Source organism: Mordavella massiliensis, from assembly GCF_016901695.1.
Classification (GTDB): domain Bacteria; phylum Bacillota; class Clostridia; order Lachnospirales; family Lachnospiraceae; genus Claveliimonas; species Claveliimonas massiliensis_A.
Window position 1 is genome coordinate 1 of the sequence record NZ_JACJKS010000016.1, and the last position, 54,296, is coordinate 54,296.

66 protein-coding genes are annotated in these 54,296 nt (G+C 53.1%); 2 read left to right on the forward strand and 64 right to left on the reverse strand.

Going from position 1 to position 54,296, the window contains the following annotated elements; translation table 11 throughout:
• Window positions 1-79: 79 nt before the first annotated feature.
• On the reverse strand, window positions 80-1,474 hold the full coding sequence (locus tag H6A20_RS10150) for a biotin/lipoyl attachment domain-containing protein (protein WP_204907015.1): 1,395 nt from the start codon (window positions 1,472-1,474) through the stop codon (window positions 80-82).
• Window positions 1,475-1,637: 163 nt separating this feature from the next.
• On the opposite strand from H6A20_RS10150, the gene H6A20_RS10155 reads away from it, so the two are divergent.
• Window positions 1,638-1,850: a DUF378 domain-containing protein gene (locus H6A20_RS10155; RefSeq protein WP_204907016.1), complete on the forward strand. Its 213-nt coding sequence runs from the start codon at window positions 1,638-1,640 to the stop codon at window positions 1,848-1,850.
• Window positions 1,851-1,900: 50 nt separating this feature from the next.
• Here H6A20_RS10155 and H6A20_RS10160 read toward each other — a convergent pair whose 3' ends face one another.
• From H6A20_RS10160 to H6A20_RS10310, 31 genes are all read right to left on the reverse strand, one after another.
• A complete protein-coding gene (locus H6A20_RS10160; RefSeq protein WP_338106675.1) occupies window positions 1,901-2,878 on the reverse strand; it encodes a D-alanyl-D-alanine carboxypeptidase family protein in 978 nt (325 codons plus the stop codon).
• Entirely contained in the window at window positions 2,862-3,257 is a 396-nt protein-coding gene (locus H6A20_RS10165; RefSeq protein ID WP_204907017.1) for a methylglyoxal synthase, read from the reverse strand. Before H6A20_RS10165 ends, H6A20_RS10160 begins: the two co-directional genes overlap by 17 nt.
• A 33-nt stretch (window positions 3,258-3,290) precedes the next feature.
• On the reverse strand, window positions 3,291-4,421 hold the full coding sequence (locus H6A20_RS10170; RefSeq protein ID WP_204907018.1) for an FtsW/RodA/SpoVE family cell cycle protein: 1,131 nt from the start codon (window positions 4,419-4,421) through the stop codon (window positions 3,291-3,293).
• The gene (locus tag H6A20_RS10175; RefSeq protein ID WP_204907019.1) at window positions 4,418-4,630 is read right to left on the reverse strand and encodes a cell division topological specificity factor MinE; all 213 of its coding nucleotides are present in this window, start codon (window positions 4,628-4,630) and stop codon (window positions 4,418-4,420) included. Before H6A20_RS10175 ends, H6A20_RS10170 begins: the two co-directional genes overlap by 4 nt.
• Window positions 4,631-4,645: 15 nt before the next feature.
• A complete protein-coding gene (gene minD / locus H6A20_RS10180) occupies window positions 4,646-5,437 on the reverse strand; it encodes a septum site-determining protein MinD (RefSeq protein WP_204907020.1) in 792 nt (263 codons plus the stop codon).
• A gap of 74 nt (window positions 5,438-5,511) precedes the next feature.
• Complete coding sequence (locus H6A20_RS10185) at window positions 5,512-8,397, reverse strand: penicillin-binding transpeptidase domain-containing protein (RefSeq protein ID WP_243426205.1); 2,886 nt, start codon at window positions 8,395-8,397, stop codon at window positions 5,512-5,514.
• A complete protein-coding gene (mreD, locus tag H6A20_RS10190; RefSeq protein ID WP_204907022.1) occupies window positions 8,390-8,908 on the reverse strand; it encodes a rod shape-determining protein MreD in 519 nt (172 codons plus the stop codon). The genes H6A20_RS10185 and mreD overlap by 8 nt, the downstream gene beginning before the upstream one ends.
• Before the next feature lie 3 nt (window positions 8,909-8,911).
• A complete protein-coding gene (gene mreC / locus H6A20_RS10195) occupies window positions 8,912-9,790 on the reverse strand; it encodes a rod shape-determining protein MreC (RefSeq protein ID WP_204907023.1) in 879 nt (292 codons plus the stop codon).
• A gap of 1 nt (window position 9,791) precedes the next feature.
• Window positions 9,792-10,814, reverse strand: a complete 1,023-nt coding sequence (locus H6A20_RS10200) for a rod shape-determining protein (RefSeq protein WP_204907024.1) — start codon at window positions 10,812-10,814, stop codon at window positions 9,792-9,794.
• Between the two features lie 8 nt (window positions 10,815-10,822).
• On the reverse strand, window positions 10,823-11,494 hold the full coding sequence (radC, locus tag H6A20_RS10205) for a RadC family protein (protein WP_338106677.1): 672 nt from the start codon (window positions 11,492-11,494) through the stop codon (window positions 10,823-10,825).
• A gap of 68 nt (window positions 11,495-11,562) precedes the next feature.
• Window positions 11,563-11,823, reverse strand: coding sequence for a DUF4321 domain-containing protein (locus H6A20_RS10210; RefSeq protein WP_204907026.1), 261 nt, complete (start codon window positions 11,821-11,823; stop codon window positions 11,563-11,565).
• A gap of 101 nt (window positions 11,824-11,924) precedes the next feature.
• A complete protein-coding gene (locus H6A20_RS10215; RefSeq protein WP_204907027.1) occupies window positions 11,925-13,565 on the reverse strand; it encodes an NAD(P)/FAD-dependent oxidoreductase in 1,641 nt (546 codons plus the stop codon).
• Window positions 13,562-14,806, reverse strand: a complete 1,245-nt coding sequence (locus H6A20_RS10220; protein WP_204907028.1) for a BaiN/RdsA family NAD(P)/FAD-dependent oxidoreductase — start codon at window positions 14,804-14,806, stop codon at window positions 13,562-13,564. Before H6A20_RS10220 ends, H6A20_RS10215 begins: the two co-directional genes overlap by 4 nt.
• Window positions 14,803-16,092: a methionine gamma-lyase family protein gene (locus H6A20_RS10225; RefSeq protein ID WP_338106683.1), complete on the reverse strand. Its 1,290-nt coding sequence runs from the start codon at window positions 16,090-16,092 to the stop codon at window positions 14,803-14,805. Before H6A20_RS10225 ends, H6A20_RS10220 begins: the two co-directional genes overlap by 4 nt.
• A gap of 18 nt (window positions 16,093-16,110) precedes the next feature.
• Window positions 16,111-16,422: a hypothetical protein gene (locus tag H6A20_RS10230; RefSeq protein ID WP_204907030.1), complete on the reverse strand. Its 312-nt coding sequence runs from the start codon at window positions 16,420-16,422 to the stop codon at window positions 16,111-16,113.
• Window positions 16,386-17,363, reverse strand: coding sequence for a tRNA (adenosine(37)-N6)-dimethylallyltransferase MiaA (gene miaA / locus H6A20_RS10235; RefSeq protein WP_204907031.1), 978 nt, complete (start codon window positions 17,361-17,363; stop codon window positions 16,386-16,388). The genes H6A20_RS10230 and miaA overlap by 37 nt, the downstream gene beginning before the upstream one ends.
• A complete protein-coding gene (mutL, locus tag H6A20_RS10240) occupies window positions 17,363-19,411 on the reverse strand; it encodes a DNA mismatch repair endonuclease MutL (protein ID WP_204907032.1) in 2,049 nt (682 codons plus the stop codon). Before mutL ends, miaA begins: the two co-directional genes overlap by 1 nt.
• 1 nt (window position 19,412) lies before the next feature.
• Window positions 19,413-22,058, reverse strand: coding sequence for a DNA mismatch repair protein MutS (mutS, locus tag H6A20_RS10245; RefSeq protein WP_243426206.1), 2,646 nt, complete (start codon window positions 22,056-22,058; stop codon window positions 19,413-19,415).
• An 82-nt stretch (window positions 22,059-22,140) separates the two neighbouring features.
• Window positions 22,141-22,569, reverse strand: coding sequence for a putative ABC transporter permease (locus H6A20_RS10250; RefSeq protein ID WP_204907033.1), 429 nt, complete (start codon window positions 22,567-22,569; stop codon window positions 22,141-22,143).
• A gap of 71 nt (window positions 22,570-22,640) precedes the next feature.
• Window positions 22,641-24,077: a tRNA (N6-isopentenyl adenosine(37)-C2)-methylthiotransferase MiaB gene (gene miaB / locus H6A20_RS10255; protein ID WP_338106678.1), complete on the reverse strand. Its 1,437-nt coding sequence runs from the start codon at window positions 24,075-24,077 to the stop codon at window positions 22,641-22,643.
• A complete protein-coding gene (locus H6A20_RS10260; RefSeq protein ID WP_204907035.1) occupies window positions 24,049-24,231 on the reverse strand; it encodes a DUF4250 domain-containing protein in 183 nt (60 codons plus the stop codon). Before H6A20_RS10260 ends, miaB begins: the two co-directional genes overlap by 29 nt.
• Window positions 24,228-24,800, reverse strand: a complete 573-nt coding sequence (locus tag H6A20_RS10265; protein ID WP_204907036.1) for a 5-formyltetrahydrofolate cyclo-ligase — start codon at window positions 24,798-24,800, stop codon at window positions 24,228-24,230. Before H6A20_RS10265 ends, H6A20_RS10260 begins: the two co-directional genes overlap by 4 nt.
• The gene (locus tag H6A20_RS10270; RefSeq protein WP_204907037.1) at window positions 24,778-24,999 is read right to left on the reverse strand and encodes a DUF896 domain-containing protein; all 222 of its coding nucleotides are present in this window, start codon (window positions 24,997-24,999) and stop codon (window positions 24,778-24,780) included. Before H6A20_RS10270 ends, H6A20_RS10265 begins: the two co-directional genes overlap by 23 nt.
• An 18-nt stretch (window positions 25,000-25,017) precedes the next feature.
• Complete coding sequence (locus tag H6A20_RS10275) at window positions 25,018-25,401, reverse strand: BofC C-terminal domain-containing protein (RefSeq protein WP_204907038.1); 384 nt, start codon at window positions 25,399-25,401, stop codon at window positions 25,018-25,020.
• A gap of 58 nt (window positions 25,402-25,459) precedes the next feature.
• On the reverse strand, window positions 25,460-27,124 hold the full coding sequence (locus H6A20_RS10280; protein ID WP_204907039.1) for a putative polysaccharide biosynthesis protein: 1,665 nt from the start codon (window positions 27,122-27,124) through the stop codon (window positions 25,460-25,462).
• A 23-nt stretch (window positions 27,125-27,147) separates the two neighbouring features.
• Entirely contained in the window at window positions 27,148-27,642 is a 495-nt protein-coding gene (gene ybeY, locus H6A20_RS10285) for an rRNA maturation RNase YbeY (protein ID WP_204907040.1), read from the reverse strand.
• Window positions 27,643-28,641 (reverse strand): PhoH family protein, encoded by a 999-nt coding sequence (locus H6A20_RS10290; protein WP_204907041.1) that lies wholly within the window; start codon window positions 28,639-28,641, stop codon window positions 27,643-27,645.
• A 6-nt stretch (window positions 28,642-28,647) separates the two neighbouring features.
• Entirely contained in the window at window positions 28,648-29,907 is a 1,260-nt protein-coding gene (locus tag H6A20_RS10295; protein WP_204907042.1) for a sporulation protein YqfD, read from the reverse strand.
• 2 nt (window positions 29,908-29,909) lie between these two features.
• Window positions 29,910-30,212: a YabP/YqfC family sporulation protein gene (locus tag H6A20_RS10300; RefSeq protein ID WP_204907043.1), complete on the reverse strand. Its 303-nt coding sequence runs from the start codon at window positions 30,210-30,212 to the stop codon at window positions 29,910-29,912.
• A 70-nt stretch (window positions 30,213-30,282) separates the two neighbouring features.
• Window positions 30,283-30,888 carry a flavin reductase gene (locus H6A20_RS10305; protein WP_204907044.1) on the reverse strand — a complete coding sequence of 202 codons (606 nt, stop codon included), beginning with the start codon at window positions 30,886-30,888 and terminating at the stop codon, window positions 30,283-30,285.
• Window positions 30,889-30,904: 16 nt separating this feature from the next.
• A complete protein-coding gene (locus tag H6A20_RS10310) occupies window positions 30,905-31,510 on the reverse strand; it encodes an HD domain-containing protein (RefSeq protein ID WP_204907045.1) in 606 nt (201 codons plus the stop codon).
• A 198-nt stretch (window positions 31,511-31,708) separates the two neighbouring features.
• Between H6A20_RS10310 and H6A20_RS10315 the strand changes: the two genes are divergently transcribed.
• Window positions 31,709-33,046, forward strand: a complete 1,338-nt coding sequence (locus tag H6A20_RS10315) for an MATE family efflux transporter (protein WP_204907046.1) — start codon at window positions 31,709-31,711, stop codon at window positions 33,044-33,046.
• A gap of 1 nt (window position 33,047) precedes the next feature.
• Here H6A20_RS10315 and H6A20_RS10320 read toward each other — a convergent pair whose 3' ends face one another.
• From H6A20_RS10320 to H6A20_RS10475, 32 genes are all read right to left on the reverse strand, one after another.
• Window positions 33,048-35,096 carry a HelD family protein gene (locus H6A20_RS10320; RefSeq protein WP_204907047.1) on the reverse strand — a complete coding sequence of 683 codons (2,049 nt, stop codon included), beginning with the start codon at window positions 35,094-35,096 and terminating at the stop codon, window positions 33,048-33,050.
• Window positions 35,096-35,695, reverse strand: a complete 600-nt coding sequence (locus H6A20_RS10325) for an HD domain-containing protein (protein ID WP_204907048.1) — start codon at window positions 35,693-35,695, stop codon at window positions 35,096-35,098. The genes H6A20_RS10320 and H6A20_RS10325 overlap by 1 nt, the downstream gene beginning before the upstream one ends.
• 166 nt (window positions 35,696-35,861) lie before the next feature.
• Window positions 35,862-36,149 carry a helix-turn-helix domain-containing protein gene (locus H6A20_RS10330; RefSeq protein ID WP_204907049.1) on the reverse strand — a complete coding sequence of 96 codons (288 nt, stop codon included), beginning with the start codon at window positions 36,147-36,149 and terminating at the stop codon, window positions 35,862-35,864.
• Window positions 36,142-36,501 (reverse strand): type II toxin-antitoxin system RelE/ParE family toxin, encoded by a 360-nt coding sequence (locus H6A20_RS10335; RefSeq protein WP_204907050.1) that lies wholly within the window; start codon window positions 36,499-36,501, stop codon window positions 36,142-36,144. Before H6A20_RS10335 ends, H6A20_RS10330 begins: the two co-directional genes overlap by 8 nt.
• 154 nt (window positions 36,502-36,655) lie before the next feature.
• Window positions 36,656-37,093, reverse strand: coding sequence for a GNAT family N-acetyltransferase (locus tag H6A20_RS10340; RefSeq protein WP_204907051.1), 438 nt, complete (start codon window positions 37,091-37,093; stop codon window positions 36,656-36,658).
• Between the two features lie 21 nt (window positions 37,094-37,114).
• Window positions 37,115-38,131, reverse strand: a complete 1,017-nt coding sequence (locus tag H6A20_RS10345) for an aldo/keto reductase (protein ID WP_204907052.1) — start codon at window positions 38,129-38,131, stop codon at window positions 37,115-37,117.
• A gap of 25 nt (window positions 38,132-38,156) precedes the next feature.
• Entirely contained in the window at window positions 38,157-38,789 is a 633-nt protein-coding gene (locus H6A20_RS10350; RefSeq protein ID WP_204907053.1) for a formate/nitrite transporter family protein, read from the reverse strand.
• An 82-nt stretch (window positions 38,790-38,871) separates the two neighbouring features.
• Entirely contained in the window at window positions 38,872-39,087 is a 216-nt protein-coding gene (locus tag H6A20_RS10355) for a hypothetical protein (protein ID WP_204907054.1), read from the reverse strand.
• A gap of 32 nt (window positions 39,088-39,119) precedes the next feature.
• Entirely contained in the window at window positions 39,120-39,956 is an 837-nt protein-coding gene (locus H6A20_RS10360) for a carbohydrate ABC transporter permease (RefSeq protein WP_204907055.1), read from the reverse strand.
• Window positions 39,953-40,783, reverse strand: a complete 831-nt coding sequence (locus H6A20_RS10365; protein ID WP_243426207.1) for a carbohydrate ABC transporter permease — start codon at window positions 40,781-40,783, stop codon at window positions 39,953-39,955. Before H6A20_RS10365 ends, H6A20_RS10360 begins: the two co-directional genes overlap by 4 nt.
• Before the next feature lie 58 nt (window positions 40,784-40,841).
• On the reverse strand, window positions 40,842-42,122 hold the full coding sequence (locus tag H6A20_RS10370; RefSeq protein WP_204907057.1) for an ABC transporter substrate-binding protein: 1,281 nt from the start codon (window positions 42,120-42,122) through the stop codon (window positions 40,842-40,844).
• A 112-nt stretch (window positions 42,123-42,234) separates the two neighbouring features.
• The gene (locus H6A20_RS10375) at window positions 42,235-43,275 is read right to left on the reverse strand and encodes an alcohol dehydrogenase (RefSeq protein WP_204907058.1); all 1,041 of its coding nucleotides are present in this window, start codon (window positions 43,273-43,275) and stop codon (window positions 42,235-42,237) included.
• Window positions 43,276-43,306: 31 nt separating this feature from the next.
• Window positions 43,307-43,675: a VOC family protein gene (locus H6A20_RS10380; RefSeq protein ID WP_204907059.1), complete on the reverse strand. Its 369-nt coding sequence runs from the start codon at window positions 43,673-43,675 to the stop codon at window positions 43,307-43,309.
• 8 nt (window positions 43,676-43,683) lie between these two features.
• Window positions 43,684-44,505 (reverse strand): helix-turn-helix domain-containing protein, encoded by an 822-nt coding sequence (locus H6A20_RS10385; protein WP_204907060.1) that lies wholly within the window; start codon window positions 44,503-44,505, stop codon window positions 43,684-43,686.
• A gap of 59 nt (window positions 44,506-44,564) precedes the next feature.
• Window positions 44,565-44,891 (reverse strand): hypothetical protein, encoded by a 327-nt coding sequence (locus H6A20_RS10390; protein ID WP_204907061.1) that lies wholly within the window; start codon window positions 44,889-44,891, stop codon window positions 44,565-44,567.
• Between the two features lie 40 nt (window positions 44,892-44,931).
• Window positions 44,932-46,047: a Fic family protein gene (locus tag H6A20_RS10395; RefSeq protein ID WP_204907062.1), complete on the reverse strand. Its 1,116-nt coding sequence runs from the start codon at window positions 46,045-46,047 to the stop codon at window positions 44,932-44,934.
• Window positions 46,048-46,095: 48 nt separating this feature from the next.
• On the reverse strand, window positions 46,096-46,749 hold the full coding sequence (locus tag H6A20_RS10400) for a phage head-tail adapter protein (protein ID WP_204907063.1): 654 nt from the start codon (window positions 46,747-46,749) through the stop codon (window positions 46,096-46,098).
• A 29-nt stretch (window positions 46,750-46,778) separates the two neighbouring features.
• Window positions 46,779-47,402, reverse strand: a complete 624-nt coding sequence (locus H6A20_RS10405; protein ID WP_204907064.1) for a CatA-like O-acetyltransferase, family 2 — start codon at window positions 47,400-47,402, stop codon at window positions 46,779-46,781.
• A 12-nt stretch (window positions 47,403-47,414) separates the two neighbouring features.
• Window positions 47,415-48,050: a GyrI-like domain-containing protein gene (locus H6A20_RS10410; RefSeq protein ID WP_204907065.1), complete on the reverse strand. Its 636-nt coding sequence runs from the start codon at window positions 48,048-48,050 to the stop codon at window positions 47,415-47,417.
• On the reverse strand, window positions 48,040-48,549 hold the full coding sequence (locus tag H6A20_RS10415) for a GNAT family N-acetyltransferase (protein ID WP_204907066.1): 510 nt from the start codon (window positions 48,547-48,549) through the stop codon (window positions 48,040-48,042). Before H6A20_RS10415 ends, H6A20_RS10410 begins: the two co-directional genes overlap by 11 nt.
• A 59-nt stretch (window positions 48,550-48,608) precedes the next feature.
• Window positions 48,609-49,304: a 4Fe-4S binding protein gene (locus tag H6A20_RS10420; protein WP_207750403.1), complete on the reverse strand. Its 696-nt coding sequence runs from the start codon at window positions 49,302-49,304 to the stop codon at window positions 48,609-48,611.
• A 79-nt stretch (window positions 49,305-49,383) separates the two neighbouring features.
• Complete coding sequence (locus H6A20_RS10425) at window positions 49,384-49,800, reverse strand: pyridoxamine 5'-phosphate oxidase family protein (RefSeq protein ID WP_204907067.1); 417 nt, start codon at window positions 49,798-49,800, stop codon at window positions 49,384-49,386.
• A gap of 44 nt (window positions 49,801-49,844) precedes the next feature.
• Window positions 49,845-50,177, reverse strand: a complete 333-nt coding sequence (locus tag H6A20_RS10430; RefSeq protein WP_204907068.1) for a DUF3795 domain-containing protein — start codon at window positions 50,175-50,177, stop codon at window positions 49,845-49,847.
• Entirely contained in the window at window positions 50,174-50,581 is a 408-nt protein-coding gene (locus H6A20_RS10435; RefSeq protein WP_204907069.1) for an SRPBCC family protein, read from the reverse strand. The genes H6A20_RS10430 and H6A20_RS10435 overlap by 4 nt, the downstream gene beginning before the upstream one ends.
• Before the next feature lie 65 nt (window positions 50,582-50,646).
• Window positions 50,647-51,036 (reverse strand): GNAT family N-acetyltransferase, encoded by a 390-nt coding sequence (locus tag H6A20_RS10440; protein WP_204907070.1) that lies wholly within the window; start codon window positions 51,034-51,036, stop codon window positions 50,647-50,649.
• Window positions 51,037-51,062: 26 nt separating this feature from the next.
• Complete coding sequence (locus H6A20_RS10445; RefSeq protein WP_204907071.1) at window positions 51,063-51,437, reverse strand: DUF3795 domain-containing protein; 375 nt, start codon at window positions 51,435-51,437, stop codon at window positions 51,063-51,065.
• Window positions 51,438-51,468: 31 nt separating this feature from the next.
• Entirely contained in the window at window positions 51,469-51,699 is a 231-nt protein-coding gene (locus tag H6A20_RS10450; protein ID WP_204907072.1) for a hypothetical protein, read from the reverse strand.
• Between the two features lie 306 nt (window positions 51,700-52,005).
• Window positions 52,006-52,506: a methylated-DNA--[protein]-cysteine S-methyltransferase gene (locus H6A20_RS10455; protein WP_204907073.1), complete on the reverse strand. Its 501-nt coding sequence runs from the start codon at window positions 52,504-52,506 to the stop codon at window positions 52,006-52,008.
• 39 nt (window positions 52,507-52,545) lie between these two features.
• Window positions 52,546-53,049, reverse strand: coding sequence for a GNAT family N-acetyltransferase (locus H6A20_RS10460; protein ID WP_204907074.1), 504 nt, complete (start codon window positions 53,047-53,049; stop codon window positions 52,546-52,548).
• Between the two features lie 44 nt (window positions 53,050-53,093).
• Window positions 53,094-53,537 carry a GNAT family N-acetyltransferase gene (locus tag H6A20_RS10465; RefSeq protein WP_204907075.1) on the reverse strand — a complete coding sequence of 148 codons (444 nt, stop codon included), beginning with the start codon at window positions 53,535-53,537 and terminating at the stop codon, window positions 53,094-53,096.
• Between the two features lie 15 nt (window positions 53,538-53,552).
• Window positions 53,553-53,930 (reverse strand): DUF5655 domain-containing protein, encoded by a 378-nt coding sequence (locus tag H6A20_RS10470; RefSeq protein WP_204907076.1) that lies wholly within the window; start codon window positions 53,928-53,930, stop codon window positions 53,553-53,555.
• Window positions 53,902-54,183 (reverse strand): GNAT family N-acetyltransferase, encoded by a 282-nt coding sequence (locus H6A20_RS10475; RefSeq protein ID WP_420846599.1) that lies wholly within the window; start codon window positions 54,181-54,183, stop codon window positions 53,902-53,904. Before H6A20_RS10475 ends, H6A20_RS10470 begins: the two co-directional genes overlap by 29 nt.
• Between the last annotated feature and the right edge of the window lie 113 nt (window positions 54,184-54,296).

Here is a 54,296-nt window from a genome sequence, read left to right on the forward strand (position 1 = left end):
CCCGCAGGCTTTGCGGATGTTCTCTTCCACCTGCCTGAAATTGTCCTGCAGCATGCTGCCACCACTCTCCTTTTCCTTTTTATAAGATAACGATCTCGTCCTCGTGGATGTCGCTGCCGTCCAGGGCGATGTGATCGTAGTTGACAAGCCCGTAGTCGCTGCCGGACGCCACGATATAGTACTCCTCGTTCTCACAGAGGATCTGCACCTGGATAAACTCGGCGTATCCTTTGTTGATGTTGTAGACCCCGTGCAGGCTGCCTGTCTCGGACAGTGTATACGTCTCCCCGGAGTCTGGCTTGAGGATCACGGTTCCTTTGTCGAATGCATCCGCGTCCAGATAGACCATGTCTGTCTCGTTGTCCCGGTAGTAGACTTTCGCCTCCTCAAACCTGGCCGTATCCCCGCCTTTCTGTATGAGAACGCCGGTATTGCTGCTATTGCCGCCCTGTGTCAGATAGTCCTGCGGCAGGAGGCAGAACTCCTTTTCCACGACAGCGGACTTGGGGATCTTAAGGCCTGTCTCGTCTTCAAGGATCAACTGGATATCAAGGAAGCGGTCCGATGCGTACCGCACCATGGACTCATGGAACGTGATGAAGCCGAGATTCGTATCCTCCATGTTGTAGATGATGAGGCCGCCCCATGCCGTCTCCCCGTCTTTGGAAAAACGCACCTGCACGTCCGTGGTGTCGGCCAGCTCCTGCGCCATGTCGTCGGAGAGCTCGATGATGAGCGTCCACTCCTCGTCCGTGATCAGCTTGTAAGCGGCGTCTCCCGCCTGCACTTTCTGGTTGTCCGTAAGCTCCGTCCTCTTGTAGTCCGCCTTTGAGAGCATCTCCGGTGTGATCTGTTCCAGCGTCATACCCTCATAACCGTCCACAGAGTAGGCGACAATGCCGTCTTCTGCAGACGTGTAGGCTGATACGCCGGCCGCCTGGCTCTGCAGAAGGGCGGCGAGCTGGGACTGCCTGCTCTGGGAGGAGCTGCTGGCCAGTATATTCTCTACGGAATCCTTAAAGGCGTATGTATCCGAGAAGTTTGCATCCTGAAAGTTGGAGCTGAAGCTGCGCGTCTGCTGCAGCACCATCTCCTTTTCCTCGGAGGACAGCTCCTGCGCAGCCTCATCCTGCCCCTCTTCCTGCCCGGTTCCCGTCAGCTCAAGCTTTTCCGGGGAGAGGCTGTATACATTGGTATGTTTTCCCACTTTGCTGCCTTCCGGCACAAAGTAATTGATATAGCCTTCTGCATCCGCGTTCACCACCGTCTCCTGGCGGATCGCCAGACCGGTGTATGCATTGTCCCGGTAGATGGAGCCCTCCCGGACTTCGTAGGAAGATACGCGCTTAGCCGTCACATAGGTAAGGACTGTGACGAGCAGATATACGAGAATGACGCCAAAAATGACAACTCCTATATTAAAATGCCATTTTTTCCGATATACCTGTATATTATCCTGTTTTTTTCCAGACAAAACGAATCTCCTTTCATCTGCATATACGAAGATATTGTACCATTTCTGCGGAAATCATACAACATGTGTTTTTGCTGGACCCTGATTTCTGCTCCCGGGCCATGTATGCCGCGGCACTCTTTGGGGCATACTAGCCACATCTGAGAAAAAGGAGGAACAATCCATGAAATGGCTTGACAATATCTCGCTGACGCTTGTGATCATCGGCGCACTCAACTGGCTTTTGATCGGCATTTTCCGCTTTGATCTTGTAGCCTTTCTCTTCGGCAACTTAAGCTGGCTGTCCAGGATCATCTACACGCTCGTAGGTCTTTGCGGCCTGTACGCAGTGAGTTTCTTCGGACGTATCCGCAATGCATATGGTTCTGATCTCTAAAACAGAGGAGGGGTATCCGCAGCAAGCATCTGCCGGATACCCCCTTCTTTTTATTCCTGTTGCTGTGCCGGGATCAGATCGATCATGGCCGTCATATCTTCGTAAAGGAGCGGCTTCTCCTGCGCCCCCATGACAATTGATATATAGTAATCGCCATCCGCTGCCTGGTCAAGGAGTACAAGACAATTCCCTGCTTCTCCTGTATACCCTGTTTTTCCGCCAATCACATTTGCCCCTGTCGGAAGGGCCGCTTCCCCCCGAGCATAAAAGCTTGTGGGCTCCCACGTGACGGAGCGGACAGTTCCGTCGGCCCCCGTGATCTGAGCCGTATAGGAAGGAGCGCTGATGATGTTTATGAATTCCTCGTACTGAATACACTCGTTAAAAATAAGATACAGGTCATATGGAGTTGTATAATGGTTCTCATCATGCAGACCGTTCGGCGTCACGAAATGCGTACCTGTTGCCAGGAGGTTCTGCGCTTCTGCGTTTACCATCTCCATAAAGTGCTCTTCCGTCCCGCCAACATACTCGGCGATAGCGACGGCGCTGTCGTTGCCGGACGGAAGCATCAGACCATAAAGCAGATCCCGCATAGTCAGTCTGTCGCCCGTCTGGATCCCTGCCACAGACGCGTCCCAGGAAAAGCTTGACGCCGATGCAGTGCTGCTGACTGTAACCACATCATCCAGATTGCTGTTCTTGATAGCTACCAATGCTGTTAGGATTTTCGTCGTGCTGGCCGGGTAAAGCCTGTCAAAAAGATGCTGGCCATATACAACCTGCCTGTCAGTCACGTTGAAAAGACCTGCCCCGTGCAGCGTACTGTCCCCTGAAAATCCGTCGACAGATACATCCTGAGAGGTTACGCACAGATCTTCCGCAAAAAGCTCTGCCCGGTAGAGATCTGTGTTATACGTCTCCTTTTCATAGGATACGACCGTGTCGTCCGCGCCGCAGGCGGACAGGGAAAGCAGGCATGCAAGTACGCCGCCTGCAAGAACTGTTTTTTTACCTGTACATCTCACGCCAATCCAAATCTCCTCTGTCAATTGCAAGTACTATGATCTCCGCCGTGGCGAGATTTGTCGCCATGGGGATATTGTGCATATCGCACAGACGGATCACGTCGTTCACCTCAGGCTCGTGAGGCTTCGGGCACTGCGGGTCCCGAAGGAAGATCAGTGCATCTATATCATTCTGGGCGATCTGCGCTCCAAGCTGCTGCTTTCCACCCAACGGTCCCGCCAGGTATTTATGGACCGAAAGGTTCGTCACCTCCTCGATCAGACGCCCTGTTGTCCCGGTGGCAAACAGGTTGTGCTTGCTCAGGATCCCCCGGTAGGCAATGCAGAAATTCTGCATCAGCGTCTTTTTGGAGTCGTGTGCGATCAGGCCAATGTTCATACAAGTACATCCTCCTCATGAATGTTTTTTGTCCTACTGGTATTTCTTCGGCTGCAGTCCCACATTCAGTACGAGCCCAATGCCGAGATACATACTTCCGAGGGACGTAAGGCCGTAGCTTACAAAGGGAAGCGGGATACCCGTATTGGGGAAGATCTGCGTTGCGACGGCGATATTGATGAATGTCTGGATCCCTATCAGGGATCCCACGCCGCAGCAGATGATCTTTCCCGCTGTATCCTGTGCCCGTATACCTATTAAAATACATTGTATCACTATCAGCAGGAGCAATGCAATAAAAATACAGCAACCGACAAAACCTAATTCCTCCCCCACGATGGCAAATATAAAATCTGTCTGTGGCTCCAGAATAAAATTGCCGTTTTTGACAGATGTGGTCGTATTGTTATTCAACCCTTTCCCTGTCAACTGTCCGGATCCGATCGCAAGGACTGAGTTGTTCTGCTGGTAGGCTTCATCGCTTGCATACTCCTCCGGATTGAGCCACGCCAGGATGCGCCGCTGCTGATAGCCGTCCAGGATCTTCTGATCCGGCTGCACGACAAGACTTAAAAGGATGACAGCCACCGGCACTGTGATAAGAAGCACCATGCCGATAAATTTGTAGGAAAGCCCGCCCACATACATGAGAACACAGAACAGCGCCGCTGTACAGATCGTCGTGGAGAGGTTCGGCTCTTCGTGGATCAGTATGAGGGGGACAAGGATCAGTCCCAGCGCTTTCAGGATCGTATTCCTGCTGTTCAGATCTTCCTCATGCTTCATGATAAAGCGCGCGAAAAAGACGATCAGCAGGATCTTGGCAAGCTCGGAAGGCTGAAAATTGGTAAAACCAAGGTTGATCCACCGGCGCGCACCGTTTACGACCTCTCCGATACCGGGGATCAGCACAAGGACCAGCATTCCGACGGATAGGAAATACAGGATCCAGTAAAAATTGGCGATCCACACATAGTCGATCAGGGATACGATGATCATAAGCGCAACAGCGCCTGCAAGACCAATAAGCTGCCTGCCCTGGTAAGCCTCGTTGGCGCTCCCGATGACGAGCACGCCAAGAGCGGATATCGCCAGTACAAGGATCACAAGTGTGAATTTATAATCTTTCAGCCTGTAAGGTTTTGTTATTTTTAAAAATTTCACGATTCTTCTCCTGTAAATCTGATATGTATATCTGTCCTGCCAAAAGAGACAGCAAATTCCTCGGGTGTGATCTCAACATACTTTGAGAGGACCTGATACAGCTCCCTGCTGATCCTCTCGCAGATCTCAGGCTGACATTTCATCCGGTCTGACCCGACCAGTGTCCGCAGCCTGTCCTTTGCGATCCGCACAGAAGAATGCTTTGCCATACGCCAGGCGCCTCCTTATTTTTTATGGAACATATGAGTCAGTCTGGACCAGAGGCCGCCGGCAGATTCCAGATCCTGAACGGGGATATCCTCCCCTGTGATCCGTCTGCAGATATTGCGGTAGGCCTCTCCCGCCCTGGATTCCATGGAAATAACGGGCTCTCCCTGATTGGTGCCGATGACGACCTGCTCATCGTCGGGGATCGCGCCGATCAGCGGGATGGAGAGTATCTCTGTCACATCATCCACGGACATCATGTCCCCTCTCTTTACCATATCCATGCGGATCCGGTTGATGATCAGATCCGTCTTCGGGATCCTGGCCTCCCCGAGTAATCCGACAATGCGGTCTGCATCCCGGATAGCTGAGACTTCCGGGGTGGTCACCACAATGGCGCGGTCCGCGCCGGCAATGGCGTTCTGGAAGCCCTGCTCAATCCCGGCCGGACAGTCCAGGATGATATAGTCGTACGTTTCCTTCAGCTCCGATGTCAGCTTCTTCATCTGCCCCGGGGATACTGCGGACTTGTCCTTTGTCTGCGCCGAGGGAAGGAGATACAGGTTCTCATACCGCTTGTCCCGGATCAGCGCCTGCTTCAGCCTGCATTTCCCCTCGATCACGTCCACAAGATTATAGACGATCAGATTTTCAAGCCCCATGACAACATCCAGGTTTCTGAGCCCCAGATCCGTATCAATGATGATGACCTTTTTCCCGAGCAGGGAAAGCCCCGCTCCGATATTTGCCGTTGTCGTTGTCTTGCCGACACCGCCTTTTCCTGATGTGATCACGATTACCTCGCCCATGAACTTTTCCTCCTGTCTCTGATTTCGCTTTTCCGGCGCCGCATTACAGCAGCGCCTCTTTTGTACATTCCTCTTTAATCTCCATGTGTTGTCAGCGAAATCTCGGCTGCCTGTCCGGTGATGAGCTCCGCTTCATCTGTAACCTGATAGTAGTACTGGAAAATGTCGCTTCCTATCTCTGACGCATACGTGGAACTGTATCCATTTGCTATGCGGACTGCCATCGCTATCTCCGGATCATCGTAGGGGGCAAAACCTACAAAAAGTCCATGATCCGCATGTGTTGTACTTTGCTGCGCTGTTCCGGTCTTTCCCGCCACGCTTACAGAACTTGCGTTCATCGCAGTGAATGCGGAACTGCTTTCCACCACTCCGCGCATGCCGGCATGAACGGCATCCCAGGTTGTCTGAGAAATGCCTTCGATCTGCCGCGGCTGCCCGCTCTCAAACTCTTCGGTCACCTCTCCGTCCACATTTTCAACATGATCCAGCAAACTGAGGTTAAAAAGAGTCCCCTGATTGGCAATTGCCGTAATATATCTTGCAAGCTGACTGGTAGTGAAGTTGTTAGTCCCCTGGCCCATGGCAGAGCGCACGGAATCTTCATCCGAGATCTTCGGATCCATCTCCGGGATCTCCAGGCCGCTTGTCTCATTCAGGCCGAACATGTCCGCGTATTTTGCCAGACGCTCCAGACCGTATTCACTGGAATATGTTTCATCCGCCTGTTTGCCAAGCTGGAAGCCGATATTGTTAAAAAATTCATTGCATGAGTTTGCGATGCCGCTTACTACATTCATGGAACCGTGTCCGTCCGGATATACCCAGCAATGAACTTCCGGTGTGATCACATCGTACGTTCCGTCACAGTATACGTCTGTTTCTGTCGTGATCACGCCCTCTGTCAGACCTGCCACAGCGACAAGCGGCTTGTAGGTGGAGCCCGGCGCCGTCGCCTCCTGGGTTGCGCTGTTGTAAAAGGGCCTGGATGTACTTGTATTCAATTGGTTGTAATACTTGCTGTCCATTGTGTTGGCCAGCCGGTTATTGTCATATCCCGGGTAGGAAACGCAGGCAAGCACATCGCCGGTGTCCGTGTCCGTGATCACGACAGAGCCGCGGCACGGCTCCAGGCCGAGCTGGCCCGGTGTGATCTCCAGTGTCTGGATCTTTCCGCGCAGGAAATCATAGGCCCCGACGGATCCGGAGGACAGGGCGTCATACTGCCCGTCATCCGCAGAAAGAACCCCCTGCTCATAAAGGGTCATGCAGAGCTCCCGGCCGGTTACCGCGCCGGCTTTGATCATATACTGGTAGATCAGCTTATCAAATTCAGTCTGTCTTGCCAGCATATCTGTCACATAGGCGACCATAGCGCTGTATACTTCTGTTGAGTCCGAGTAATTGCCCTCTTCCGGCAGATAATCCTGCAGACGGGAGGAGTCCACCCAGTTCTGCGAAATAGCGTAATTGAGATACGTATAGACGTTGATCGTCTCCTGCGTCTTCCACTGCTGGTATGTCTGATCCTCCGTGTCGATGGAGCCGCTCACGATCACGCCGTTCTCGCCGGTCAGGACATCATTGACAATGTAGGAAAGATAGGCCTGCCATTCCCGGGACATATCCTTATAGGCAGACGCGTCCGCATCCTGCATGACAGAGGCAGCCTGCGCAATGACCTGCTCCTTGTAGGGAGCAAATTTCCCGTACACAGATTTCTCAGCCGCCCCGGCATCTTCCGAAGAAAAATGGCTCATATCCACAATATCATTGTCGATCAGGGCATAATAAGCATCACCGCTGGCAACAATGACGTCAGCGGCATCCGTACATACAGAGCGGTCATAGTCCAGGATATCCTGCATGCGCGTCAGCAGAATGCCCGCCAGTTCCTGTTCCAGGACGTTGTAGGCCGCCTTCTGCAGATCCGCATCGATAGTAAGGTAAACGTCACTGCCTGCTTTCGGCTCTGTCTCGCCCACCGTGTCGATCACACGGCCCACACTGTTCACGTAGAGCTTGACCTCGCCCTTCTCCCCCTGGAGCGTGCCGTCCAGCACCTGCTCAAGGCCTGACTTTCCGACGGTGTCCGTCAGATCGTACTTCTTCTGGTCCGCCTTGCTCAGGGCATTGTACTCCTCCTGGGAGATCTGTCCCGTGTACCCGATCAGGTTGGCAAAATACTTGCTGTCCGTGTACCGCCTCATGGATTCTCCGGCAATGTCCACGCCCTGGAGTTCAGGCAGGTGCTCCATGATCGCAGCCACCGTCTCATCGCTTACATCCTCCGCCACAGTGGTGGGAATGTATTTCTGGAAACTGTTCAGCCCGATGGCGTAGCGGATATTGACCATCTTGAGGACATGTTCCGGCTCTGTCTTGTCCTGGTCGATGCCGTATCCGTACGTTTCATCCGTGCAGAGGTAATCGATGATATCAGTTGCGGACATATTCCGCTGTTCCTCATCCAGACTGTCGATATACCGCTCGCCGAACACATCGGCCACAAAGCGGAGACGCTGCGTCTCATCCGTCATGGAAAACTGGTATTCGCCGTTGGCGTCCAGCACGATGCCAAAATCACTGATCACCGCGTCCCCGTTGCTCTCCACGATCTCAATGATCCGGTTGATCTCCTCGTTCAGAGCCTCGTTTTTCTGCTTCGTCGTGTCGTAGACGCCGTTGTCCTCAATGGTCACCGAGTAGGCCAGCTCGTTGTAGGCAAGAAGGTTGCCGTTCCTGTCGTAGATATTTCCGCGGGTCCCCTGTATGGTCCTTGTCTTCTGGATCTGCAGGGTGTAGTCTTCCAGATAGGACTGCCCGTTCACGATCTGGAGATGGAACAGGCGTCCCACCAGAATGGAAAACAGGGCGCAGAAAGCGATGATCATGACCACCGCGCGCCTCTGGAAGAGCTCATAGATTCCCGATTTTATGCGTTCCCAAATACTATACAAACCTGCTTGCACTCCTTTGTTCTTCAGCCTCTAATTTACGGTTAATGTGAAGGATCACCTGATACAGGATGATCGTCACCAGGATCGTATACACGAGCTCCGGCATCACCACATGGATCAGATAGTGTCCAAAACGGAAATCCCCCCGCATCATAAAGAAGCAGACATAGACGGTCAGGCCGTATGCCAGTTCGCTCCCGGCGATAAGGCCGAGAGGAAGCTTGATATCCTCGTCAAAGAAAAGCCGTTTAAAGCTCCCGTTCAGATACCCGATGACTGTAAAGATCAGCGTGTAAAAGCCGAGTACCCCGCCCCAGCACACATCCATCAGAAGACCGGACGCAAATCCGACGGCCATGCCTGTCTTTCTGCCGCGCATAAAGCCGAAGGCAGAGGTCAGGATGATCATCAGGTTGGGCCGGATCGACGCAAACTGGAGCACGGAGAACACGGTAGACTGCAGAAGGAAGCAGACGATGATAAAACAGGCTGTGATCACTTTCCTCTTCATATGCTACTCTCCTTCTTCCTGCGCGTCGTCCTCCGCTGTCAGGTCCGCCTTCGTCTTTGTGATGACGAGCACCTCCTGCAGATTTGTAAAATCCACGGCAGGCGTGATGTAGCCGGACCTTGTCAGGTTGTTGGAATCCACATTGATCTCAGAAATATATCCGATGAAAAGTCCCTGGAGGTAGGTGGAGCTGATGTGGGATGTCACCACCTGCTCGCCCACCTCGATCTCGTTGTCGTTGTTTGGAAGATTCTCAAAACGGATCCTGCCGTCCTCCATCAGCGTAAGGTCCCCGCGGACGATACACAGGTCCGACGTGGACAGCACCATGCCGCTTAAGTTGCTCTCGTCGTCGATCACAGACCGGACCTGGGCGTAGTTGGGGCCCACCTCTGTCACGATCCCGGCCAGACCGCTTCCGGCCAGCACGTTCATGTCCTCGCGGATGCCGTCGTTGCTGCCCTTGTCTATTGTGAAGGTGCTGAACCAGTTTGTCCCGCCTGTTGCGATGACATGCGCGCCCACCTTCTCATAGTCCCCGTAGTTCTGATCCAGCTTGTAGAGTTCCTGCAGGCGCTCCAGCTCATACTGCTCCTGATTGAGTCTTGTATTGTCTATGGTGAGCTGGTCCACACGCTCCTGGAGCTGCTCGTTTTCCTTGCGAAGGTCGCTGAGCGTGGCGAAATTGTCCGACACATCGCTCATCCATGTACCGGCGTAGCTGATCCCCCTCTGCATGGGTACGATCGTGTAGTTGGCGATCCAGCTTAAGGGGCCGCCGCCGTCGAGAAACCGCTCTGCTCCCAGCAGGATGCCGCACACGATCACAAGTATGAGCAGCACGTATTTACTTGGAATGGTATTCTGATTCCTGATCTTCATATTACCTCATCCACCTATAGTTTTCATCCAGCATGGAATATGCCAGCTTTTTCAGTTCATCCGACTGCATGATCTGCTTCAGTCCCGTCACGGCGCACAGCTCCGGTTCGATCGCCGTACGCACCCGGATGCCTGTCATCTCCTCCATGTAGACTTCAAGCCCCGGCATGTTGGCAAGCCCCCCTGTGAGGAAGATCCCGTTCCGGTAGATGGCTTTGCGCACTTCCGGCGGCGTGCGGTCAAGCAGCGACTCAATGCCGCGCACGCACTCCTCAAGAGGCTCCTTCACCGCCGCCCGCACAAGACTGATGGAGATCTCGCGCTGCTGGGGCACCCCGGTGATCAGATCCCGGCCCGCGACCTTCATGGAGGCGCTGTTGTCCTCGCTGAACACGCCGAAGCGCTTGCGCAGCATTTCGGCCGTGATCCTGCCGATCAGGAAGTCATGGCTGTAGCGGACGAGCTGGGCCACCGCGTGATCCAGCGTGATCCCGCCCACCTTCAGAAGGCGGTTCAGGACGATGCCGCCGCCGGCCAGCACGGAGAGCTCTGTCGTCTCGCCGCCCAGGTTCACGATGAAAAGGCCCTTCGTATTCTGCACGTCCAGATTCAGGCCCACCGCATCCGCGACGCCCCGCTCCACGATATTCACTTCCCTGGCCCTGGCTGTCGAGTGGATCACCAGATCAAAAAAGGCTTTCTTCTCCACCTCTGTCACATCGGTGGGAACCGCGATCACATACTCGGATCCCCTGGCAAATCCCCTGTCCTTTTTCAGAAGGCCCTGCAGCAGATACTGCATATGGTCAAACTTTGATATCACGCCGTGCTTCATGGGAAAAACGACCTGTATATTGGCCGGCGCCTTCTCATACATCTCAAACGCCTCATCTCCCACGGCAAACACTTCTTTTTTATTTGCGATGGCGATCACGTCTTTCTCTTTCCAGATCGCGTCCTTCTTCTTGTCATATACTTTGATCTCGTAGGAGCCGAGATCAAGTCCGTATATATTTCGTGCCATGTTTGCTCTTATCCTTTCGCATACATCAGATTCTCCTCGAGAAAGCTGATATAACAATTATTCCCAATAATGATGTGATCTAACAGTTCGATGCCGATCAATTCCCCTGCCCGCCGGATCCGCTGCGTTGTCAGGATGTCCTCCCGGCTCGGGCGCGGATCCCCGCTCGGATGATTGTGCAGGAGGATGACAGAAACAGCGTCCCGCTTTAGCGCCTCCACAAAAATCTCCCGCGGGTTGACAAGGGATGCGTTGACGGTGCCCTTGTATATATCCTTCTCGCCGATGAGCATGGATTTCGTGTTCAGCATGAGAAGCTTCATCAGTTCCTGTCCGAGATGGCGCATATCCTCCATATAATACTGCGCCACGGAGGAAGGCGCGGAGAAATTGAGCCCGCGGCGCGCATCGGCTTTGGCGATGCGGCGGGACAGTTCCAGAAGGCAGGTGAGCTGGATGGATTTCACCCTGCCCACGCCGCGGATCTTCTGAAAGGCCTCCCTTGTGAAGCTGTGCAGGGATTCGAGACTCCCGTCCCCGGCTTCCAGGATCCTGCGGCAGAGCTCCAGGACATTCTCTCCTCTCGTGCCGGTCCTTAAAAGGACTGCGAGAAGCTCCGCGTCACTTAAGTTCCCGGCGCCCAGACGTTCACATTTCTCGTAAGGGCGCTCCGATTCCATAAGTTCTTTGATTGTGTGTTTTTGATTCATCCTTTGCAGACACCTATAACAATCCCGGACGGCGCATGTTACAGGAAGCGATAGATTATGATTGCCAGAACCATTCCGATAATGCTGGCTATTGTGATCTTGACGGACAGACCGAATGTGATGACAAGTATGCCAAGATTCAGCACGACCGGTTCATCCAGACCGAATGTCTGCCCGTAATTAAGCCAGCTCAAAGCCCCTGTATCCTGTGCCAGCATGCCGATAAATCCTCCCAGGACGATCCCTGCCAGAATCAGCAGAAATAGGGCCCAGGAATTTTTACTGCCTGCTCCTCTCATATGTACTCCACCTCACATCACTCATAAGTTTTCTTTCAAAAACTCAATATATTCTATCATATTTCAAAAAGAGTGTATAGCCTAATCCCATTAAAAATTTCTTAATCATGGGCTCCGTTGTCGAACGGACGGTATTTTGAGGCGACTGCCTCCGCCACCTTCATGCCGTCCATAGCGGCCGACATAATACCCCCCGCATAGCCGGCGCCCTCTCCGCACGGATACAGTCCTTTCACCATGCTTTCAAGTCCGTCTCCCCGCAGGATCCTGAGGGGGGAGGAGGTGCGGCTCTCTACGCCGGACAACAGGGCGTCCTCTCTGTCATACCCGCGCATCCTGGTCCCGAATGCCCGGATCCCCTTCTCGATGGCATCGCCGATCTGCGGCGGAAAGATCCCCCGCACATCGCCAAACTGCCAGTCCCCTTTCATGCAGGGCTTCACGTTTCCCAGCGCTTCCGACATCCTGCCGCGGCAGAAATCCCCGAAGAGCTGCACGGGGATCCTGCCGTTTCCGGCCTGAAAGGCCCGCTCCTCCAGCCTGCGCTGAAAGTCCACGCCGGCCAGGGGGCCGTCCCCTCCGAAATCCGCCGGCGTCACTGTGACGATCACGGCGCTGTTGGCGTTCCCGCCCGCCCTGTCATGATAGCTCATGCCGTTCACTGCGAGAAGCCCTTCCTCGGAGGATGCATTCACGACATAGCCACCGGGGCACATGCAGAAGGTGTAGACCCCTCTTCCATCCGGCAGGTTTGCAGTCAGTTTGTAGGCAGCGGCCGGCAGATAGTCCGCTCTTGCGGAGCCCTCCTCCAGGCCGTACTGATCCCGGTCCACCATGGACTGGGGATGTTCCGCCCGCACGCCGACGGCAAAGGACTTTGCCTCCATGGGAACATACTGCTCATGAAGCATGGCGAAGGTGTCCCTGGCGCTGTGACCGACAGCTAGGATGAGCGCCTGGGTAAAGCAGACGCGGCTTTCACCTGTCCTGCTGTCTTCTAAGTCAAGCAGCAGCCCCTCTTCATCCTCTGCCCTGCGGGTGATCTTTGCAAGCTTCGTGTGAAAGCAGACCTCGCCGCCCATCCGGATGATATCCTCGCGCATCCGGGTCACGACCTCTATGAGAAGATCTGTCCCGATATGGGGTTTCGCGTCATAGAGGATCTCCTCCGGCGCGCCGTGGGAATGCAGGATCTCCAGTACCTTGCGGTTTCTGCCGGCACGGTCCTTCACAAGGGTATTCAGCTTGCCGTCTGAGAAGGTGCCGGCCCCTCCTTCCCCGAACTGGACGTTGGAGCGGGTGTCAAGGACTCCGGTCTCCCAGAAGGCTTCCACATCCGCCTTCCGCTGCTGTGCTTCGCTTCCCCGCTCTATGACGAGGGGACGGTAGCCGTGGAGGGCAAGCATGTAGGCGGCGAAAATGCCGGCCGGTCCGAATCCGGCCACAACAGGCCGCGCTTTCAGCTCTTCTGTCCCCGGTTCCGGGAATCGGTAGGCCGGTGGCGGGGCTTTCTGCACATTTCCGTTCCTGCTCTTTTTCAGGACTGTTCTTTCATCGGCCACGGCGGCATCCACGGTATAGACAAAGAAGAGATCCGGTTTTTTTCTTGCGTCCAAGGATCGGCGCACGATCGTCCAGGACGTGAGCGCCTCCTTCCGGATCCGCAGCGTCTTTGTGATCTTCTTCTCCAGATCCTCCCGGCTGTGCCCCGCGGGCAGTTTAAGCTGACTGATCCGTATCATACATCTCTCCTCCGTCTCTGTCCTGCGGCCCTGCCCGCCAGGTAGCCGGTGGCCCAGGCCCACTGCAGATTGTAGCCGCCGCACAGGCCGTCTGCGTCCAGCAGTTCCCCTGTCAGGTACAGCCCTCTCACAAGAGCCGACTCCATCGTGTCAGGGACAACTTCTGTCAGGTCCACGCCTCCGGCGCACACCTGTGCCTGGTCGAACCCGTTGACGCCGGTGATCTCAAGTTTCAGCGCCTTGCATACCCGGGCAAGCTTCTGCATCGCCCCGGGCGCAATGTCCGCCACTTTGTCTTTCCAGCGGATCCGGCTTTGCGTAAGAAGGACAGGCGCCAGTTTGCGGTGAAAGATCCCGTGAAGGAACTCCTCCGCCGTGTTTCCGGCAAATGTCTGTCTGCGGGCTTCAAAGAGCGCAGACAGCTCTTCCGGCTGCAAGCCGGGCAGAAGGTCCAGGACCGCCTGTACCTTTCTTCCCTCCGCGAGGGCGGCCGATGCAAAACGGCTGACCTGGAAGACCGGGATGCCGGAGAGCCCGTAGTCTGTAAACTGGATCTCTCCCGTATCCTGCGCCGCAAGGCGTCCATCCGCATAGAGCCGCACGGTCCCGTCCGTGCGCACACCCGCAGTTTTCTTCAGGAAGGACTCCACAGAGCGAAGCTGCACAAGAGCCGGCAGGGGGCGGATGATCCGGTGCCCGAAGGAGCCGGCAAGCCGGTAGCCGCTCCCGTCCGATCCGAGAGCCGGCGCGGCCATGCCTCCCGCCGCGAGGATCAGGGCATCCCCTGTCAGGCGGACATCCCCCTCCGGCCCTTTAGCTGTCACATGAAACCGGCCTTCCTTTTGTTCCGCCGCGCAGACGGCAAAGCCGGTCCTTACATCCACATGCAGACGGCGAAGTTCCATGGCGAGCGCTTCCCGCACGGACGCCGCCTGGTCATTGGACGGATAGACGAGGGTTCCCCTTGTCTTTGTGAGAAGTCCAAGCCCCGCAAAAAAGCGCAGCGTATCCTCCGCGCCGAAGGATGCGAGGACTTTCTTTACTGTCCCCGGATCCCCGCCCCGGAAATACGCTGCCTTCATATCCATATTTGTCAGATTGCACCGTCCGTTGCCGGTGGAGAGGATCTTTTTCCCCGGCATTTCCTTCTTTTCCAGTATTGTGACAGAGGCGCCCTGCCGGGCCGCCGCGATGGCGGCAGTCATGCCCGAGGCGCCTCCTCCTGCGATCAGTATGTTCATAAAGTGACCAGCCCTTTCCGCACTAGATATTCCAGAGACATCAGTATGCCCAGCTTCGCATGGGGCCATGTGAGACCGCCCTGGAAATAGACAGCGTAGGGCGGTTTGATGGGCGCGTCTGCAGAGAGTTCAATGGAGGATCCCTGCACGAAGGCCCCGGCTGCCATGATCACATCGCTGTCATAGCCGGGCATGGCCCACGGCTCCGGCGTCACATAGGAATCCACCGGGGCGGCCGCCTGGATGCCCTGACAGAATGCGATCACGCCCTCCGGCGTGCCGAGCTCCACCGCCTGGATGATATCGTGCCGGCTCTCCTTCCCGTCCGGCACAACGCCAAACCCGCAGGCTTCATAGATGTTCGCTGCGAGGATAGCTCCCTTGAGGGCTGCAGCCACCACTGTGGGCGCAAGAAAGAGGCCCTGGTAAAAGGACTGCATCACGCCGAGGGACGCGCCCACTTCCCGGCCGAGCCCAGGCGATGTGAGACGGCAGGCGCAGTTCTCGATGAGGTCCTCGCGCCCGGCAATATAGCCGCCGATGGGTGCAAGGCCGCCGCCCGGGTTCTTGATGAGGGAGCCGACGACCAGATCGGCGCCCACGTCACTTGGCTCCGTGAGCTCTACAAATTCCCCGTAACAGTTGTCCACCATGCAGATCACATCCGGTCTGATCCGCTTTACAAATGCGATCAGCTCCCCGATCTGCGCCACGGAGAAGCTGGGTCTTGTCTGGTATCCCTTGGACCGCTGGATGGTGACAAGCTTTGTCCGCTCTCCCATGGCCTTTTCTATCTCTTCATAGTCAAAGGTGCCGTCCGGCAGAAGATCCACCTGCCGGTACGATACGCCGTACTCCGCAAGGGAGCCGCGAGAGGGCCGGATCCCAATGACCTCCTCCAGTGTGTCATACGGCTTTCCGGCCGGTGAGAGAAGCTCATCCCCGGGGCGGAGATTCGCTGCAAGAGCGACGGCCAGCGCGTGGGTCCCGCAGGCGATCTGCGGGCGCACAAGAGCGCTCTGTGTATGGAATACGCCCGCATACACCTTCTCCAGCGTCTCTCTTCCGAGATCATCATAGCCGTATCCGCTTGTATACTGAAAACATCCGGCGTTCACACGGCTCTCCTGCATGGCGCGGATGACTTTCATCTGGTTGTATTCCGCGATGCGGTCGATCTCATCAAACCTGTCCTTCAGCCGACTTTCTATCTGCGCCCCAAACCGGTACACGCCCTCTGATATCCCCATGTCCCTGTACATACGGGTGATCTGTTCCTCCTGCATTGTCATGCTCCTTTTCTTTTATCTGTGTTCTCCTTTTACCATGGCTGCCATGATCTTTGTCTTCATCTTTGCGCACCGGGCGTCGAACTCCGGATTGATGGACGGGATCTCCCGCATCACATCCGCCGCCTCCGCATACCGGTACATATCGTACAGGATGCCGGCGCGGTTCAGGTTATAGAGCGCCTTTTCGCCCTTTGTCCTGGCGTATTTTTCCAGCGCGAGCAGCTCCCGGTATGTTGTTTCCGCATTTTTGCTGTACGAATAGAGCTCCATAAGAGGGTTCATCCTCTTCAGCAGTTTGGAGCCCCCGAATAATCCTCCGAACATATCCCTTGTACTCCCTTCATGTGGGAAAGCATCGTTTCCACGATCCTTTCATCATCATAGCCGCAGGCGGCTTTGTCGATCCAGATCACCTCTCTCTCCCTCTTAAACCAGGTGATCTGCCGCTTGGCAAAATGTCTCGTGTCCCGCTTGATCCTGTAGACTGCGTCCTCCAGCGTACAGCGGCCGTCCAGGTACTCCAGTATCTCCTTGTATCCGAGCCCCTGCATGGATACCATGCCTTCCTTCAGGCCCATATCCTTCAGGCGCTGCACTTCCTCCACAAGCCCCTCTTCCATCATCTGATCCACCCGGCGGTCGATCCTCTCGTAGAGGCGGGGCCGCGCGTCAGTAAGGACAAAATACCGGAAATCATAGGGGGACTGCCTTTGCCGCTCCTCCTCATTGTGGGCGGAGATCGGCTTCCCCGTCTGCAGGTAGAATTCCAGCGCACGGATCACCCGCTTCACATTGTTCGGGTGGATCTTCTCTGCCGAAGCAGGGTCTGCAGCGGCCAGACGGTCGTGAAGCGCCTGCGCCCCCTCCCTGGCCGCGAATCCGGTCAGTTCACGGCGGATCCGGTCATCCTCACCGTCCCCCGCAAAATCAATATCATAGAGAAGCGCCTGGATGTAGAATCCGGTCCCGCCCACCACGATGGGGACAAGGCCGGCCGTGCGGATCTGTCTTACAGCCTCTTTTGCCATCTCCTGAAAACGGACCACGTTAAACTCTTCGCGGGGATCCAGCACGTCCACAAGATAGTGGGGGATGCCCTCCATCTCCTGCGGCCTGATCTTGGCGGAACCGATATCCATATGCCGGTAGACCTGCATGGAGTCCGCTGAGATAACGGCGCCGCCGATCCGTTTCGCCAGCAGGATGGACGCCTTTGTCTTCCCCACCGCTGTGGGGCCTGTCAGAATGATAAGCGGTTCCTTCATTACACGATCCTCTTGAATTTCTTTTCCAGTTCCCGTCTGCTCATAGCGATGATCGTCGGCCTTCCGTGGGGGCAGTGATACGGGTTTTCCAGCTTCAGGAGTTCCCCGATCAGGGCCTCCATCTCCTTTGCGGACAGATGCATATTCCCCTTGACAGCCGCCTTGCACGACATGGACGCGATCTTCTCATCTATGAGGTCAGACGCCAGTCCAGTATAAATCTCATCCGACAGACTGTCAATCATCTCCATCAGAAGATCCTTCTTGGCAATGGAGAACAGGTTGTCAGGCACACCGCGCACGGCGTAGGAATCCTGTCCGAACTCCTCGATCTGGAAGCCGATCCTTGTAAACTGATCCATATATGTTTCGAGAAGCTGTGCCTCCGGCATGGTCAGATTCAGGATGATGGGCGGGCTGATCAGCTGGGAGGTAAAGTCCCTCGTCTTCATGCCGGCCAGCGTCCGCTCGTACAGCACCCGCTCGTGGGCGGCATGCTGGTCAATGATATAGAGATTGTCCTGGAATTCCACAAGCCAGTACGTCTCAAATACCTGTCCGATGATCCGGTACGTCTGCGCTGCCTGTGGACTTAAAAGCTTTTCTCCGAACAGGCTCATCTGACCGGGAGTCTGCCCATCTTTTGGAGCGCGCTCTGTTTTCTCGGCGTCCGGCGCTTTTTCTTCCAGAGTGTGCTCTGTTTTCTCGGCGTCCGCCCGGTATCTCGCGGCCTCCCGGATCCGGTCCGCCTGGGCCGGCGCCCTGTGGATGCCGCTTCTGTCCGCCACTTCCGCCGATGCGTTCTGCTGATGGTAGGACAGGACTCTCTCCCGCATCTTTTGCATGAAATAGTCCAGGTCCCGGCGGGGTTCCTGGAGCGCGCTCTGCTTTTTTTCTTCCGTGGGAATTTCGGGCTCAGCGGCGCTCTTTTTTTCGTAGAGTGCACTCTGCTCTCTGATATTCTGCGCTGTGTTCCGCCGGATCGGATCCTCTCCTGCCGGACGCTCTGCCTGGGGAGGGGCAGCCGGAGGATCCGGCACTTCCACCCGGGGGATCAGCTCCTCGTGGTGCAGCGCCCGGGAGAGCGCTTCGCAGACCGCATTGTACACGTCCTGCTGGTTCTGGAAACGGACCTCCATCTTGGTCGGATGGACGTTCACATCCACGATCTCAGTATCTACGGTGATATGCAGCACAGTGAACGGGTACTTGTGCTGCATCTGGAAATCTTTGTAAGCGTCCTCGATGGCCTTCGCGATGAGATTGCTCTTCACGTATCTCCCGTTGATAAAATAGGTCTCAAAATTCCGGTTCCCCCTGGAGACGAGCGGTTCCCCGATGCATCCTGTGATCCGGATGCCCCGGCCTTCAAAATCCACTCCCAGGAGATGTGCCGCAACCTCGCGGCCGTACACGTGGTAGATCACATCCCGCAGGTTTCCGTTGCCGGATGTGTGGAGCTTTGACTGGCCGTTGCTGCGCAGCTGGAAGGATATCTCCGGGTGGGAAAGGGAGAGCCTTGTCACAAGGTCCGACACATGGCTGGCCTCTGTCATGGGCGTCTTCAGAAATTTCCGCCTGGCAGGGGTATTGTAAAAGAGCTGGCGCACGAGAAACGTCGTCCCGTCAGGCGCGCCCGTCTCCTCCGGCGTACCTCCCTTCCCGCCCTCGATGCGGTAGGAGGCGCCGAACGGATTCTGCCGCGTTTTTGTGATCAGTTCCACCTGTGAGACCGCCGCGATGCTGGAGAGCGCCTCGCCGCGGAACCCGAGGGAGGCGATGTTCGACAGGTCCTCCGCCGAGCGGATCTTACTTGTGGAGTGCCGCAGGAACGCGGCAGGTATATCCTCCATCTCGATGCCGGACCCATTGTCCGTCACACGGATAAAGGAAATGCCTCCGTCCCGTATCTCCACCGCGACGGAAGTGGCGCCTGCGTCGATGGCGTTCTCCAGCAGTTCCTTTACGATCGAGGCAGGCCGCTCAATGACCTCCCCGGCAGCGATCTTGTCGATTGTCACCTGGTCTAAAACCTGTATTTTGCTCATATTACCACCTGTTCTTCAATTTGTTCTGCAACTGATACAGTGTGTTCAGGGCGTCGATGGGCGTCAGATGGCTGACATCCAGATTCTTGATCTCTTCCAGCACATCATCATCCTTTACCGTGTCAAACAGGGACATCTGCGCCAGATCCACCTCGTCGTACTTCTTCGCCTTCTTCTTTGTCTCTTTCCCGGCGGAAGCAATGTCCTTGACCCGCGTGGTGATATCTGCGTAGGAGAGCTCCTCCGCGATCTCCTTGGCCCGCTCGATGACAGGCTCCGGCACGCCGGCCAGCTTCGCCACCTGGATCCCGTAGCTTCTGTCCGCGCCGCCCTGCACGATCTTGCGGAGGAAGACGATGTCGTCCCCCTTCTCCTTCACGGCGATGCAGTAGTTGTGGACGTTGTCGATCTTGCCCTCCAGCTCCGTCAGCTCGTGGTAGTGGGTGGCAAAGAGGGTCTTGGCTCCCAGCAGCTTCGTGTTGCTGATGTGCTCCACAACAGCCCAGGCGATGCTCAGGCCGTCGAAGGTGCTTGTGCCCCGCCCGATCTCGTCGAGGATGAGCAGGCTGTGCCGGGTCGCGTTCCGCAGGATGTTGGCCACCTCCGTCATCTCCACCATGAAGGTGCTCTGCCCGGAGGCGAGGTCGTCCGATGCGCCCACCCGTGTAAAGATCCGGTCCACGATGCCGATGTCGGCAGCGGAGGCCGGCACAAAGGAACCGACCTGCGCCATCAGCACAATGAGGGCGCTCTGGCGCATGTAGGTGGATTTCCCGGCCATGTTGGGGCCGGTGATGATGGAGATCCGGTCCTTTTTGTCGTCCAGATAGGTATCGTTTGCGATGAACATGTCATTGGGGATCATCCGCTCCACCACCGGATGCCTGCCGTCCCGTATGTTGATCACGCCCTTCTCGTTGATCTTCGGGCGCACGTAGTGATTGCGCTCCGCCACAAGGGCAAGGGAGGCCAGCATGTCCAGCTTCGCCACGGCTGCGGCTGTGTTCTGGATGCGGACCACTTCCCGGCCGACCGTGTCGCGCACCTGGCAGTACAGTTCATACTCCAGGGCGTACAGCTTGTCCTCCGCCCCCAGGATCGTATCTTCCAGCTCTTTGAGGCGGGGCGTGATATAGCGCTCTGCGTTGGCCAGCGTCTGCTTCCGCGTATAGTAGTCCGGCACAAGGTTCCTGAAGGAGTTCGTCACTTCCAGATAGTAGCCGAATACCTTGTTGTAGCGGATCCGCAGGTTTTTGATGCCCGTCTTCTCCCGCTCCTCCTCCTCCAGCTTCGCCAGCCAGTCTTTTCCCTCTGTCTTGGCGTTGCGGAGCCGGTCCACCTCCCCGCTGTACCCGTCGCGGATGATGCCGCCCTCCTTCATGGCCAGCGGCGGATCATCGCAGATGGCAGAGCCGATCAGGCTGCACAGATCCTCCAGCGGATCCATCTCCTCCAGGATCTCCGTGAGGAGCGGCGCCTTCAAGTCTCCCAGGATGCAGCGGATATGGGGCAGCATGGAAAGGGAACTGTGAAAGGCTGTCAGATCCCGCGGGTTGGCTGATCTGTATGTAATCTTAGTGAGGAGGCGTTCCAGATCGTAGACCGGCGTCAGATACTCCCTGAGCTCCTCCCTGCAGATGGCGTTGTCAAGGAGCTCTGCCACTGCATCCAGCCGTTTCTCGATCTCCGGCTTGTCGATCAGGGGCTGCTCCAGCTGCTTGCGGAGCAGCCGGGCTCCCATGGCGGTCTTTGTCTTGTCCAGCACCCACAACAGGGACCCTTTTTTCTGCTTCTCACGGAGCGTCTCGCACAGCTCCAGATTCCGCCTTGTGGAGCTGTCCAGCACCATGTACTTTCCCGGCATATATCTGGTCAGCCGGGAGAGCTGCGCCAGATCTGTCTTCTGGGTCTCCTTCAGGTAGACGAGCAGGGCGCCGGCGCCGACGATCCCGCAGTCATAGTCCGCGATGCCAAGGCTCTCCATGGAGCTGACGCCAAAATGCTCCGCCAGCGTCCTGCGGCAGATGGCGTCGTCAAAATACCAGGCGTCCAGGGCATAGATCGTGATGCCGAGCCTGTCCCGCAGATCGTCCAGATCCATGCCGCTCATGTAGAACGCCTCGTTGCAGATCAGCTCCGAGGGCATCAGGTGGCTGATCTCATCCAGGAGCTGGCCGCTCTCGTCCACTTCCGTCACCGAGTACTCTCCTGTGGTCACATCCGCGACAGAGACACCATACCGGTCCCCGATGTACGCCACACACATAAGATAATTATTCTTTGTCTCATCCAGGGCCTGGGTGTCCAGGTTGGTGCCCGGCGTGACGATGCGCACCACGTCCCGCCTGACAAGCCCTTTGGCTGTGGCCGGGTCCTCCATCTGCTCGCAGATCGCCACCTTGTAGCCCTTCTTTACGAGTCGGTTGAGATATCCGTCCACCGCGTGGTACGGCACGCCGCACATGGGCGCACGCTCCTCAAGGCCGCAGTTTTTCCCGGTCAGGGTGATCTCCAGCTCCCGGGAAGCTGTCAGCGCATCGTCAAAAAACATTTCGTAAAAATCGCCCAGTCTATAGAAAAGGATGCAGTCCTCATACTGTCGTTTTGTCTCCATGTACTGCTGCATCATGGGGGTCAGTTCAGCCATGTAAGTTCTCCTTTGCTGTTCTTGTCTTCTGCACGTATACCGCAGGCATACATAGTTAAGTATACCACATTTTCGGTTCAAATCAAATGAGGAAAAACCGCGGTTTTTTCTCGCCAAAGACCTTCCACAGCAGCAGCCCGCCAAGGATGATCCCGATCCCGCACAGAAGCGCGAACAGCAGCATGAAAGGCAGGCAGATCTGCCCGAAGAGCTGCAGGGGGAGGCCGGTGTAGTCCCACACATGCCAGCCGAGCCACTTGTTTACGATGATGCCTGTGATAAACTCGCAGGACGTCACAAAAACCATGCAGCGCAGAAGCTGGATCCACATCGGATCCCTCCACTCCCGCACCCGGCCCTGCCAGACGGCAAAGCACATGCAGATGCCTCCAAGCGCGAACATGCTCCAGTGCGAAAAGCCGCGGAACACCACTTCAAATCCGTAGTAGAGGCAGCCTCCCACGATCCACAGGAACAGGTATTCACAACATATCTTCCATGTTTTTTCCATAAAAAACGCCCCCGCTATATAGGTATTCCTGTATAGTGTGAGCGTTTCCGTTCCGGAATATAAATGGGATATTACACCATTTCCCCCAGATAGTAAAAGCCGCGGCACGTGACAAGGCGCACCTTCACAAGGCGCCCGATCAGGGAGGGATCTCCCGGGAAGTGCACGAGCAGGTTGTTGCTCATCCGTCCGGTCAGAAGGGAGGGGTCATGGTCGTTGACGCTCTCCGCCAGCACTTCCTGCACGGTGCCTTCGTGGACAGCGCAGACCTGCGCGGAGATGTCCTGCACCTCTCTAAGAAGGCGGTCAAACCGGTCTTTGACCACATCCTGGGGCACCTGCTCCTCCATGGCGGCCGCCGGCGTCCCCGTGCGCTTTGAGTAGATAAATGTAAAGGCGCTGTCATAGCGGACACGGCGCACCACATCCAGCGTCTCCAGGAAGTCTTCCTCCGTCTCCCCCGGGAACCCGACAATGATATCTGTAGTGAGGGAGATGTCCGGCACGGCAGCCCGGATCCGGTCCACCAGATCCAGATACTGCTCCTTCGTGTACCTGCGGTTCATCTTCTTTAGGATGCGGCTGCTCCCGGACTGGAGCGGCAGGTGGAGATGCCGGCATATTTTCTCTGATCTGCCCATGACTTCGATCAGTTCATCGGACAGATCTTTCGGGTGCGAGGTCATGAAGCGGATCCTCCGGATCCCGTCCACCTTCTCCACCTCCTCAAGAAGCTGTGCAAAGGTCATGGGCTGGTCCAGCGTCTTCCCGTAGGAATTCACATTCTGGCCAAGCAGCATGACTTCCACCACGCCGTCTGCCGCCAGCTTCTCGATCTCCCGTATGATCATCTTCGGATCCCGGCTCCGCTCCCGTCCCCGCACATAGGGAACGATGCAGTAGCTGCAGAAATTATTGCAGCCAAACATAATGTTTACGCCGGACTTGAACGGGTATTTCCGCGCCACCGGCAGATCCTCCACGATCCGGTCCGTGTCTTTCCAGATGTCGATGACCATCCGGTCAGACTCCATGCGGGCCGCGATCAGTTCCGCGAACTTGTAGATGTTGTGTGTACCGAAGATGATATCCACGAAGCGGTAGCTCTTCTTCAGCTTCTCCACCACCTGGGGCTCCTGCATCATGCAGCCGCACAGGGCGATCATCATGTGGGGATTGGATTTTTTGGCATGTCCCAGTTGTCCCAGCCTTCCGTACACCCTCTGGTTGGCGTTCTCACGGACGGTGCAGGTATTGTAGATGACAAAATCCGCCTTCTCCTCGTCCGCTTCCTCTATGTATCCCACTTTGCGCAGGATGCCTTCCAGTTTTTCCGAATCCCGCGCGTTCATCTGGCAGCCGAAGGTCGTCACGTGGAAAGTGAGCGCGCGTCCCGCCCGCTCGGACGCCTCTTTTACGAGCTCCTTTGCCCTGTCCATGAAATAGTACTGGCGCTCCGGCTCGCTTGCGGGGGCTGCGCTATACAAACTGATTTCTGGATCTGTCATACTCATAATCGATTCCTTTCAGTACATTCGTGATCTGTGCTTTATCCACCTGCATGTCGTCGCAGAGATCGTCCAGATCCCTGTAAAAGTCACGCAGCTTCGTGTTTACCACGCCCAGCATGAGCACCGGGTCGCCCGGAAGTTTCTCTATCATCTTTCTTCTCTCCTTTTTCCGATCTCTATGAGCCGTCTTTCTGTTGCGATCATCTGCACCTGCACGTCAAAAGATCCCGCCGGGATCCGCTCCAGCACCTGGAAGTCAAAGGCGATGGCCATCGTCTGAAGGCGGGGGTGGCTGTGCAGGTACCGGTCGTAGTACCCCTTCCCGTAGCCGATCCGGTTTCCCCGCAGGTCAAAGGCAGCGCCCGGAAGGAGCACAAGGCCGTCGCTTCCGTCTGCCCGGCAGACCGGATCCGGCTCCAGGACGCCGAAAGTCCCCGGCGCAGTCTCATCCGGGGAGTCGATGTACCAGAATGTGATATCCTCTTTTCCGGTCCGCGGGACAGCTACTTTTTTCCCGAGCTTCCACGCGTCCTCCATGATCCCGCGGGTGCCGGCCTCCCGGCGGAAATCCATATAGCAGTATATGGTATCCGCCCCCAGGAACCAGGGATGGGACCGGACCCTCCTGCGGATGGATTCTGTCTTATCCGCCCACTCCGAAGCACACACGGATGCGCGGGCCCGGAGCATCCGGCGCCTAATTTCCTCTTTTTCTTCCATATTTTTCACCGAGATCCGTGATGGACCCGTCCTTCTCCCGGATCGAGATGTTGTTGAGCTGGCCGCGGAGATTTTCCCGCACGGCCGCGATATATTCCTGGCGGAGGAGCTGCTGCTCCTTATGTTCCGCGTCTGTCAGTCCTTCTGCTTTTGATTTGTGATACAGTTCGTTGATCCGTTTGATCTTCTTTTCATCCATGGTATAGTTTGTTCCTTTCTAGCTGCTGTAGTTTTCCAGGAAACTGTACAGCATCTGGGTACTCCCAACGTATTTTCCGTTCTTGATCTCATGCTGCAGGCCGGCCGGAAGAGACGCCACCTCGATGCTCGTGTAGTCGTAGACCGTCTCCCTGTCGCCCAGATAGACGACCACATACCCGTTCTCCTCAAGCAGGCAGTAGGTATCCTCTTTCACAGCACTCCCCTCTGTCTCGACAGACGGGCTTTCTTTCGTATCGCCGCCCTCTTCGGTCCTTGCGGCAAGAGACGCATCCCCGGCCCTCTCCAGCGCCTTCTCGTACGTGAAATGATAGGCGCATGCCAGGAGGATAAAGGCAGCCAGAGCTGCCGTGAAAAAACCGACACTCAACTTTTTCTTCATAAGGACAACTCCTTTTTTAGTAGAGTATCGGCTTTTCTCTCACAATTTATACAGCTTCCTACCGGTAACCGCCCCGGATCAGGTGAAGCTTCCGACATACAGTCACAAGCAGGGCCCCCTTCGGCGCTGCCAGGAGTTCTTCCTCCGTGACGCCGCCAAGTCCGACGAGACTGACTCCATAGGCGATCACTGCTGCAATAATAGCGAACACAGCCGCGGCCATCGGTCCGATGAAGAGTTCGCAGAGAAGATGCACAAGGAGGGCGATCACGCCCATGATCACCGCCGCGATGCAGGGGATCACAAAGGTCTTCCGTCGTTCCTGTATATATCCGCATGTTTCCCGGAGATCATGGGCATTCAGGATACAGATGGAAGCGGCAAAAACAATCTTGCTGATGGGAATGGAGTAAATCTCCCATTTAAAGACGACAAGCATGATAAAGAGCGCCACAATGTGGATCACAAGAGAGACCGCCGCGTTCTTTACCGGCTTTGCCATATAGTCCAGCCCCTGCAGCGCCGCGTTCGTCACAGTGGAGAGGCAGAAAAACACAACGGAAATACCGCCGATCCGGAGCATCAGCGCCGGGATGGCGTTGTCCTGTGTGAAGTACAGAAGATCCAGGATCGGCCCCGCCAGCGTGATAAAGCCCGCCGCGCAGGGGATGGCGATCAGCATGTTGAACCGGGAGACCATATTGATCTTGCTGTGGATCTGCTTCCGGTTCCCGGTCTGTATGGTGGCCACCAGACTCGGGATGAAGGAGGCGGCCAGTGCGCTGGCCACGCTTAAGGGGATGTTCGTCATGGTGTCGTACTGCCCGTTCAGCATGCCAAGAAGGGAGGTGTACTCCTTCTCCGCCATGCCCTGGGCGGCCATGATATTGGAAAACATCGTCTGATCCACAATGTTGCAGATATTATACACTGTTGCACTCAGAATGACCGGTGCGATGGTGAGCAGGAGGATCTTGTACACCTGTCCCATACTCTCCTGCCGCCGTGTCCGGTCCCGCCGCATCTGCCGCTTCAGCCTTGTCCGGTAAGCCCCGAAGACAAACAGGAGGAAGAGGAGCGCTGTCAGGGCGCCGATCACTGTACCCAGCGTAGCGCCCGCGGCCGCGAACGCCGCGCCGTAAGTCTCCTTCTGGGCCCCGGAGGCCATAGCCTGCCCGGTCCGCATGAGAAGGTAGGCCCCCACCACGCTTACGATCGCGTTGATGAGCTGCTCTGCCACCTGGGAGACCGCCGTCGGGATCATGGTGCCGTAGCCCTGGAAAAAGCCCCGCAGCACACCGAGGATGGCGACGATCAGGATACAGGGGGCCAGGACGCGCAGGGCGTAGACGCTCATTCCCATCTTCAGGATATGCTCCGAAATAAAGCTGGCCCCGAAAAAGACAATGGCGGTCACGATACCGCCCGACACAATCCCGAAGCTCATGGCTCCCTTGAAGACCCGGTACGCATTTTTATACTGTCCTGTAGATACCCGCGCGGACACGAGCTTTGACACAGCCATGGGAAGGCTGTAGGAAGTGAGCATCAGCGCCAGGCTGTACACCTGGAACACAACGCCGTAGTAGCCGTTTCCCTCGCTGCCCATGATATTGGTAAGGGGGATGCGGTAGGCCAGACCGACCACCTTTGTGATCATGGCCGCCGCTGCCAGGATCGTTCCCTGGGCCAGAAAATTCGTTCCTTTGTTCTTGCTAGACATAGTTTGCCGCTCCACACTTTCTCTTATCGTAAAATCCCGAGCTGTTCCAGGATCTCTCTTTGCTTCTGCTCCATCACGAGGCGTTCTTCCTCCCCGATGTGGTCATATCCTGTTAAGTGTAACACAGAATGGGCGATTAAGAAAGCAAATTCTCTTTTCGGGGAATGGCCGTAAGCCGCGGCCTGCTCCAGGACCCTCTCCTTGGAGATCACGATGTCGCCCAGAACGAGCTCCCCGCTTTCCGGGTCAAAGCAGTCCTCCTCATCCTCCAGAAATCCGAATTCCCCGGGCGCCTCATACTCCACCATGGGGAAGGAAAGCACATCTGTCGGCCGGTCGATCCCGCGGAACTGCCGGTTCATCTCGTGGATCTGTTCGTCTGTCGTCAGCAGGAGGTTTACCTGCGCCTCGTAGGGACAGCCCACATAGTCAAGAGCCGCGTCCACGACTTCCCGCGCGAGCTCCTCGCAGGGAAGCGGAAGGCGCAGGCTCCCTTCTTCCTCAAAATACAGTGCCATTTATCTTCTCCTTCTGTCTTTTCCTCTGAATTTCTTCGCGTCCGCCTTTGCCTCATACTCCTCGTACGCCTTGACGATCCGCTGCACAAGCGGGTGACGGACCACATCCCTGCTCGTCAGCTGGCAGATGCTGATGTCCTCTATGTTCTTCACCACGCTGACCGCCACATCCAGGCCGGATGTCTGTCCGGACGGAAGGTCCTTCTGGGTGGCGTCGCCGGTGATGACTACCTTGGATCCGAAACCGATGCGGGTCAGGAACATCTTCATCTGGGCCGGCGTCGTATTCTGCGCCTCATCCAGGATGATGAAGGCATTGTCCAGCGTCCGCCCGCGCATGTAGGCAAGGGGAGCCACCTCGATGAGTCCCTTCTCGGAATTCTTAAGGAAGCTCTCCGCTCCCATGATCTGGTAGAGGGCGTCGTAGAGCGGCCGCAGGTACGGATCGATCTTGCTCTGCAGATCCCCGGGCAGAAAGCCAAGCTTCTCCCCCGCCTCAATAGCCGGCCGGGTGAGGATGATCCGGCCCACCTCGTTGTTCTTAAATGCGGTGATCGCCATGGCCATGGCAAGATATGTCTTTCCCGTTCCCGCAGGCCCAAGGCCGAAGACGATCATCTTCTCGCGGATGGCGTCCACATATTTCTTCTGGCCGAGCGTCTTTGGCTTGATCGGTTTCCCCTGGAGCGTATGGCAGATCATATCCCTGTCGATCTCCAGCACCTTCTCCTCCTGGTCTTCCATGGAGAGGGACAGGGTGTAGTCCACATTCTGTTCCCGGATCTCCGTGCCTCTCCTGGCCAGCGCAAGGAGCTGGGAGAGCACACTCTCCGCCTTCGCCGCCTGCCTTTCATCTCCGAGTATCTTTACTGTATCGCCCCGCGGGATGAGCGTCACGTGAAGCGCGCGCTCGATCTTCTTTGCAAAGCTGTCGAACTGGCCGAACACCTGCATCTGGTATTCCGCCGGGATATCGATCGTCCGTTCATGCATTCCCATTTTGTCTCAGTCTTCCCTTTCTGTCCGGCCTGCCGCCTCCGGCTCCGGGAGGATCTGTGAATCCGATGCCGTTCCCACAGGGCCTCGCACGGTGACCGTACCTTTTGCGGACGCCGCATTTTGCTCTGTGTATATTTTAACATCATTCTCCACAATTTCCAGTCCCTTTTTTTCCATGTCCCGGCAGGCTCTCTGAAACCGTGCGCTTAAGATTTCCCTGAGCTGCCCGTCGCTTCGCGTCTCCTTTCGCAGGCTGCAGGGAACAGCCTCCCGCACACCGTAAAAGACAGGGAAGGCGAATGCGCTGTCATGGAAAAGCTGTTTCTCTTCTGTATGATACTCTTGATCCGGATAGCTGTTCTTTACGGATCCAAAGGTCAGCGTCCACGCTCCGATCCGCAGGAAATATTCCTTCTGCCGGATCTGGCTGCCCCGGTCATAGACATAGTCTCTGACCGTAACGCTTCTTTCCTGCGTGTCTTCGTAGGAGATCCGGTACTCTCCCGTGATGTCGGCCTGCGCCTGCGTGTACCGGTATCCGGTCACTTCCCCTGCGTCATCCGTAAGATCCATCCGCCCGCTCACCAGGATCTGCCCCTTCTTTACTTCCGCGCCGGCCCGGACGGACGGCGTGCCCTTCCGCGTCACAATGGACACGATCCTGCAGTCCCTCTCCGCCGTCAGATCCGTCCCCCTCTCCTCCCCGGACACATTTTTTTCTTCTGTCCCCACTTCATTTTCTTTTACACGGATGATCAGTTTTGTCCCGTCGACGGCGGCGGAGACCCAGACAAAGTCATCAAATTTTCTCCTTAATTCTTCGGAGATCCGGCTGCAGTCCACATCTCCTGACGCCATACCGCAGTAGATGTCCTCTGTGTGCAGAAAAGAGAGGATAGCTTCGTCTGTCCTCTCCCGGTTCCCCTCAATGTCGATCTCCCATATGAAGAGGGACAGGATATAGAGCAGGGACGCGCCGAGAAAGGCCCCGGCGAAAAAGAGTTTTCTCCTTCTGAAACGGTATAAAAAAAAGGGGAGGCCATGCCGTCTGCGGACCTTCACCCTTGTACCTGTCTTGCGCAGGAACGTCCCGCTTTTCCGGAAATCCTCAAGTGAGATATACATCTCATAGGCTCCGCCGGCGGACTTGAGTCCCCACAGATCGATCCCGCGGTATCTGCAGGCATTCAGAAAGCGCTCCGGCGAATACCCCTCCGCGCGGATCCTGAGATACCCCTTCACCCAGCGTACGATGGACAGGACCAACGCTACCCCTCCTTTTGCTGCCTGTATTCGATGGCGCTGACAAGGCCTGTGATCTTCATCTCCGCGTTCGTGTAGTACTCGATGCCAAGACGTCTCCCTGTCAGCCTGATCTCCCCGCTTTTTGTGCTGATGCGGATCAGTTCCTGCGTATATTCCCGGATCCCCCTGTAATTCTCGATCCGGATCTCCTGGCGCCCGACAGCGCGCAGGACGGGAAGGGAAAGGGCCAGCTCCCTGGGAATTTCCGCGGCATCCGCCATGCGTCCGCGAAGCAGCATATCTTCCTCTTTTTTTTCCCGTTTCATGACGCATGCCCCACATAGCTTTCTGTTCAGTCTATGCGGGGCATACGCTTTCTATACGGGGATATGTCTGTCAGATTTTTTCAAAATCCGAGGCGCCGTGCTTGCAGATGGGACATACAAAATCGTCCGGGAGCACGTCTCCTTCGTAGATGTAGCCGCAGATCCTGCAGCGCCATCCCTTCTTCTCTTCCTTCTTCTGCGGCGCCGGCTTGATGCTTGACTGGTAGTAGGCGTAGGTCGCTGACGACGCGCCATCCAGGACTTCGCCGTCTGTCACATCTGCCAGGAACAGGGTGTGTGTGCCCAGATCCATGGTGCCTGCCACTTTTGCGCTGAGGTAGGCGTTCGTTCCCTCCGTGATATAGTAAATGCCGTTTCCGGCCCGCTTCGCGGCTTTATAGTCTGCAAATTTGTCCACGTCGCGTCCGCTCTGGAAGCCAAAATGTTTGAAGATCTCAAAGTCGGCCTGCTCCGAGAGGATGGAGACGTTGAATTCCCCGGTCCGCAGGATCATATCATGCGTGAAATTGCCCTTGTTTACGGCAAGTGTGATGCGGTTTGGCGTGGTCGTTACCTGGCCGGCCGTGTTGGTGATGCAGCCGTTGTCCCGGTCCCCCTCCTTTGCAGTCACCACAAAGAGACCATAGCTTAATCTGTACATTGCTTTTCCATCCATAGATGCGTTCCTCCTTTTACTCCTGATCCCCGCGCCGGATCCGTCCTGCCTCCAGATTGGGGCGGATCCAGTTCTCAAGGGCGTAGTCCCACAGCTCTTGTGATCCTCTGCAGGTATGGCTGTTCCGTTTCAGTATCTGGGAAAGCTCCACCCCGTGCTCTGTCCATGCTTTGCCGTCTGTCGCCGCGTTGAGCATCATGGGCTGCAGGTTGTCCATGCAGCGGGCAAACCGGGCTTCCGGGGTCTCGCAGGCTTCAAACTCCTCCCAGAGCAGCCGCAGCTTCTCGCCCTGGTCCTGTGGAAGCAGACCGTACAGCCGCTGCGCCGCCTTCTGTTCCCGCTCCTTCTGGGTCCTTTTGGCATCCTCGTCGTAGGCATAGGTATCGCCTGCGTCGATCTCCACGATATCGTGGATGAGAAGCATGGTGATGGTCTTCAGGACATCGATCGCCTCGTTTGCATACTCGGAGAGAAGGAGGGTCATCACAGCCATATGCCAGGCGTGCTCTGCATCGTTTTCCTTTCTCTGTCCGTCCGTGAGGTAGGTCTGTCTGCCGATGAATTTCTCCCGGTCGATCTCCCGTATAAAGTCGAACTGCCGGCTGATCCTCTCCTGATCCATATGTATCACCTGTCCCTGTACTGAAAATCATGTGCCTTGTATAATGGCTATCTTCATCTTATAGTACAGAAATTATATTGTCAATAAATTCTGCTTTTCGCTGCCTTATTTTCGGAATTTTATATCTTTCTTCCCATTTTTGATGGTATATGATAGACTGTCTCTTAGCGCACATAAGCATGATAAGGAGCTGTTTCTATGGATACAAACGAATTTATCAAAAGACCTGTCCGGGAGATATTCTTCCGCTATCTCATCCCGGCCATCTGCGGCACGATGGTCACATCCATCTACGTGCTGGCCGACACGATCATCGTCGGGAAGCGGCTGGGCGAGACCGCCCTGGCGGCGCTCAACATCGCCCTTCCCATCTACAATGTATTTTTTGGCCTGGGGCTCCTGTGCGGCGTGGGCGGCTCTGTCCTCATGTCCATCTGCCGCGGGAAAGGCAGAAAAGAAGAAGGGAACGCCTGCTTCTCGGCGGCCCTTCTCCTGAATCTTGGTCTGTTTCTCATCTGTCTTATACCCTGCACGGTCTTCATGGAAGACCTGGCCTGGTTCCTGGGCGGTACGCAGGAGACGATGCCCTATATCATGGACTATATCCCCTACATCATCTGGGGCATGGGCACCTACTTCTGCTCCTCTTTCCTGCAGACATTCATCCGCAACGACGGCGCACCTAAGCTGGCCATGTGCGGCGTCATTGCAGGCGGCGTCATCAACATCATCCTGGACATCGTCTTCGTCTTTCCCATGGACATGGGAATGGCAGGGGCGGCCATAGCAACGGTCATCGGCTCCGGTACGACGGTGGCGATCCTGTGCACCCACTTCTTCTCAAAGAAGAACCAGCTCAGGTTCTCGCTGAAGGGATTCCGGCCGGTCTTTGTCGGACGCATCTTTGCCAACGGCTTTACAAGCTTTGTCATCGAGGCTGCCTCCGGCTTTACGATCTTCTTCTTCAACCTGCAGCTCATTCGCTATCTTGGCAACACAGGGGTTACCGTGTACGGCGTCATCAGCAACACGGCCCTGGTGGTCATCTGCCTGTGCAAGGGCGTGGAGCAGGCGGCGCAGCCCATCCTCTCCATCAATCACGGCGCCGGCCAAAGAGAGCGGATCCTGAAAGTCCAGTCCCTGTCCCTGCGCACATCCCTTGTGATCTGCGCCGTGCCGGTGATCCTCGGACTTGTGGTGCCAAACTTCTTCACCCGCATCTTCCTCACCCCAGGCGAGGAGATCCTGCACCTGGCTGCCCCGGCTGTGCGGATCTATTTTACCGGTTTTCTCTTCCTGGGCGTGAATATGGTGTTCATCTGCTACTTCCAGGCCGTGGCGAAGTCGGTGCAGTCCCTGACGCTGTGCCTGATGCGGGGGTGCGTCCTGGTCATCGCCTTCGCCTGGGCGCTGCCCCTCGCCTTTGGCAGCACCGGCATCTGGCTTGCCTTCCCGGCGGCAGAGCTCGTCACCATGGGAACCGGCCTTCTTCTGTACCGCAGGGATCTGGCTTCCACCCGCCCTGTCGCAGACTGATTTAAGAAAGTTCAAACATGTAGAGCTCATGGAGAGCCCGCGTCGCGCAGATGTACTTCGCCTGCGCCAGGAGCGGGTTCTCCTTTTTTGCATCCCAGACCGTGAACACCTGGTCAAATTCCAGGCCTTTCGCCAGATAGAAGGTCGTCACTGTCAGCCCGGGCCGAAACGTGCTGGAATCCCGGTCAATGTAGGAGACGTCAAGGCCGCGGTTTGCAAGAAGCCGGGCTGTGTCAAAGGCCTCCTCCTCCGTCATGGCAAGGACGGCGGCTGTCTCAAACCCGTCCTCCCCTCCGACGCGCAGCCGCTCCGTGATCCGTGCAAGGAGATCCTCCTCCCGGACAAACGACGCTTCCTCCACGTCCTTCCCATGCCGCTCCAGCAGTTCCGGCACCTCCGCTCCATGCAGCCCGGCCGCATAGGATGCGATTTCCACCGTATTGCGGTAGCTTTTATCCATCGTGATCCGGCGCACCTTCCGGCCGAGGACTCTGGGAAGAAAGGTCAGCACGTCCTGCATCTCATTGTCCAGCGTCTGGTACTTATCTCCCAGGATCGTCATACTGCAGGAAAAGAGCTCCGCCAGAATGCGGTACTGCATGTAGGAGTAATCCTGCATCTCGTCAATGACCAGATGCTTCACACGCCTGTGGGCGCCCCTCCCAAGCAGCCTGTACTTGAGATACAGCATGGGAAATACATCCTCGTACGCGATCACGCGCTTCTCCCGGGGCACGTCTGCCAGACGCTCATACCCGCAGTCGTCCAGGAGCATGTTATAGATCTCATAGAGGTCCTTTGTCACATACATGCTGTCAAACTTCTGGCGCACGATCTCCAGCTCTTCCTCGGCAAGATCACGCCCCCGCAGGGTCTCATACTCGTCCACGCAGTATGCCATCACCGCGTCCATCCGCCGCAGCAGGGGGATATCCTGGAATTTAAAGTAAAAAAGCTGGATGATGTCGCTCTCTGACTTCTTCAGCCCTTTGAATTCCACGTCCCTGAAATCCATGAGGCTGTCTTCCAGCAATGCCAGGAACCCTTCGATCTGTCCGCTCATCTCCTCAGACTGTTTGCGCCGGAACAACCGCTCTCCCCGGGGATCCGGGAAACGCATGCTCCGCTCCAGATGATGCCAGCGGTCCTCGCAGTCCGCGGCCGCGTCCTGCAGTTCCCGGTAGGCAAACAGGTCAAAGCTCATCTCCTGCACCGGCTCCTCCCCCAGTTCCGGGAGGATATGTGCAATGTAATCCGCAAAGACGCTGTTGGGCGACAGGATGAGGACGTCCCTGGACGTAAGGTTCTCCCTGTCGTGGTAGAGGAGGTAGGCGATCCGGTGGAGCGCTACCGAGGTCTTTCCGCTTCCCGCCACCCCCTGGATGGCAAGGATCTTATCCTTCGTATTGCGGATGATGGCATTCTGCTCCCGCTGGATCGTGCTGACGATGTTCTTCAGCTTCACGTCCCCGTTTGCACCAAGCTGCGCCTTCAGGATCTCGTCGTCGATCTTGGTGTCGCACTCAAAGGCGTAGATCAGCTTTCCTTTCCGGATCTTGTACTGCCTTTTCGCGGTGATCTCCCCCTCCATGACGCCGGCCGGCGCCTCGTAGGAGGCAGGTCCCCTGTCATAGTCGTAGAAGAGGCCGCTCACCGGCGCCCTCCAGTCGTAGATGAGAGGGGTCATGCCCGCGTTCTCGGCAAAGTTGCCGATCCCGATATAGAAGACCTCCGCCTCGTCCTCGCCCTCGTAGACAAAATCTACCCGCCCGAAAAAGGGGGAGTCCAGCATCCTCCGGAACCGTCTCCGCCTGAGAAGGAGCTCGTTGTTGGCGTTGGTCTGCCTGAGGAGGGCCTGCTGGTTATCATAGTCCTCGTATCCGTACTGGTCCATCTCCGTGTAGTTTTCCCAGTAGTAGTCGTGCATGCTCTCAATGTCCTTCTGTCCTTCCAGAATAGACTGGTCCAGCTTCTCTATTTTCTCTCTCAGCTTCCCCGTGACTTCCTCAAGAAAAGAAATGCCTTCGGTGTATTGTTCGTTTCTGTTCATTATTCCTCTTCTCCGTTGATGGCTGCCATCTCCTCCTGTATCTTCTTCTCGCATGACTTCATGGCCTGGAGCGTCTTCTCGAACAGTTCATTCAGTTCCCATCCGAGCATGTCCGCCCCTTCCCGTATGATATCCCTGGAGCAGCCGGCAGCAAAGCGCTTGTCCTTAAACTTCTTCTTTACGCTGGACACCTCCATGTCCGACACGCTCCTGGAGGGGCGCATCAAGGCCGCCGCCCAGATCAGTCCGGTCAGCTCATCCGCCGCAAAGAGGACCTTCTCCATCTCGCAGGACGGCTCCTCCTCGGAGCAGATGCTGTAGCCGTGGGAGCACACAGAATGGATCATGTCCTCCCCCACTCCGGCCTTTCGAAGGAGTTCCGGCGCTTTCCGGCAGTGCTCCTCCGGGTAGAGTTCAAAGTCGATATCGTGGAGAAGCCCTGTGATCCCCCAGTACTCCTCCTCAGCGCCGTACCCCAGTTCCCGGGCGTACCAGCGCATCACCTTCTCCACTGTCAGAGCGTGCTGGATGTGGAATGGCTCCCTGTTATATGTCTTCAGAAGCTCCAGCGCTTCCTCTCTTGTCAGATTGCTCTTCATTTGTTCTTGCCTGCCTTTCTTCTGCGTAGTCTGGTAAATTCATGTTTTATTATTATACCAGATGTTGCGGTCGGTATCCATACGTATATGATATACATCCTCTTTCCCTTCCGCACAAAAATCCCCGGAAATTCTCCGGGGACCATTTATCGGTATTATAATATTGTTACATATGTTTTTTGGGGACAAAGGAAAGCTTCAAATCCATACCCATGCCATCTGCTAATCTTTTTAACAATTTTAGGGAAGGATTACGGGTTCCATTTTCTAATTTACTGATATCCGCCTGATTAATACCTGTTCTTTCAGCCAACTCTTTTTGTGTCAGATTTTGAGAGGTTCTCGCTTCCACAATAGCCCGAATAATATCAAATTCAGGCTGTAACGCATCATATTCTTTTCGGAATTCATCCTCTTTTAATTGTTCATTCAAAAAGTCTTTAAATTCACTCATTATGGCAATTCCTTTCCAAAAATTCTAATCGGTATTTGTTTGCCAGTCTGATTTCGCCTTTTGGCGTCTTCTGTGATTTTTTTATAAAACCATTTGTTAATATAATACGCTGATCATAATAGAAGAAATACAATACCCTGGAAATATCGGTTCCAATTTTTCCCCGTATTTCAAATATTTCATTCTCGATATGCTTGCTATATGGTTCTCTCAAAGCATTCCCTTTTTCTTCGAGGATTTCGATAATCCCCATCAATTTTGCTCTCATCTTGGGTTCAAGACTCAACAGGAACTCTTTTGCAGGTTTTTCACCATTATCTTTTGTAAAAAATTCTACGCTAAAATTATTCATTTTTCTTCCGCTTATTTTATTTAATTATATGGTATATATCACATATTGTCAAGAAAATGCAGGCAACCCACTCAGATTTCAAAATCCTCAGACTTCATATTGCTGTAGTAGCGCCCCTTCTCCGCCATATTTCCTATCGTCTTTTCCGCATCTCTCATTGTCCTCCCTCTCCTTTCCACACCATCTCATACTCTTTCTCTCCGGTTCCCTCATCCAGCTCCTCCCGCCGGATACGGAACCCGTTTCTCAGATAAAACTTCACGGCCCGCTCATTTTTCTGATATACGCGGAGGGTGAGGACACCGTGCCCTTCCTTTGCAAAGTCCAGGAGGGCGGCGCCGATGCCGCATGACCGCTTCTCCCCTCTCACAAAGATCCCCTCGATATAGTCCCCGCTCAGACCGATAAAGCCGTCCGGACGACCTGTCTCCTCCGTGTACACATAGAGCGAAGCACCTGGCAGGAGGTCTTTCACAAGCTCCCGGCTGTCCTTCCAGTACCGTTCCGGTATGAAGCTGTGAGCCTGCAGATTACCCGCAAGCCAGAGTTCCATAACCGTCTCCAGGTCTCTCTCCTCAAATTTTCTGATCATCCTCTTTCCCTTCTGCAAAATTTATTTCAGAAATGTCTTGTAGTCCTCGTAATTCTTCGCAAGCAGTTCCGGTGTGTTCAGCCCGTAGGGACATTTGCTCATGCACTTTCCGCAGTGGAGGCAGCCCTCGATCTTCTTCATCTTCTCCTGCCACTCAGGTGAAAGCCATCCCTCCTGGGGCGCGCGCCGCAGCATCAGGCTCATTCTCGCACAGTCATTGATCGAGATCCCGGCCGGACAGGGCATGCAGTATCCGCAGCCCCTGCAGAAATCGCCGGAGAGCTGCTTCCTGTCCTTCTCGATCTCCGCAAGGAGCGCCCCGTCAAGAGCAGGCGGGCAGTCCTGGTAAGAGAGGAACTCATCCAGCTCGCGCTCCCTTTGCACGCCCCAGATCGGCGCCACATGGGCGAACTGAGGCTGGTTCATGTAGGCGTAGGCGCAGGCGGAATTGTGGATCAGGCCGCCGGCCAGCCCTTTCATGGCGATAAAGCCCATGCCGGCCTTCCTGCACATCTCCACAATCTCCAGATCCGCGTCTGCAGCCAGGTAGGAGAAGGGGAACTGCAGCGTATCGTACAGGCCGGATTCAATGGCTTCCTTCGCCACGGCGATGCGGTGGTTCGTAATGCCGATATGCAGGATCTTTCCCTGCTTCTTTGCCTCCAGAGCCGCGTCATACAGGCCGGATTCATCGCCCGGCTTCGGGCAGAAGGCCGGATTGTGGAACTGATAGATGTCGATGTGATCCGTTTTCAGCTTTGTAAGGCTCTCCTCCAGATCCTTCCACATATCCTCCGCGTTCTGCGCCGCGGTCTTTGTGCTGATCACGATCCTGTCCCTCGTGTACTCGAAAGCCGCTCCCATCTTCTCCTCGCTGTCCGAGTAGGCCCTTGCCGTGTCAAAATAGTTGATCCCGTTGTAAAATGCCTTCTGCAGCAGATACACGGCGTCCTTTTTGCTGATCCGCTGGATCGGCAATGCGCCGAACCCGTTCTTGTTTACCTCGATCCCTGTTTTTCCCAAAATTACTTTATCCATATGTTCACATCCTCCTTTTCTGCTTTTATTTGTGATCCAGCCGTCTCACTGCCCAGGCGATAAAAAGACCGCCGGCCAGGTTGCCTGCAGAGACGGACACGAGCACCTTCACTACCGCCAGCGCGTCTGCCCCGGCTCCCATGGCATAGCAGGACAGGTAGAACATATCCGCCACGATATGCTCAAACCCGCACAGGACAAAAGCTGTGATAAACAGCCATACATAGAAGATCTGGGCAAAAGAGCCTCTCTCAAATTTTGCCCCCACCAGCACTGCGAACGCGACGAAAAAGCCGCAGAAGATACCCAGCACAAAAAGACTTGCCGGTCCGTCTCCCAGTTTCGTCTCGCTGATCCCTGCCAGCGTCTCCCAGATCGTGTCCTTAAACCTCGTCACCTGCAGAGCCGCCGCTGCAAGAAGCGCCCCGATCCCGTTGCCGGCCCAGGCAATGCCTGCGTCTGCCCAGCCGTACCTGCGGTCGTACACCATAAGGGGGCACACCCGTGTCACGAGCATATTGTGCAGGTTGAGGACCAACAGGATGCCCACGGCAAAGAAGAGGCTTCCCACGGTCTTGTCCGGGATCGCCAGGTACGTCATGGCACCCATGGAAATGAAGATGCCGGCCATGATACTGCTCATCCATTTTTCTTTCATTGTGATCACTCCCTCTCTCTATTTTGACACAAAACAATAAAAAAAGCCATACACAGAATTTCCTGTGCATGGCTTCTTCGCATCAGTCTTTGAAGTTCCTCACTGCGTTGTGAAGATAATAGTACGGGACCGCAAGAAGAATGATGTTGATCACGATCTCAATCAGGCCGGCGATGACCTTGAACGCATTGAAGGCATACAGTCCGACGATGCCAAACAGCGCTCCCTCCAGATCCATACCGGTGGTATCCACTGTCACGCCCGATCCAAGGATCATCCAGATGGCCAGGATCGACACGGCGCCCAGTTTGTACCCTTGTCAATCTTTTTCTATCCTTTCACGGAGCCACTCGTCATGCCGGCGACAAGATATCTGCGGAATACAAGCGCCGCCACTGCGGGAGGTATGAGTGCGAGCATACCTGCGGCTGCAACAAGTCCGTACTGGATGCTGTCTTTCGTGACAAATTCAGAGACCACGATCGCCATTGGTTTGGTCTCCATGGAAGAAGCCAGGATCAGGGGGATCTGGAACTGACTCCATGTGTTGAGAAACATGATCAGCGCAACGGACAGAATGATAGGTCTTGAGAGAGGCAGGATCAGGCGCAGAAATGACTGCACTCTCCCGCACCCGTCTATGAGAGCCGCCTCCTCCAGTTCCCCGGGGATCGTGGAAAAATAGTTGGAGATGAGCCATACAGCCATGGGCAGGTAGGAACTGATATAGACAAGGGTGAGCCAGAACAGGCTGTCCAGCAGTTCTCCCTCTGCAAACATCCTGTACAGGGGAATGATCGTGGCCATGACCGGAATGACCATGGTGATAAGAAGCAGACTGCGGATCAGTTCTCTCCCGCGGAATCTCATTCTTCCAAGCACATAGGCAGATACAAGCGCAACCGGTATGCCGATGCACAGCGTAAGGCCAGCCGCTTTCAGGGAATTTCCAAGGCTGACAAAGAAGCGGCTGCCCCTCTGTCCGCCCGAAAAAAGCTCCGTATAGTTATCCCAGATGACAGTCTCCGGAAGCAGTCCCCCGTCCCCGGTAAACATGGCATGCTCCGGTGTGACGGAAAGAATAAATGTCCAGACAAACGGACCTGCTGTAAAGATCAGAAACAGGATAAGCGCCAGAACATATCCCGTTTTTTTTGCATATCTCATTCGTAGGACACCTCCTTAGCCAGGCTTCTGAGATAAAAGATCCCCAGGATCAGCGCGAAAAACAGAACAATATACGTCATGGCAGCACCCTCCCCGAAATTCAGGAATGTAAATGTAGTCAGGTAGCTGTCCATCAGAATGTTTTTGGCAAGATCACTGTACCCGGACAGCGCTACGATCTCATCAAACACGTTGATCGCCGTCACAGATGTGGATGTGACACCCACACCGAGAAACGGGAGCATGAGCGGCAGCGTGATCCGGCGGAAGATCTGCCAGCGCGAACCGCCGTCTATCCTGGCGGCCTCGTAGAATCCAGTGGGGATAGACTGACGCCCCGCCATGCAGACAAGCGCCATAAAGGGGACGCTCCGCCACACGACCACGATGGAGACAACAAGAAGCAGACTCCATCTGGAAGCAAGAAATTCCACCGGCTCCTCCGTCAGGCCGATCCCTGTCAGTAATTTGTTTAAAAATCCGTATCCTGAGTAGAACACGAAGCGCCACAGGATGCCGTTCACGAAGGGAGGCAGCGCCCAGGGAAGGACCGCCAGCGCAAGGAGTATGCCGGAGAAGCGCACGCGTATATTTAAAAATGTACCTATAAAGAAGCCCAGGAGCGTCGTGCAGGCAACTACAAACACAAGGATAAACAGCGTGTTCTGCATACTGTACCAGAAGTCATCTGAGCCAAGTATCTGCAGATAGTTTTTCAGGCCGATAAACCGGATATCTCCCGGCGCTGTCAGCTTCCATTTCTTCAAACTGTAGGAAAACGTGGCAACGATCGGATAAAATACTAATACACCCATGATAAGAATCATGGGTGTCAGCAACAAATATGGAAAGATCTTTTTTTTCATACGTCTCTTCCTGTTCTGTCTATTCTTCGCTGATCAGTTCCTCCAGAGCGCCGGACATCTCAGCGTATGCCTCCTGCGCGTTCAGCTCGCCGAGGGCCATCTTGTTGATCGCGTTGTACATGGCGCTGGACATCTCAGCATAGTAGGACGGAATACCGTTCGGGAACGGGGATGCCACAAGTTTTGCCTCTTCCAGCATAGCGCCGGAATTCTTGATCGTTCCCTCGTTGATCAGCTCCTCAAGAACAGAGTTGCGGGTCGGGATCGCGCTGTTTGTGTCATTGAGCTGCTTCTGCATATCCGCAGATGTATACCACTCGACGAACTGTTTCGCTGCCTCTTTATTCTCAGACATGCTGCTTACGCCGATCGCTTCGGGAAGCGGCATCGTCTGCTGGGCTTTCCCGTCTTTTCCCGGTGTCAGGATCGGTGTGATCTGGCCGACTACGCTGCACAGTTCCTCGTCCTGGATCCTGGACACAAAGGATGTGGGACCAGTCAGGAAGGAGGCCGTTCCGCCGCAGATCCGCATGTAGGCGTCCATTCCGGAGGATGTCTTATCTTCCGGCGCCACCAGTTCCTCATTGATCAGCGTCTCCATATACTGAAGCGCCTCCATTACAGACTCCTCGTTGAACGTACCGTCTTCATTCCACACGACACCGTTCATGGTATAGGCAAGCCACATCAGGCATGTGGATGTCTTCTCTTCCGCATTCAGCGCAATGGCAAACGGATGCTCTACCGTACCGCTCTCTTTCAGCGCGCGGCAGGCTTCCAGCACGTCATCCCATGTCTGGGGCTCCTCCGTAATGCCCGCAGCGGCAAACTGCTCTGTGTTATAGTAAGACAGACGGTAGTCATTGGCGTAAGGCATAGCAAGCACTTTGTCATCCACTGTAAATGTCTCAATGGTCGGCATGTCTGCCTTGTCCTCGTCTGACACCTCCAGCGGCTCAAGCCAGTCCGCTGCATAGAATTCACCTACCCAGGACCAGTCCACTTCCACCACGTCGGCCGCGCACTGATTAGCCGCCGCGGCTGTTGCGATCTTCTCGCGGATATCGTCCCATCCCACTTCAGAGCACTCGACCTCAATGCCTGTCTCTTCTGTGAACGCTGCAAGCTGCTCCTCCGTCGGGATTGCCCAGTCGGGCGCCATAAAGGTAATCTTGTTCCCGCTTTCTTCCGTGCTCTCGCCGCCCTCGGCCGCATCATCACTGCCTGCGCTTCCACAGCCGGCCAGCAGGGAGATGCTGAGTGCGGACACAAGCAGACTGCTCAGTAGTCTCTTCTTCATAATCTCATCCTCCAGTCAGGTTTTACTTCATCCTAGATTATAGACGCATAAAACGAGACCGGCAAATTCATAATTCACATATATAAGTCCATTTATAGACGGTGTCTATAGGTCAGATCCGCACAGCGTATTTGACCACATGCTCCTTCCTGTTCTCAAAAATATCATAGGCCTTCAATATCTCATCCAATCCGCACCGGTGCGTGATCAGGAACTCTGCGTCAAGCTTTCCGGACGCAATGAGATCCATGATCTCCCCGCAGGAACAGCCGTCCACACCGCCTGTTTTAAAGACCAGGTTTTTTCCGTACATATCCGGCAGGGGAAGCATCTGCGGCTCCTCGTACATGGCCACGATCACCACTACTGCATTGGGCCTTGCGATCTGCCAGGCAGTCCGGAAGGTGTCCGCTCCTCCGGCCACCTCAAAGACCACGTCCGCGCCCCTCCCTTCTGTCAGGCTTTGAACCGCTCCCAGGACATCCTCCCTTCCGGGAACAAGGGTCACATCTGCAAGGCCCTGCTCTTTTGCAAGCTGCAGCCGGAACGGGTCTGTATCAATGGCAAGGATCCTCGCAGGATGGAACAGACGCGCGCACAGCATCGTGCACAGGCCTGTCGGCCCCGCGCCGATCACAGCCACTGTATCGGAGGGCCCGATCTTGCCAAGCCCCGCAGCCCAGTAGCCGGTAGACAAAAGATCGCCTGTAAAAAGCGCCTGCTCGTCTGTCACGTGATCCGGGATCACAGTCAGCGCGTTGTCCGCATAGGGAATCCTCGCATACTCCGCCTGTCCCCCGTCGATCCGGCATCCCAGCGCCCAGCCGCCCTGCGGGTCTGTACAGTTATTGACGAATCCCCTCCTGCAGAAAAAGCATTCCCCGCAGAAAGTCTCCACATTCACGGCAACCCGGTCGCCCGGCTTTACCTTTTTCACAGCGCTTCCGACTTCTGCGACCCTGCCCACAAACTCGTGGCCCAGGATCACGCCGGGCACAGCCCTTGGCACGGCGCCGTGCTTGATGTGGATATCGCTGGAGCAGATCGTCGTCAGCGTCACCTGGATGACCGCGTCGCCTGGATCCTGAAGCACCGGTACCGGGCGCTCCTCCATGGCGATCTGCCCATTCCCTTTATATACGATCGCTTTCATTTTTACTCTCCCTCCTTTTGCAGATCCCTTATCACAGGCAGTCCGGTGTGCGCACCTCGATCAGATGCCCGTCCGGATCATAGAAACGCAGCATCTTCCGGCCCGGACCGCAGGGCGCAAGATGGTTCACGCAGCAGAGGGCCGGATATGTCTTTTCCAGTTTTTCCGCAAATGCCTCTATGTTCTTCTCCTCAAAATAAAGTTCACAGGCGTTGCTCCCTGTAAGAACATCTTTTCCCAGGGCCTGCTTCCAGATCTCTTCATCCTGGAGCACAAGGCCCTCTGTCAGGATCACGTTGCCGTCGCTTTCAAGTACTGCGTCAAGTCCGAAAAGTTCATGATAGAATTGTTTTGCTTTCTCAATATCCTTTACAACGATCAGAACATTTTTCAGTTTCATTGTCCCTGTCACCTCCCGTGTGCTTGGCCGGACAGATAAACTGCCGTCACACTCATATACTCTTCTCCCTGATACCTGTATTCAATGGTGAGGACGCATGTCCCACAGATATCCTCACCGCCCCTGTCCCGGATAAACCTGCCGGAATCAAGGGCCACCTTCACATCGCTGCCCTCCTGTTCAAAGGCCAGATCGTCCGCGATCCATACAGGATCGTCGCTTGTCCCGTCCCGGAACTCTCCCTGCACGCTCCGGACCAACTCCGGCCGGATATCCTGATAATCATAGTCCTGAAAATGTAAGACCACCGCGGGATCAGCTTGCAGGGATACCATGGGAATATCCCCCTCAATCTTTCCAAGGACTGCTTTCTTATAGGCTTCCGGTTTGGCCTTTTCAGACTCCGCAGTATACGTGATCGCCCGCGAAGGCGACGATTCCCGCAGGTTCACGGTCATCCTCACCTGTGTATCGCTGTTGATACGTGCGCCGTCTTCCGTCGCCTGAAATGCATTGTGCAGGATCATTACAAAAGTCAGTACCGCGACCAAAAGGATCCCGAGCAGCGCCAGCAAAAGCCTCTTCAAAACCGGGACCTTCTTTACAGAATCATCCACTCTTTTAAGGTATACCTCATCTTCTTTTAACAGGATATCAAAAGAAATCCCGAATGTCTCACTGATCTGCCGCAGGGATGTCATATCCGGGTAATTCCGGTCATTTTCCCAGTTTGAGACCGTCTGTCTAGTCACATGAAACTGATCGGCAAATTGTTCCTGGCTAAGGCCGCGCTCTTTTCTGATCTGCTGGATCTTGCTTCCCAAAGACATCCTACCACCTCCGCCTTCACAATAGCTGATCTGCCGGGAAAAGAACAGCAAGAATTCTTTTACATCCGGTGCAGCACCTTAAAAATGATCGTTCCGATCAACATGCCAACTGCCGCTACAACAAAGTACCAGACTGCATGTACGAACGCCGTCCCATTATAGTGAAGAAATACGGAGGGCAAAAAAACCACTGCCGCTGCCGCCGGATACAAATATTTTATTCTGTTTTTGGAAATGCTGCCAAGCAAAATGGACAGGATCAGGGTCGCAAACAGAATGAAAGCGACCATTCCCATACCATCGGTTGGTCCCGCCAACAGCGGCGAAATGTAAAACATAAAAAGCTGCATACAAAAGATTATAATTTCTGCGATATATCTTTTCATAGGTACTCCCCCTGACGGCAACTTCCCAAGCCACGCAATTCTATATCTTCTTAAATCTGTATTTCCCCTTGCCGTATCCGGACACCGGTTCTATTACTCCTGCCTGCAACAGTTTAGAAAGCAGTTTGGAAACACTGGAATTCTGAAGTCCAAGGATCCGGACAACCGCACTTCTCCCAAAAACACCATCATAACCAAATTGGTCAAACATCTGAGAAATGTGTTCTTTTGTCTTGCTGGAAAATGCTTTCCCCTGATCCGATAATCTATGTTCAATGTCTACTTTTGAGGTTTTAAAGTCTACTTTTTCCTCTCCAATGTCTACTTTTTTGGGCGTCCAATATCCACTTATATGCAGATACCGGTTATGCAGCTCGTTATTTTCACCTAAAATGAGATTTCTTAAAAATAGCTCCAGATATTCCGTTGTTTCATGTATATCTTTCTGCAAATTCGTATAATTGGCGCGAACTAAGGCATTTCTGAAATACCACGCATGCTTTGCAAAAATGTCATTCGTAACAGAAAAACCCAGCGTTTTCAGATACTTAATGAAAAATACTGCCGTTGTCCTCGTATTGCCTTCTCCGAAAATATGGATCTGCCATAACCGGGAAACAAATACCGCAAGATGATGAATGATCTCATCCATCGAAAGTCCTTTGTAACTAAAAGCCCTCTCCTGCGAAAAATCATAGTCCAAAGTTGCCCTTAACTCAGAAGCGCTTCCGTATAAAACAGTCTCCCCGTCCAGGACCCATTCTTTCTTTGTGATATTGTAATCCCGGATCTTTCCTGCATATGTATAGATTCCATGAAACAGCCGGCGGTGGATCGCAATATATTCGTTGGGCGAAAAAGAAAATGCTTCTTCTGACAGGATCTCTGCGATCCGCGAGGAAACTTTATCCGCTTCTTCTGTACGCGCTTCATCGGAAGCCACATGGTTATTCGCATAATAACTGTCGATCAGGCTTTTCGCCTCATCGAACGTAATATCCCCTTCAATATTTTTAACTGCCGTGTCAAGCAGATAATCTGAAGGGCTCAGGCCGTCCACCGCCTGCAGACCGATCGCCGTACTCCAGATATAGCCCCGGCTGGCCTTATCCGGTTCAGACGCTCTTAAATATTCCTTAAATGGATCTCGTTCCATGTGGACACCTCCATAAAATTATCAGCACTATAAGTCTGTTTTGCGTTTTTAATGTATCTTATTTTTTATACGCAAACTTGCTTCTATATGCATAATCCAATGTCTTGAAAATGGCATTTGTATCAGCCCGCGAATATCTTTACCACACCAGTAATTGATCAGCCAGCTTGCATTTTCATCATCACTTACAACATTTAGTGATTTTAACTGTTCTTTTCTTTCTTCTGATATTTTCTTTTTCATCTCATCGTAAGCCAGACCACTAATGATCTTCTCGGTACTGTTCTTCACCTCGAAAATATAGGAATAAAGTTCTTCCAGATTGAGTTGTTCTGAAAACTCCGCAATCTGCTCTTTTACCAATTCATTTCCTGTTGTAATGATAGGCGAATTAATACGTTCTTGATAATTGCCCGCAAAAAAGATCTGCCTGCTTTCATTTATCAATGTATGGGCAACGATATCCTCAATGCGGAAAATATGCCAGATAGAATATGCAATGGTTTTACTGTGATAACCGCTTGCATTTATAAATGGAATCGCATTAAAATCTTCTCTGGTCAACTCTTCATGAAGAGATATTAAGGTCTCCATTAACTGATTTCGCAAATGAAATAATGTGGCAATGCCTTCTTCATAAGTATCTTTTTTCTTAATTTGCGCCTGCATTGTTTTGTTTAGTTCTGACCACATCTTATTCATAATCTATGATACTCCTATTCATCCTTCCGCTATTTCAGCCTATTGATCTCGTCCTGCAGTCTTTCCAAAAATCTACCCGCATGTGCCCCGTCCATCTGCGTGTGATGAAACTGGAACGAGATTGGCAAGTAATATCGGAACCATTTCTTTTTGTATCTGCCCCAAATAATGAACGGATTATTGAAAATACCGCTGTTCATACCAACAGCTCCATCAAGTTCTGTATCTATGATAGCGGACGTGCCGATGACCATACTGTTTTCGGATAAGTCCCTGCCCTGACAGCTTGCGGCGACCTGCGCTGTGTACTTCAGATACTCCTCGTTGAACTGATCTAACTCGGCTTTATAGGAAAGGTCGCAGGAGCTGACTTCGCCCTCTTTGTTTTTCACGATGGTATTGACTGCTATGGTGTCATACTGTATGAGCTTATCGCCCACCGGAAGGATATAAAACTCCTTTACCTTTACGGCGGCTCTGCCGATACAGTAATCCAGCAGCATATTAAACTTCAGACTTCTTTTCCTGCTGACTCTAATCAAGTTGGTCACATCAAAGGTCCTGAAAAAAGTTACCATTGGATTGGGTGCTTTCATCCAAAGTTCATAGGCCGCAGCCCGCGTCGTGTCTTTGGGGGCAATTTCTTTTGGCATATTAACCTCCGATCATTCTGCTTTCCGGATTGGATGTCGCACGACTGTTTTCAGCCGGCTCACATCGCATTTTCTCGGATCGCTCAGATAAATTTCGTGATGGTATCTTGTATCCGTAATATCCAGCTCATATCCGTTTGCTTTCATATAGTTGTGTATGAGATCAACGGTGGCAGGCTCATCATCGTAAGAACCGATGTGCATACACTGAACGCATAATCCTTCGTCATAGGGGAAGAACTCGACTTTTGAAAAATCTTGCTTCTTCTTTTTCGTTGCTTCCTGAACTGCCCACTCAAAATCTTTCTTCGTTACAAAGTCCGGCAGCCGGATCATAGAGATAAAGTGCATATCTTCTTTTCTTGCATAATCAAGTCCCTGTGTGTTTTCCTGCCACCAGAGCCCTTCAAGGGGCGGCACCACATACTCAAAGAAACCCTCGATCTTATGCGTCCCCTTGTAGCTCATCTTTATAGTAAAGGCAATGCCATATAACAAGCCGATGGAGTTTTTGTATTCTCCGTCTTCCTCATTGGGATTGCCTTTCCCCCGGACTGCTATGTAGTTCATTTGAGGAATCTCTATAATTCCGGGCTTGTTCTTCGGCATATAAAATTCTTTGTATTCTTTCTTGTAGTCAAAAGCCATTTTCTTCCTCCATTTTGCAAATAGAATTTAGGTCAACGATCATAATGTATTCTTCATCCGTCTCGCAAACTGTCGTAAATCCCGCTTTTCGATATAGCTTCACTGCATAATTATCCTTTTGAACAGATAAAGAAAGCTTTGCATAACCAGCAGCTTTTTCCGTTGACAGCATTTGTGTGAGTAATGAAGTTCCGATTCCCATACTCCTGTACGCTTTAAGAACGGACATTGCAAGGGAAGGCGTATTCTCATCAATATGTCCGTAGTCGTTCATAATTCTTGCCCATATTGCTCCTACAATATTTCCGTCAATTTCTGCAATCAAAGCCTTATCGTGTTTGCTGTTTCCAAAATCTGCAATATATATTTGCAATTCGGGACAAGTTATTACAGATTTAGGCGGCGCAGCCGTACCAGCCGGAATATAAATTGCTTCGTACAAAAAGTCACTGAGCAGACTATATTCTTCTTTTCGCATTTCTCTTATAGAGTAACTCATATCTTACTTGTTTCTTATCATTCTTAAATTTATTGCTCCCACACAAACTGGGATTTACCTTAATCGTTTCCCCTCAAAATCGAATTTTGACTGCCTAAGTTATACGGACAAATATCCCTACATCTATGACAAGCTATTCTCCAAACCTGCTCTTCTTCATCATCTCCAAATGCAAAATCCCAACAGGATTGCTGTCTTATTTCTGGATTTTCTAAAGCGTTTACAGGACAAATATCAACACATAAGTTACAGTTATTACAAAGAGGTTCTTTCATTTTATCAGGCTCAAGATCCTGTTCACATAACACTGCTCCTAACCAGACCATACTTCCAAACTCTGGCGTTATTAACAAAGAATGCCTTCCTATTGTTCCCAACCCTGCCGCTTGAGCTATATGTTTTTGCGAAACAATAGAACGCCATCTGTTAGTATTTTTATCCCATTGGCTTTCATTTGTAGGAATAGGAACACATACTATCTGGTTCTTTTCCATTTCAATACAAAAATCCAGAGCTATCGCATCCATTTTTGACGTGATAGAATTTCTTACCCTTGTATATGGAATATTAGACTTACACCTAAGTGTTCCTACTGGAAATCTGCAGCCAAAAGAAATTACCGATTTGCAAGTCGGAAGTACATCTAAAGGATGATAGCCTTTCAGTGCATTATCAAACCTGTCTATACTTGCTATACCACACAAATCTGCACCTAACGCAAACGCCATTTCCTTTATACTTTTACTATCCACCATACAATACCCACCTCCGTAAATTTCAATTTTCTGCTCGACAACTTAGGATTTGTCTGCTTAACAAACTGGGATTTGAAATTTAAAAATCATATCTTGTTCCATGTGAAAGTAACAGCCCGTCCGTTAATTTCACGCATAAAATTATAGTGTTTTCATCATCAAAATTATTATGCCCATTATCAATCCATTCAGCAAAAACTCTTTTCAGTTTTTCTGCAATTATACGATTTTCTTCTTTTCCAAAATAGCCCAAATTCTTCCCCTTTCCGTGTGCTGTAAACCAGTCACCCGCTATTGCAACATTTGGGTTATTCTCTATTTGTTTTATTTTGTTAGAAAGTGCATGTGTAATAATATAAAATGACCCCTCCTCATAATAGGCATTTACATTACGCACATATGGCACTTCATTCGCCGCCGTTGCTAATGCAATCACCGTGTCTTTTCCAAAGCGTTCCATCATTATTTTTTCAGCTTCTGAACTTAATTTTCTCATAAGGTTACCTCCTTTACAAATTCCAATTTATTATTCTATGTATTCTATCCTTTCAAATTCTCCAAAACCATCGGATTGTTTTTTAGAATCGCTCCAACAGTCAGGCAGGTTTCTAAATCCGGACAGTCACCGCAGGTGGAAACACCTTTTTTCAAAGCACATTTCCGGATTTCACATATATGCTCGCAAAATACCGTTTTTGCCCCATTCATACGGCAGCCCTCACAGTTAATATGTTCCGGCAAAATCGGAGCATTATTCAGCTCTGCCCACAACTTCGCCGTTTTCTCCCGCAAAGCCTGATCGTCATTGACAGTCGCTATATATGCGTCGCATTTTTCGCAGTCCAGCCCGCAGTATCCGATCATATCTTTCATAGGTTGCTTCCTCCCAATGCTTTTCTTATATCCACAACAAATTGTGCCTGCTGTTTTTTCAAATATGATTTCACAAAGGGTTTTAGCAACCATTTCTTCGCCTCCACTTGCTCCGTAAAATCTATCTCTGTTTCATCGCCTTTGGCAGTGAAAATGCCTGTCCAATGACCTGTCATATTGCTGTTTTCCATATCAAATTCCCATCGTCTGTATGGTTCAACAAGCGTTACGGTAAAGCTTGTAGGATAGCTGTCTTGGGTGTATTCAATAAATTGCTTATCACTGATAACTACTGTTTTACTCAAGTCACTTCTCCAGGCAGCGTAATTCTCAATATTCAAAACAAAATCCCACACTGTGTGAAGTTCGACGGGAATCAGCGCTTTTATATTTGAAACCGCCATTTTTGCTTCCCCCTTAAATCAATCGTATTTCTCAATATGCACGATGACAATCGCCGACTGATTCTCTACGACTTAGAATCATTTTTTTCTATCATATACGACTGTAAACTCTTTTCACATCCATTTTTTTCATAAAACGCTTCAACTCCAGGCTGTGCACCAAAATACAGCATAGTTGGAGAAGTTTCTTTTGCCAAATGGAGAAGTTTACTTCCAATACCATGCTTTTGATATTCCGGTAAAACAAGTAATTCTGTAATAGTTCCGAAAAAATAACCGTCTGTAAGTATACGCAGACATCCTACAAGCATGTCTCCATCATAGGCCGTTATATTAATGGTCTTAGATAAGGCCGCTTCCGTTTTCTCAATATCATACCGACCTTCCCATACTCTATTAACAAATGAAATAAAAACGTCTGCTTTCAGTTCTTTATCATCAATCTTATATTCCATGAACTCTATATCCCTTTAATAACAATCTATCGCGCTCCCGTTAAGATAAAATTCATTAACTGTTCTACATCATCAAAGTCATCGTAATCCCCGTTTATACCCTCTCGATGATACACAACACCATTTTTCTCATTTCTCTCCAAACAATCCAGAAGCTTTTCCTCTCCATACTTTTTGGCAAACAGGCTAAATGTATATGGCTTAATTTTCCTCAATAATCCTTTTCTGCAATCTTCTTCACACTCATAACAATGTGTCAGCCCTTTTGTAATCGAACATTTTTTATTTTCACAAGAATCATTATCCGGGCAGCCGTTTGATCCACATCCATTGCAATCTGGATTTTCTGTGCATAAACAGCATGCAAGGCCACATCTGGCAATTCCTAATTCCCGTTTCATAAAGTTCCTCCTCAGCTTCCAGGTTATCAGTCTACCAATATTTCTCTATACAACCCCTGGCTTCTTCTTCTGTAAGCTCATAGGTGTCCTGAAGTTTTTGCAAAATCTGCCCCTTCGGAATGTCGAATTCCTTCAAAGAATGTATCAATCCACAGATTCCCCGCTCCTGCTCTTCCTTTTTACCATCTTGATATCCATCCTCATAGCCCTCTTTTTTCATGGCTTTCTCGTATGCTTCCTGATCAAATCCTTCCAGTACCATCTGTACCACCTCTGCTTTCTGCGCTCTCAGACTGCCATCATCGATTTTCTCCTTTCATTATAGAAAACAAAACAAACCGTTGCAACCTTTAAGTGAGCTCAAAAAAGGTCTGGAAATAAATGGCGGAAACCGCCGGATATAAAATGGACGGCCGGAGGATCCGGCCCTTTGTGGAGAAAGAACTCTCCCGTTGATTGTCTGTTCATTATAGTGGAAAGACTCTTAAAAAACAAGATGGCAGAATGGACAAATTCTTTAGTCATTACTTCTGTCCAGACTTAGTAAATACAACATCGTCTGTCCACTTTAAAGACAGCCTGTCTTTTCCAACTTCAGCAGATACATTTTTTTCTCTATACCGCCGGCATATCCCGTAAGACTGCCATTTGCCCCTACCACACGGTGGCAGGGCACAATGATCGAGATCTCATTGTGGCCTACCGCGCCGCCTACGGCCTGTGCTGACATACGCGGCAGTCCTTTCTTAGCGGCGATCTGCTTTGCAATCTCGCCGTATGTCATCGTCTGGCCGTATGGAATAACGCAGAGGATTTCCCATACTTCCTTTTGAAAGTCTGTGCCTGCAAAATGAAGCGGTACAGTAAAGTCAGGCTCTTTTCCTGAAAAGTAAATGTCGAGCCACTGTTTTACTTTTTCAAAAAGGGGAATCTCTTTTTCCTCGTGTTCCTTGTCCAGATGAAGGGCGAAATATTTTTGCCCCTCAAACCATAAGCCCGTCAATCCAATCTCGTCCGCAGCTAAAAGAATATCGCCGATGGGGGAACGATAATGACTGATATACTGCATGCTCAACCCTCCCATTTAATTCCAGCAGAGATCCCGCTTCTATTCCCCGTCTTCCAGGAGATAGTAATGCGGAATGATATCTTCATAATGTCCGTCTTTCATCAGAAAACCGCCCGGTATAACTCCAAGCTGGACAAACCCCAGTTTCTTATACAATTGCAGCGCCGCGTGATTTGTCCTGACGACAGCATTAAACTGCAAAATGCGGAAGCCACACTCTCTTGCCCTCTGGATCGAATCCAGGACCATCTTTTCTCCGGCGCCGTTTCCTCTGGCTTCCTTTAAAACAGCATAACTGGTATTCGATATGTGACCGCACCGGCCCACGTTATTGGGGTGAAGGATATAAATTCCCAGAATGGCTCCTGTATCTTTGTCCTCCGCCACGCCGGTATACGTCTGTTCCTGGAAAAACCGAAGCCCTTCTTCCGGTTCCAATTCGTCCAGAAAGGGAAATGCAATCCCGTCCTCGATCACCTGGTTCCATATTTTGAGGGATGCTTCCAGATCCCTCTCCTCAAATCTTCTGACACATATTTCCATGATTTGTCCCTCCTCAAATTTTATCTGCGACTGCCAATTCCAGGCTATTGTAATTTCATAAACAAGATGGGGTACGGATTCCCCTGCTCGTCAATCTCTGATCTCTCCCGAACCCGAAATCCCATATGCTCATAAAATCCTTTGGCCTGCGAGTTCTGCTCATTGACAGTCAGTTCTTTGACGCCATATTCTGTAATGCCATATCCCAGCAGCTTTCTTCCCAATCCCCTTCCCCGCTCTTCAGGCGTAAGAAACAGCATTTCCAGCTTTCCGCCGTCAATCCCCATAAAAGCAATGGGCGCTCCTTCGGCGTTGGTTTCAACGATTAGATCCGGCACGGCAGTCAGGGCAGCCGGCACGAATTTCTTGATTTCTTCGATTTCCCCGTCAGATAAGAACAGATGGGTTTCCCTTACTGATCTTTCCCATACGCCAAGCAACTGCTCTACCAGCAAGGGCGTTCTGTCCTCTTTTCTGATTTTCTTCATAACACACCTCAGCGTTTATTTCGTACTCGCAAAGGCATATGCCTCTGCTACCCAGCCCAGCAGTTCTTCATCTAGCTCATCTGCTGATCCGATCACGATATGCGTGGTCCACCGCCCCGGATAAGGTTCTGTCTTCACAGCCACCCGGGGAGATTCCAGCGGATAAGGCATGCAAAGCGTGATCACAAGGTAGGGATCTGGCAGCTCTTTCTTCTTTTTTACCCGGGCAAAAGATACGCAGGCAAAGAGATGCCGGTTTGAAAAGGATATCTGTGATTTCTGCACCTTGATACTCGTGTCCGGATGTTGATCCATAACTGTGCCTGCAAATGCTTCATACAGCGGAAGCGCTTCCGGCTGCTGTTCAAAAAACGAAAGTGTAGCTGTATCCATCTGTCTGTTTCTCCATTACATAATTTGTCAGTTCTATCCCGCATCTGACAACTTTTTGCTGTCTGATTACCCGGTAGCCCCTGTGTTCGAAAAAGGGTCTGGCCGTAATAGACGCATGGGTCGTAATAGTCTGCTTTCCTGTCTGCTGCTCCAGTTTATCACAGATGGCAGAGGCGATTCCCTCTCTCTGGTGATACTTATGAACATACAGCCGGTCTAAATAGCCGGATTGATTGATATCACCAAATCCCACGATTCGAGACCGTTTCAAGTTTTGTGTAAATTCAAAAAACTGATATAAGATATGTCATTAGTTACTCTTGGGCAGAGCTGTTTTTTTGAGGTTCTGCCCTTGCTTGTATTATA

Coding starts and splice junctions, on each gene's coding strand:
- H6A20_RS10155 (WP_204907016.1), top strand. CDS start 1,638: ATGAAATGGCTTGACAATATCTCGCTGACGCTTGTGATCATCGGCGCA.
- H6A20_RS10165 (WP_204907017.1), bottom strand. CDS start 3,257: ATGAACATTGGCCTGATCGCACACGACTCCAAAAAGACGCTGATGCAG.
- H6A20_RS10175 (WP_204907019.1), bottom strand. CDS start 4,630: ATGGCAAAGCATTCTTCTGTGCGGATCGCAAAGGACAGGCTGCGGACA.
- minD (WP_204907020.1), bottom strand. CDS start 5,437: ATGGGCGAGGTAATCGTGATCACATCAGGAAAAGGCGGTGTCGGCAAG.
- mreD (WP_204907022.1), bottom strand. CDS start 8,908: ATGAAGAGGAAAGTGATCACAGCCTGTTTTATCATCGTCTGCTTCCTT.
- mreC (WP_204907023.1), bottom strand. CDS start 9,790: ATGAAGATCAGGAATCAGAATACCATTCCAAGTAAATACGTGCTGCTC.
- H6A20_RS10200 (WP_204907024.1), bottom strand. CDS start 10,814: ATGGCACGAAATATATACGGACTTGATCTCGGCTCCTACGAGATCAAA.
- radC (WP_338106677.1), bottom strand. CDS start 11,494: ATGGAATCGGAGCGCCCTTACGAGAAATGTGAACGTCTGGGCGCCGGG.
- H6A20_RS10210 (WP_204907026.1), bottom strand. CDS start 11,823: ATGAGAGGAGCAGGCAGTAAAAATTCCTGGGCCCTATTTCTGCTGATT.
- H6A20_RS10215 (WP_204907027.1), bottom strand. CDS start 13,565: ATGATACGGATCAGTCAGCTTAAACTGCCCGCGGGGCACAGCCGGGAG.
- H6A20_RS10220 (WP_204907028.1), bottom strand. CDS start 14,806: ATGAACATACTGATCGCAGGAGGAGGCGCCTCGGGCATGACTGCCGCC.
- H6A20_RS10225 (WP_338106683.1), bottom strand. CDS start 16,092: ATGCAGGAGGAACAGATCACCCGTATGTACAGGGACATGGGGATATCA.
- H6A20_RS10230 (WP_204907030.1), bottom strand. CDS start 16,422: ATGTTCGGAGGATTATTCGGGGGCTCCAAACTGCTGAAGAGGATGAAC.
- miaA (WP_204907031.1), bottom strand. CDS start 17,363: ATGAAGGAACCGCTTATCATTCTGACAGGCCCCACAGCGGTGGGGAAG.
- mutL (WP_204907032.1), bottom strand. CDS start 19,411: ATGAGCAAAATACAGGTTTTAGACCAGGTGACAATCGACAAGATCGCT.
- mutS (WP_243426206.1), bottom strand. CDS start 22,058: ATGGCTGAACTGACCCCCATGATGCAGCAGTACATGGAGACAAAACGA.
- H6A20_RS10250 (WP_204907033.1), bottom strand. CDS start 22,569: ATGGAAAAAACATGGAAGATATGTTGTGAATACCTGTTCCTGTGGATC.
- miaB (WP_338106678.1), bottom strand. CDS start 24,077: ATGACAGATCCAGAAATCAGTTTGTATAGCGCAGCCCCCGCAAGCGAG.
- H6A20_RS10260 (WP_204907035.1), bottom strand. CDS start 24,231: ATGATAGAGAAACTTCCGGGCGACCCGGTGCTCATGCTGGGCGTGGTA.
- H6A20_RS10265 (WP_204907036.1), bottom strand. CDS start 24,800: ATGGAAGAAAAAGAGGAAATTAGGCGCCGGATGCTCCGGGCCCGCGCA.
- H6A20_RS10270 (WP_204907037.1), bottom strand. CDS start 24,999: ATGGATGAAAAGAAGATCAAACGGATCAACGAACTGTATCACAAATCA.
- H6A20_RS10275 (WP_204907038.1), bottom strand. CDS start 25,401: ATGAAGAAAAAGTTGAGTGTCGGTTTTTTCACGGCAGCTCTGGCTGCC.
- H6A20_RS10280 (WP_204907039.1), bottom strand. CDS start 27,124: ATGTCTAGCAAGAACAAAGGAACGAATTTTCTGGCCCAGGGAACGATC.
- ybeY (WP_204907040.1), bottom strand. CDS start 27,642: ATGGCACTGTATTTTGAGGAAGAAGGGAGCCTGCGCCTTCCGCTTCCC.
- H6A20_RS10290 (WP_204907041.1), bottom strand. CDS start 28,641: ATGGGAATGCATGAACGGACGATCGATATCCCGGCGGAATACCAGATG.
- H6A20_RS10300 (WP_204907043.1), bottom strand. CDS start 30,212: ATGAAACGGGAAAAAAAAGAGGAAGATATGCTGCTTCGCGGACGCATG.
- H6A20_RS10305 (WP_204907044.1), bottom strand. CDS start 30,888: ATGGATGGAAAAGCAATGTACAGATTAAGCTATGGTCTCTTTGTGGTG.
- H6A20_RS10310 (WP_204907045.1), bottom strand. CDS start 31,510: ATGGATCAGGAGAGGATCAGCCGGCAGTTCGACTTTATACGGGAGATC.
- H6A20_RS10315 (WP_204907046.1), top strand. CDS start 31,709: ATGGATACAAACGAATTTATCAAAAGACCTGTCCGGGAGATATTCTTC.
- H6A20_RS10320 (WP_204907047.1), bottom strand. CDS start 35,096: ATGAACAGAAACGAACAATACACCGAAGGCATTTCTTTTCTTGAGGAA.
- H6A20_RS10325 (WP_204907048.1), bottom strand. CDS start 35,695: ATGAAGAGCAATCTGACAAGAGAGGAAGCGCTGGAGCTTCTGAAGACA.
- H6A20_RS10330 (WP_204907049.1), bottom strand. CDS start 36,149: ATGAGTGAATTTAAAGACTTTTTGAATGAACAATTAAAAGAGGATGAA.
- H6A20_RS10335 (WP_204907050.1), bottom strand. CDS start 36,501: ATGAATAATTTTAGCGTAGAATTTTTTACAAAAGATAATGGTGAAAAA.
- H6A20_RS10340 (WP_204907051.1), bottom strand. CDS start 37,093: ATGATCAGAAAATTTGAGGAGAGAGACCTGGAGACGGTTATGGAACTC.
- H6A20_RS10345 (WP_204907052.1), bottom strand. CDS start 38,131: ATGGATAAAGTAATTTTGGGAAAAACAGGGATCGAGGTAAACAAGAAC.
- H6A20_RS10350 (WP_204907053.1), bottom strand. CDS start 38,789: ATGAAAGAAAAATGGATGAGCAGTATCATGGCCGGCATCTTCATTTCC.
- H6A20_RS10360 (WP_204907055.1), bottom strand. CDS start 39,956: ATGAGATATGCAAAAAAAACGGGATATGTTCTGGCGCTTATCCTGTTT.
- H6A20_RS10365 (WP_243426207.1), bottom strand. CDS start 40,783: ATGATTCTTATCATGGGTGTATTAGTATTTTATCCGATCGTTGCCACG.
- H6A20_RS10370 (WP_204907057.1), bottom strand. CDS start 42,122: ATGAAGAAGAGACTACTGAGCAGTCTGCTTGTGTCCGCACTCAGCATC.
- H6A20_RS10375 (WP_204907058.1), bottom strand. CDS start 43,275: ATGAAAGCGATCGTATATAAAGGGAATGGGCAGATCGCCATGGAGGAG.
- H6A20_RS10380 (WP_204907059.1), bottom strand. CDS start 43,675: ATGAAACTGAAAAATGTTCTGATCGTTGTAAAGGATATTGAGAAAGCA.
- H6A20_RS10385 (WP_204907060.1), bottom strand. CDS start 44,505: ATGTCTTTGGGAAGCAAGATCCAGCAGATCAGAAAAGAGCGCGGCCTT.
- H6A20_RS10390 (WP_204907061.1), bottom strand. CDS start 44,891: ATGAAAAGATATATCGCAGAAATTATAATCTTTTGTATGCAGCTTTTT.
- H6A20_RS10395 (WP_204907062.1), bottom strand. CDS start 46,047: ATGGAACGAGATCCATTTAAGGAATATTTAAGAGCGTCTGAACCGGAT.
- H6A20_RS10400 (WP_204907063.1), bottom strand. CDS start 46,749: ATGAATAAGATGTGGTCAGAACTAAACAAAACAATGCAGGCGCAAATT.
- H6A20_RS10405 (WP_204907064.1), bottom strand. CDS start 47,402: ATGCCAAAAGAAATTGCCCCCAAAGACACGACGCGGGCTGCGGCCTAT.
- H6A20_RS10410 (WP_204907065.1), bottom strand. CDS start 48,050: ATGGCTTTTGACTACAAGAAAGAATACAAAGAATTTTATATGCCGAAG.
- H6A20_RS10415 (WP_204907066.1), bottom strand. CDS start 48,549: ATGAGTTACTCTATAAGAGAAATGCGAAAAGAAGAATATAGTCTGCTC.
- H6A20_RS10420 (WP_207750403.1), bottom strand. CDS start 49,304: ATGGTGGATAGTAAAAGTATAAAGGAAATGGCGTTTGCGTTAGGTGCA.
- H6A20_RS10425 (WP_204907067.1), bottom strand. CDS start 49,800: ATGAGAAAATTAAGTTCAGAAGCTGAAAAAATAATGATGGAACGCTTT.
- H6A20_RS10430 (WP_204907068.1), bottom strand. CDS start 50,177: ATGAAAGATATGATCGGATACTGCGGGCTGGACTGCGAAAAATGCGAC.
- H6A20_RS10435 (WP_204907069.1), bottom strand. CDS start 50,581: ATGGCGGTTTCAAATATAAAAGCGCTGATTCCCGTCGAACTTCACACA.
- H6A20_RS10440 (WP_204907070.1), bottom strand. CDS start 51,036: ATGGAATATAAGATTGATGATAAAGAACTGAAAGCAGACGTTTTTATT.
- H6A20_RS10445 (WP_204907071.1), bottom strand. CDS start 51,437: ATGAAACGGGAATTAGGAATTGCCAGATGTGGCCTTGCATGCTGTTTA.
- H6A20_RS10450 (WP_204907072.1), bottom strand. CDS start 51,699: ATGGTACTGGAAGGATTTGATCAGGAAGCATACGAGAAAGCCATGAAA.
- H6A20_RS10455 (WP_204907073.1), bottom strand. CDS start 52,506: ATGCAGTATATCAGTCATTATCGTTCCCCCATCGGCGATATTCTTTTA.
- H6A20_RS10460 (WP_204907074.1), bottom strand. CDS start 53,049: ATGGAAATATGTGTCAGAAGATTTGAGGAGAGGGATCTGGAAGCATCC.
- H6A20_RS10465 (WP_204907075.1), bottom strand. CDS start 53,537: ATGAAGAAAATCAGAAAAGAGGACAGAACGCCCTTGCTGGTAGAGCAG.
- H6A20_RS10470 (WP_204907076.1), bottom strand. CDS start 53,930: ATGGATACAGCTACACTTTCGTTTTTTGAACAGCAGCCGGAAGCGCTT.